The sequence below is a fragment of the Neobacillus sp. DFD-2R genome (genome assembly GCF_057747865.1).
Map to the genome: position 1 here is coordinate 4,760,001 of NZ_CM173228.1, position 57,671 is coordinate 4,817,671.

Below are 57,671 nucleotides of genomic sequence, written 5' to 3' on the forward strand. Positions count from 1 at the left end.
TGCGCGCGCTTTACGCCCAATAATTCCGGACAACGCTTGCCACCTACGTATTACCGCGGCTGCTGGCACGTAGTTAGCCGTGGCTTTCTGGTTAGGTACCGTCAAGGTACCGGCAGTTACTCCGGTACTTGTTCTTCCCTAACAACAGAGCTTTACGACCCGAAGGCCTTCATCGCTCACGCGGCGTTGCTCCGTCAGACTTTCGTCCATTGCGGAAGATTCCCTACTGCTGCCTCCCGTAGGAGTCTGGGCCGTGTCTCAGTCCCAGTGTGGCCGATCACCCTCTCAGGTCGGCTACGCATCGTCGCCTTGGTGAGCCGTTACCTCACCAACTAGCTAATGCGCCGCGGGCCCATCTGTAAGTGACAGCCGAAACCGTCTTTCAGCTTTTCCTCATGTGAGGAAAAGGATTATCCGGTATTAGCTCCGGTTTCCCGAAGTTATCCCAGTCTTACAGGCAGGTTGCCCACGTGTTACTCACCCGTCCGCCGCTAACCTTCAGGAGCAAGCTCCTAAAGATTCGCTCGACTTGCATGTATTAGGCACGCCGCCAGCGTTCGTCCTGAGCCAGGATCAAACTCTCCAAGAAAGTTGATTAGCTCATTTGTTACGTTGGCTTAGCTTCACTTTCTTACGAAAGATCCACTAATAGTTATTGTTTGTTTGCACGATTTTGTTTGTTTAGTTTTCAAAGAACAAAGCTGCTAATTAAAATAGCGACAAAAACTATTATATCACATCACTTCTTATATATCAACTAAAAATCACTTTCTTTTAAAAAGATATTTTTAACTGATGTATTTTTTGAAGCAGCTTTTATATGATAACACCGTTGGTGTTTCAGTGCAATATTTTTTTATCTTTTTACCTATTTTCTCTTTCCAATTGTAATTAGGATATTTACACCGCTCTAGGTTTCGTGTGGTGGGTGATTTTCTATTGTATGGGATTCGTGTAGTTAGCGTATTCTGTGTAGTACCTGTTGTCCATGTTGCATCGCCTATGAGAAAAAATTTCAGAGGAGATATTTTTGTATAAACTCTGAAAAAATTGTCCATCCTTGAACTATAAAAAGAGTTTGGGAGAGTGGAGAAGTTGAAGTGGTTTGGAATCGGGAAAGATAGGTCGAGGCTGGGCCGCTATCTTGATCAGCATGGCATAAGCCAAAAGGTGTTAGAAAAATCAGGAGTTAGCAGGGCTACCATTAGCCGGCTATGTTCCAGTGATGAACATCAACCAACCATAAGTACAGCAAAGAAAATCATAAATTTCCTTAAAAAAATTGATAAGAGTGTAGATTATAACGATTTCTTTGATATGTAGGGGTGGTTATCAATGAGTAAAGAAGAATTAAATAAAATTATTGAAGTAAAAAAGATGGACATAGAGGAATGTGAACTAGAACTTAATAGTCGTTACTACCCTTCTATAGTGAGAATGGCAATGATGAGTTACATATCAGTCCTACAAAAACAACTAGAAAGGTATAATAACGATCTTATTAATTTATAATGCGGATTCTTCAGAAGTCTTTTTTGCATAAAATTGAAGCTAAGGAAGACCATCCTTAACCTCTATAAGTGGAAAATCTATCTATCTAACAATAAATGCTTTTTTGTAATCTGGATATTTATTCACGATTTCTTCGTATGTACCTTTATCTATGATGAATTCATCTATACATAAAACAGGCAGCGTGCCGGATCTGTGTAAACAAGGTGTCTGTATAAATTAAATCATCTTTTCGGAATGGTTTTTCGCAAACCACTCAATGAGGTTGTATCTTTTCTAACTTTCCATTTTATCCCTCCTTTCTTTCCTTCACCATATCAAAAAAAGAATAACAATAATTCAGGTTCATAAAATTGTTGATATTTGGAAATAACTTTTTATCTGACTCGATACATAACGCGGATTTTGTAACTAGGATATAGGCTGTCCTCATAAAATTCTAGTGAAAGAGCCCTTCCCTCCTTAATTTTTCAACATATTTTATAAGGAATAAGTCTAAAGGAGGGCTATAAAATGGATGGATATGGATTTGGTGGTTGCGGATACGGTTACGGTGGCTTTGGATACGGCGGTGTCGGTTATGGCGGCGGTTTTGCTTTAATTGTTGTATTGTTTATCTTGTTAATCATCGTCGGAGCAGTGGTCTGGTTTTAAGTAAAAAACAATCACGCTTAAAAAGCCCCGAGAGGGGCTTTTTGTGTTTGAGACTATTCCGATTAAGGTTTATGTGGAATGGAAGGCTATGGTGGTTCGACTAGGCTTTGGGTTTTCGGCTACTTTAGCTTATGCATCAGTTCAAGTGAATAACCATTGGGGTTAAGCCTTATTTTAAGAAAATTTTTATTTATTAATTCAGCACTTGTCCATTCAATAAATATCATGTGTACATATGTTATTACTACACCAAAGCCATTAACATCTGCATAAACATTACCTTCCGAAGAACGTTTGCCTTATATAGCAGACGTTCTTGCATTTTAGGCAAATCGCTGATTTTGTCCAAAACATATGATGATTGTCCAATCAATCCTTGTCAAAAAAAATATAAATACATAGTGACAGTATTTACTTTTGGAATCCAATAGGTGGTGAAAAATATGGGCTTTGGATATGGCTGTGGCGGTTACGGATACGGCGGTGGCTTTTATGGAGGAAGTACTTTTGTTTTAATCGTAGTATTGTTCATCCTATTAATTATTGTACTTTCCAGTATGGTTTTTTAATTTGGGTGAGTAAGATCCCTTTTAATTAAACGCTGGAGGTGCTATAACATGAGCGACGGACATAGAACGTCTTCATTTGCGTTAGTCGTAGTATTGTTCATTCTTCTTATCATCATCGGAGCTTCTTTCATGTTCTACTAAATATATAGGGTAAGATGAATTGGTTCAGGAAAAGGGCTCCTATTAATGGGCCTTTTTTCCATTCGCAATATTTACCTGCTTTAGAAACCAATTGGTGTTATTTGTCTTATATATGTAAGTCAGTATTTTATTTAGTTGATCAAACAATTTCTATTACTTCTGTATGGATAATATTTTCGACAGTCAGTTCACATTCTTTGATACGTTTTAATTCTTAATGATCTTTCATATCAAAGTCTTTAGAAACCATTTTTTCTTCCTGTTCTCCGTTTTTGGCCACTACAATCGATACCCATTGAAATCCTTTTGCAAAATAAATAACTTGAAAAATTTTCATATTCTTTCACTCCTTTTATTCGAGCATTATGGATTAAGTTCGACATGTTCAATGTATCCTTTCACCGGCTGACCTGTCAGCCGGTGGAATTGGTGCTTTTGAATTTGAGTGTTCATGTATTTTCAATTTTCGATTGTAGGCTGATTCTTTGTTTCTCCTAAAATATAATCTGCTGCTGTCTGTGCTTGAGCAGCTGCTTGTAAAACTAAACGACTCTCTTTCTTTAAAGCTCGTAACCATGAATCAATATAACTCGCACTATTTTCGATAGTACTGTTATCAATTCCGGCCACTCCGCACAACATCGCCGCACCCATTTCCGCGACTAATTCCTCTTTTCTGTTGTCAAGTGTTTGTCTACGATTCGCACACTAAATGAGACAGTTAACGCCAGAATTATTTTGGTTATTTTTTCACTTTAAATAAAAGGTAACAAGTGGATGAACTTCATAAATCCAAGCTCTTTCCCTCTAAAGGATTTTGAGACATAAAAAAGGCACCTCTCTAACCATAGATCCTTTTCCAAAATGATTATTAACCAATTCACCTCTTGTATAAGCTATTTATTCCGGCCTTTTTCAATGGCTGACGTTTGTCCCAGTCAAAATTATTTTTTGTAGGTTTTTGTATGATTCGGTAGGTTTTTGTATGTAACCGCTTACACTTATATTAGTAATAGACTTGAAGGGGTGTATGGGATGAAAAACCTAAAACTTGGCTTAGCTTGGCAGATTGTGATTGGTCTCATTTTAGGAATCGCGGTTGGAGCTTCCTTTTATGGAAATCCAAATATTGAAGGATTCCTCAAGCCGTGTGGAGATATTTTTATTCGCTTAATTAAAATGATTGTTGTTCCAATCGTTATTTCAAGTTTAATTGTTGGAGTTGCGGGTGTAGGTGATATCAAGTCATTAGGAAAACTTGGGGGAAAAACCCTGCTTTATTTTGAAATCATTACGACGATTGCCATCGTGGTTGGGCTATTAGCAGCGAACGTGTTTCAGCCAGGAGCAGGCGTCGATCGATCCCATCTAACAAAAACGGACATTAGTACCTATGAAACCACAGCTAAAACAACACAGTCCCATTCGATGATTGACACAGTTGTGAATATTGTTCCTACGAATATCATTCAATCACTGGCAAATGGGGATATGCTAGCCATCATTTTCTTTTCTGTTATGTTTGGGCTTGGAGTAGCGGCGATTGGAGAGAAAGGAATACCAATCCTTAACTTCTTCAGAGGAACAGCAGATGCGATGTTCTATGTAACAAACCAGATAATGAAGGTTGCCCCACTTGGTGTGTTTGCTTTAATCGGTATCACAGTATCCAAATTCGGAATAACTTCTTTAATTCCGCTCGGGAAACTGGTTCTTGTGGTATATGGAGCCATGATATTCTTTATTCTCGTTGTCCTTGGATTGGTGGCGAAAATTGCTGGGTTTAACATTTTCAAATTATTAAAGTATTTAAAAGACGAATTATTATTAGGTTATTCAACTGCAAGCTCAGAAACGGTACTTCCAAAGATCATGGAAAAGATGGAGAATATCGGCTGTCCGAAGGCGATTACTTCATTTGTTATTCCAACTGGATATTCCTTTAACCTTGATGGGTCTACCCTTTATCAAGCAATTGCAGCACTGTTTATTGCTCAAATGTATGGAATTCATTTGAGTATCATGCAGCAAATTACATTGGTTCTTGTCTTGATGCTTACTTCCAAAGGAATTGCCGGCGTTCCCGGTGTATCGTTTGTCGTTCTTCTTGCAACATTAGGAAGTGTTGGAATACCGGTTGAAGGACTTGCTTTTATTGCCGGGATTGACCGCATATTAGATATGGCTCGTACAGCAGTCAACATCGTCGGAAACTCCCTGGCAGCCATCGTCATTACAAAATGGGAAGGTCACAAACTCAAAGAACAAGAAGCAGAAAAAGCAGCTTAAAAAAAGAAGTCTGCCCCCAAGTGTGATTGGGGCAGGCTTCTTTTTTACGGTAACAGGCACCTCCGTATCAATTCTGTGTTAATTTTTATTACATGGTTCTGAACTGTATGAAAATAAGATTACCATTTTGTTTAGACAAACATTACTAAGAAATTAGAGGGTTGCTTCGTGGAAAAGAAGTAATTAGTGAAAGTGGATAATTGCATGGCAGGAGTTCGATGCAATGAGAAGATTATAAAGTTGGAACCAGGCAGCTTGGAGACCACCATCTTTGGAAGCGAGCCCCATCCTAATATCTAATTCTACTATCGAAGGTTTTACAGGGGATACTTCAATAAAGGATATTTCGATCGGATGTTTAAAAATAAAAGTGAATCTAATAAAAAGGAAGAAGTTCCAGTTATAAATGTCTATCATAATTTACCTAGCATGTTGTCAATTATGGAACGTACCATCGTGGGAATGTAATTTAGAGGTTGTATTGTGGAATAAAAAAAGAAGCTTTAGAGCTTCCAAGTAGGAAAGTCAATATCCTTTTGCTTCTCATAATTTTTCATCCTAGAGTATGAGTTAGCTAATTTAGATACTATGAATCCTTGTGGGTTCGAGGTTTCTACATGCCCGTTTAATTCTTGAATTCTAATTTTTGCAAACATATTTGCTACCTGAGCTAAATTTTCAATAGTATCCATTAATTCGGGGGAACCATTGTAATGACATTTAGCTATGGAGTAAATATAATCAAGTTTATTTCCAATTAATTTAAGTGTTTCGATATCAAACTGTTCATTTTTCATTAGTCTCCACTCCCCCATTAATAAAGCATATGGAATTAAGGGTAATGAAGAACTAAACAGATAAAATAAAAAACTTATCCTATTAGTGAACACTACGAAGATAATATGCAGTAGCTTATTCAAGAATCGGGCGCTTTAATTTAATAAAAGGAGAAAACATATTATACATGTTTAATATGTTTTCTCCTTTATTTTTTTGGCTTTTAATAATTTATGTCTTGATAAAAAAATAGAAGAGATGGAACGGCTAATATCTGAAAGTATGGTTACCAAAAAGCTTTTAGAGATTACCACATGGAAAAACGTTTTTTTTACATCACGCGTTGGATTTGTAATGAAAATCGATTCTTTAAATAAAAGAATTCAAATCCACAATGAATTTGAATCCAACATCAATCTTGATTTCTTTTCCATAACCAATGTAATGGTCAAATAAATACTCACCTTTAAAAGGTCAATCCTTAACAATATTGCTGTTTATTAGGAGGTATTTTTTACAATATATAGAAGTAATTAACAAGACAGGTCATTATTAAAGGGGGATTAGAATATGGAGTTTTCAGTTCTCATTGATTGGGTGCATCATTTTTTGTTGATTATGGGTGGATGTTTAATTTTAACTCTCCTCATGCTAGTTAGTTCTATGAAGTACACAAAGAATAAAGTAAAGCAAATAGATGAAGACGATAGAAATGAGTTAAATACAACGAATGATCGTTGAAACCTATTCAATTTTATAGTTAAGATATTTGTCCCTTCCATCATGAGGAAAACATACGCTCTAGATGAGAAGGGCTGTTTTCGATAACTCTATACTTGACTGTAATATCACTGTATGCAACCTATCTGACTCCTTACCCAACATATTTAATCATTGCGATTTCATCACAGCAATTAAACTTAGGACAATTCATACAATCCACCCACACTTTTTCAGGCAATGTCTCCTTTGCTACGATTTTAAAACCACATTTTTTGAAAAACGCTGTTTCGTATGTAAAAGACATTATACGGCTAATTCCAAGTTTCGGTGCATCACTTATAATACGATTAACTAATCTGCGACCAATACCTTTTCCAGCATAATCGGGAGAAACAACCAAAGATCGTATCTCTGCCAGGTCCTGTCCTAAAACATGTAATCCTGCAACCCCTAGTATTTTATTATCCTCTTTCATAACATACAAACATTGTAAATGTTGATAGAGTGATAAATACGTACGAGGTAATACGATTCCTTTTTCAGCATAAATTTGGATTAAATCATAAATATCTTTAACATCACTTGTCACTGCATGATAAATATCCATTCTGTTCTCCTTTTGCAATAATTATTAATAAATATACAACAATACGTATTTTTATTCAATGATTTTCAAGTACAAAAAAATTTTTTACCCATTAAGAAAAAAATAGCTTGGATCAACCACCTAAGCTTCATTGCCATTAACAACTCCTACCTTAATTTATTTTCAATCGTTCCTTCTCCTGTTCACAAAATTCCTCAACTGTTGATTTTCTCCAATAGGGAGCGCCTGCAAGTTCAATATCTGCTTTCGTACAAATGATCCTGTGCGATTCCAAACTCTTCGCCTTTTAGATGAATTACATTCTCATCAAGATCACACAACGCAGATATTTCCACATTGCTAAATCCGATAGTAATTTCAAATGATGATTAGCCATTCCACCAAGACCAATTAAGCCAAACTTTATGCTCTTTTGTCCGTCCATGTAATCACTCCTTTTTCTTGTATTTTACGAATAACCCTTTCCAATTATTTCAAAAAAAAAAAAAAACAAAAGGTGTCCTTTATTATTCAATATAGATAAATGACACTATTCTGTCTATTTTAAAAATATCTCCATATGAAACGTTGTCAATCCATTCGAAATTTAAAAAGGCAGGATTTCCTGCCTTAGTTTAATGAAACGATTTCCAGAAGTCACCATTTCTATTTATAATACCCGTCAGTTCATCAATCGGGATTGTAAACGTCGGAAAACCTGCAGCGTATGGGGCGATTTCATAAGGGGCAAAGTAAATATTTACTGCATTATCACTGATAAAAAACGGCTGCTCTTCCTGAATTCCTTTGTAGGTATCAGGGAAGACGTAGGAATACTTTTCATTACCTTTAATCTGATCACCAATGATATCGCTGATAACTTTCACAAAAGCGCTGCGGGGTTTAAATAAATCTTTTAATTGATAGACCACACCTGTATTCAGATCAATATGAGCATATTTTCTAACAGGCATTCCATGAGCTGCTCCAAAAGGATAATTGTATCCGGTTATTTCAATCACCAGAAGATCTTTTTTAAAATAGGTTACATCAAAATCGCCCATATAGTTCGATTCAAGCTGGGCTTGTGCCGGAATTTCTTTGACACCGGACAAATCCATTAATGTTCGATTTACACTTCCTGAATGTTCCATTCCTTTAACTTGTGGATAATAGACCAAATAATCTTTATTCGGTTTGAATTTGTGTTCAATGACCGAATATCGGTTATTGAGGGGAATGATTGCGTTTTGTTGCCAAATTAGCTTACTATTTTTATCAAAATAGAGAAGTCTAAAATCAATTTCTCCTTTGATTACTGTTTGATCAAAATCCAATGTACCCCTTCCGCTAACATTGGGGAGATGTTCCATGCGTTTGCCGCTTATATCGATAAAGAAAGTCGCTTGGTCATTATATACTGAGGCAAGGCCTTCCTTGTATTTCGTTATTTCATTATAAATAAATCCCGTGAGAAGATGGCCTTCAGAATCGGCAACAGCGTATTTTGAGCCAAGATAGGGTTTTTCCGGGTCAAGGGCCTTCCCGATAGCATAACGCCCTTCACCAAGATGTAAAAGACTATTATAGTTGGGCTTGATAATAAAATGCCCGTTCCGATCAATTAACCCATAATGGTTCCTAAAATCATCGGACACGTTCACAATAGCCAGACCCCCGATAAACGGTTGAGCTTCGGAAAACTGCGGTTCAATTACACTATTCCCCTGTTCATCCATATATCCGAATTTTCCATCCTTTGACATTTGGAAAGCCAGCATGCCTTCACCATAATTCATGACCGTAGGGTAAGAATAGGATTTCACTACTTTTCCGGTAAGATCAATTAGTGCGTAGCTTTCATTTTTCATTTTTACGATTGCTTTTCCTTTGTTAAAATCACTTGCTGATACATAGGAAAGTGGGAGCACTTCCTTTCCCCTTCTATTTAGATAGCCATACAAATATTGACCGTTTGCATCTGTATCTGCGATTAAGGCTCTGCCCTCTTTATAATCTCCGATATAGGAGTATGCCTTAGAGGTTATTTCTTTGCCGCTCTCATCAATCACTTTAAAGCCTTGGTGATCAATAACACTGGCCCGTCCTTCCGAAAATGGATTAATGGTATCGTATTTTGGTCTCACAATAAAATATCCTTTTGAATCAATTATCCCTGTACGGTCCATGATCCGTACTATCGCTAACCCATTATCCTGAAAATCCCCGGCATGGTCGAAGGATGGAGGGAGAATGAATTTGCCCCTAGCGTTAATATATCCCCATTTGTTTCCGCCGATTTCTTTAACAGAGGCCGGATATAGATATACAGCTCTTTCGTCAAGTACCCGGGAGGCTTTCTTTTCGGCCTCTTTTAAATATGGATAGTAAAATAAATATTCCGGGTGTTCTTTGATTTTTTGTTTATAGTATTCAACTACTTTTTTGAAATAGTAGGGCTCTACATCATGTGCCGGTACAAGAATATCTTTTTCCCACCGGTAGATTTCAACCCTGTATGCTTCTCCTGTATCATGAAACCATAATGCTATTTCTGCTTTGCCGTCTTTTCCATGAATTCCGGGCATGTCAGCTATTTCAATTTTGCTAAATATATACTCACCGTTTAATGGTTTCTCTTTCAATCCTGAATTTACCCACTCGAAAATCGATAATTTTGACCAAATACCTCCAATTTTCCAACCTACAACAATATTCAATTTTTTTTGGCCTGTGATGTGAGCAGTTCCCAAATAACTGACTTGATAACCGGTACCTTTTACAACAGAAATTAATCTAAAATGTCCGAAATGTTCTTTTAAGGTGAATAGATACAGTTCTTGGTTGGAACGGTATATCCCAAATAATTCTTGCTTACCATCACCATCTATATCTGCATATTGAAGATAAGGCCTTTTGGGATGGGAGTCAGTATACAGCAATTCATCACCAAATGGGAGGAATGGCAAATTCCAATTTCTTCCGTTTCCATGCATCATAGCTCCCCCATTTTACTTTTTAATATATATATGGGGAAGAATGCCTAACGTGCCTAAGAACAATGACAAACAGCTATTTCCCGCTAAGAAAATGGGGCCTGGCCGAGTTTATAAAATGGAAAAAACCTGGAAGTCCAGGTCATTTTGCTTAGGAATAGGGTTATGCAATAAAAGGAACTCACCTTTTTCGACTCGCATCATAAGGATATAATTCAATACTATCTTACACTTAATGACCAATATTATTTGCATCCGGGATCAATTGCTTCCAATCTTCATAAGTAAGTACCGTGTTCCAATGACCGGTAATTTTTGCAATACCGACAACTAAAATAAACAGAACAAAAAAAGCAGCCGGAACAACCCATTTATTGACCTTTTTATTTACGACAGTCATATTTAATGTATCTTTAATTGCGCAGGCTTCAATACATTGCATGCAGGCTGTACAATCCGGCGTTGCTACGACTTGTTTCTTGTGAACTTTTATTCTTTGCGGGCAAACCATTGTACACATTTCACAATTTGTACAGGTAGCTTCATTTCGGCGCACTTTTGTAACTCTAAAGATTGAACCAAGTCCGATCATCGCTCCATATGGGCAAAGGAGACGACACCAAACGTTTTTAAAGAACAGGGATAGAACGAACATGACAATAACAAATTTCAAGGCAAAACCACCAATATTTAAGAAAAAGAGCAGCATTTTCACATCGGAAATTTCATTATAAGGATCAGTCAGGAAACCTTTAGCAATAAATGTCGGCATATCAAAAACAATCATTTTTAAAAAGAATAATAGCAATAAATATTTTAAGGGAGTTAGTACCCAAACCAGCCACTGAGGAATCTCAAAATTCTTTTTAAAAAGCTTTTTCCCAAGCATCCCTGTCCATTCACTTACCGTTCCGACAGGGCAAAACCAACTGCAAAATGATTTACGAAATATAATCGCCGAACCAACAAAAAAGGTGAATAAAACAAGTCCTGCCGGATGAATTTTATCGAATTCCCCGGTCGTCAACCATACTTTTAAGGCCACTAAGGCACTAATCGGCAGAAATCCTTCTACGGCAGATGGTCTTTCCACAAATGGCTGACGACCTAACGTTTCAAAGTGCATGTAAAATTGATAAAAGCGTAAACCAACATATAATAAAAACAAAAGAAACACTGTCTGAACCACATGTCTGGTTACTTGAACAGGCTTTCGTTTCAACTGTTTAACATACCGGTTCCTCGATTTCATCACGTTTCCTCCATTCTCTCGGTACCTTAACTATAGTGAATGGATAAAATAGGGTGTGTGATATAAATCATCTTATCGATTGTTTTCATAAAGATGTCACATAAGAATTCTTAAAATTGTCAAATAAATTTTTATTATTGTTCTATCAATGTTACAAACAATTTCCTGGCTTTTTTCCTATCTTTCTACTGCAAATACAATGTTATTTTGCTTCCTTGCTTCTTCGGTAACTCTCAATACGGTCTTGCTCCAATTTTTTAATTCTTCATATTCATAATCATTCTTCGTTTCAATAATTCTAGCGATATTTATACATTCATAGACCATATTTTGCTCTTCCTGTTTGATGCTCAAAATTTGACCTTCTTTTGAATGGCTGTCAAAAAATTTAATTTCAGAAATCGGCGCTGCATCCTCGAGGACAAAGGTTCCTTTTTCCCCATGAATTTCACACGGAATCACCGAATGAGACATTTTTGAACAAAGGATCGTGCAAACAAAGTCTTCATACTGTAATACAAGTGTTCCGCTTCCATCTATTCCGCTGCGGAGTATTACAGGATGATACGTTATCTTTTTTGGTTCACCGAACAATCCTATTGCTAAATAAAGCGGATAGACACCTAAATCAACTAATGCTCCCCCTGAATAGTTAGCCGAGAATATATTGGGCTCTTGCCCCTGCAGAAATAAATCATAACGCGAGGAATACTGAATATAAGGCAAAATAGTACTTCTAAGGCTGCCTGCTTTGTGAAGGTTTTCTTTTAATATCCGGAAATTAGGCGTATGTATATTACGAATCGCTTCAAATAAATAAACACCATTCTCTTCCGCCATACGGTAAGCCTCTTCTAATTCACTCGTATTTGAAAAAATCGGCTTTTCACAAATGACATGCTTTTTATTTTTTAAAAAGGTAATTGTCTGCTGAAAATGTAAGGAATTTGGCGAAGCAATATAAATAGCCTGCAGTTCTTCGCTTTTTGCCATTTCTTCCAGGTCGGTAAAATACTTAGGAGCGTTATATGTATTTGCTAACTTCTTGGCTTTACCCTCTGTGCGTGAATAAACTCCAATTAACTGCAACTGTTTGCTAAGCTTTGCGGCTTCAATAAAGGATTCGGTAATCCATCCTGTTCCGACTGTTCCAAATGTAATCATCTAGCTTCCCCTTTCTATTTTGTTACTTTTCAACATTGTAGCCTTTTTTTGCTTTTCTTTCCAATTTAAATATGCCACTGTTGGATAATCTGTGATTTTCCACCCTTATATTGAAAAAAAATTAATTTCTAACCTGTTTTGTTCATGAATAGTTGGGAAGAATGGAAAAATATCAATATTTATGTTATTTATAAATAATAGATATGATGAAAGAGGTTGAAAAGGGTGGATAATCAAACATCGAATTTTATTAAAGATATTATGATAAAAGACTTAGAATCCGGAAAGCATGATACAATCGTTACCCGTTTCCCGCCGGAGCCAAACGGATATTTACATATTGGGCACGCAAAATCAATTATTATTAATTTTGGCTTGGCAGATGACTTTGGCGGCAAGACCAATTTACGTTTCGATGACACCAACCCATTAAAGGAAGATATAGAGTACGTTAACTCAATTAAAGAAGACGTAAAATGGCTGGGCTTTGAATGGGATGACCTATTTTTTGCTTCGAATTACTTCGAAGAAATGTTTAAGAGAGCCGTTCTTTTAATTAAGAAAGGACTTGCTTACGTCGATGACCTTTCCGCGGACGAAATTCGCAAATACCGTGGAACGCTGACAGAGCCGGGAAAAGATAGTCCTTATCGTGACCGCTCGGTTGAAGAGAATCTTGAATTATTTGAGAAAATGCGTGATGGTGTATATGATAACGGACAAAAGGTGCTTCGGGCCAAAATCGATATGAAATCACCTAATATTAATTTGCGTGACCCCGTCATTTATCGTATCGCCCATGCAACACATCATAATACCGGCGATAAATGGTGCATTTATCCGATGTATGCTTTTGCCCATCCCCTAGAGGATGCGATTGAAGGTGTTACCCATTCCATTTGTACAGTGGAATTCGAGGACCAGCGTCCATTATATAATTGGGTAGTTGAACAGTGCGAAATGGAAAGCACGCCGCAGCAAATTGAATTCGGCCGTTTAAATGTAACAAATACGGTTATGAGCAAACGGAAGCTAAAGCAGTTAGTTGATGAAGGGTTTGTCGATGGCTGGGATGACCCAAGAATGCCGACGATTTCCGGAATGAGAAGAAAAGGATTTACTCCGGAATCCATTCGTGATTTTGTTCGTGAAACCGGTGTATCTAAGGGTTCAGGTGCGGTTGATTCCCAAATGCTTGAGCACTTTGTTAGAGAAGATTTGAAATTAAAGGTACCTAGGACAATGGGCATCATTAAGCCGTTAAAGGTTATCATTACGAATTACCCGGAAGGCCAAATTGAATTACTTGATGCGGAAGTTAATCCTGAAAATCCTGACATGGGGATCCGGAAAATTCCATTTTCTCGGGAGATTTATATTGAACAAGACGATTTCATGGAGAATCCGCCAAATAAATATTTCCGCCTGTTCCCTGGAAATGAAGTTCGTCTAAAGAATGCTTATTTCATTAAATGTGAAGAAGTACTCAAGGACGCGAATGGAGAAGTAGTGGAGCTTCATTGCACCTATGATCCGGAAACGAAGAGTGGTACAGGCTTTACAGGACGCAAAGTGAAAGGAACCATCCACTGGGTGGAAGCAGCACACGCAGTCCCTGCCGAATTTCGTTTATACGAACCGCTGATTTTGGACCAAAACGAAGACGATAATGATGAAGGAAAAACCTTCTTAGATCATGTAAACCCGAAATCACTAGAAGTATTACAAGGATTTGTTGAACCGAACATGAAAGAAAGCAGGCCGCAGGACAAATTCCAATTCTTTAGACATGGCTACTTCAACGTTGACCCAAAACATACAACAGTCGATAAGCTTGTCTTTAACCGAATTGTTTCATTAAAAAGTTCTTTTAAAATATAAGAAAAGCGCAAGCGCCCGTTTAGCGCACGACAGGACTGGAGCGCTTCGACTGAGATAAAGTCAACACGAATCGCGTTTTTTGCTTTTTCGTGTTGACTTATCGTAGGGAGAAGAGCGAAGTACACTAGTCGCTGGGCGCTGGAGCTGGACAATTCTCAAAGAGTAAAATTTTATACTTTCTTTACTTATAAGGAGAGGCTGGCCCAATGGGGTCAGCCTCTTTTATGCTTTTTTAGATTAATGATAAGGAAATAGGCACTTCTAAAATAATTTTCGTGCCCTTACCGGGTGAAGAAAATATCGAAAGTTCCCCGCCGACTGCCCGAGCTCGTTCATCCATGCTGAAAAGACCGACACCGCGTGATTGTTTCATCTTATCAAAGCCAATCCCCTTATCTTCGATCATCACTCTGACGATTTCATCCATTTCTCTTAACGTCACAGTTGCTTCCGTTACCTCGGCATATTTTCGAATATTGGTCAGGGCCTCCTGGATAATTCGATATATCGTCAGTTCAATATTAATCGTTAGTCGCCGATTCAGAACGCATTCAAAATAAACATCGATATTATAATGATCTGAATAGCGAGTGAGAAACGAACGAATAGCAGGCACGAGGCCCAGATCATCTAATACAGATGGACGAAGCTCCCAAGAAATTTCTCGTATTTCTTCAATTAATTCTGTTGCTTCCGTTTGCATTTGCTGTAACAGGGGATGCTCGATTTCTGAAATCAGGCGATTAATGGTAATCAAATGACTATAAAGGTTTTGGCCAATCCCATCATGTAAATTTCGCGAGAGCCGCTTGCGTTCGTCCTCTTGAACATCAATAATCGAAGACATCATTTTTTGCAATTCCCGTTCTACACGCTTTCTCTCCGTAATTTCATAGCGAATCGCCATATATTGATAGGGTTTACCCCTTTCATTTAAAAAAGGAACAATGGTTGTGTCCACCCAATAGAATGTCCCGTCTTTGGCTTTATTACAGATTTCCCCCTTCCAAACCTTCCCAAGTCCAATGGTTCTCCACATATCAGTAAAAAACTCCTTGGTGTGATAACTGGAGTTTACTACCCTATGGTCTTCGCCCAAAAGTTCTTTTCGAGGAAACTTGGAGATGTGGCAAAATTTATCATTTACGTATGTAATAATCCCTCGGGAGTCAGTGATGGCAACAATGGATGATTCATCTAGTGCGAACTTAATATCCATCAATTCCTGAAGGGATCTATTTAATTCATTTTCAAGGTTGGAGAGCTTGTTCAAAGGCTTATTCATTTCCCTATCCACCGTACGGCCTCCATTAAAGTGTGATATATCCTTTTAATACTTCCTCTAAGGAATGGGCAGATTCCTTTACCATTTCCTGTTCATCCTCGGAAAAAGCATACTTTTCTCTATTGCCAATTAGTAATACTCCTTTAGGAACAAAATTAAAAAACAAAGGGACTGCGTAAGAGGAAACAAGTTTTTCAGCGAGCATGATCGGATAATCTGTCACTTTCCCAATAATATGATTGGGAAAATCGGTTATCAACATCGCGCTTCCGCTTGAAATAACTTTTCCGGCGATTCCTTTTCCAAAACGGACGGTTATTATTTTATACTTATCATTTAAATTGCCGGAAGCATAATGCCAACGAACATCAGGACCTACTTCATTTTGAAGGGCAAACCCGACAAATTGACATCTAACATTATCCAATAATTGGTTACACAACTCAATTACTGCTTGCAATTCCTTTATCTCCGTCATCCTTCGTGATTCTCCTTAAATACCATAACCTAATAACCCCTTTTTCACGGCATATTCCACCAACTCCGGCCGGGTTTTCATTTGCAGTTTTTCCATAAGCTTTCCTTTATGTGTTTCTACTGTTTTTACGCTAATCACAAGCTGCTCGGCAATTTCTTTGTTTGAGTACCCTTTAGCAATAAGTGTCAAAACCTCTTTTTCACGATCGGATAACAGATTGTACGTATTGGAGCTATCTTGTTTCATACTGCCCAGATATTCCTCCATTAATCGTTTTGTTGCCGATGGATGTAGATAAGCATCACCGATTGAAACTGCTTCAATTGCCGACATTAATTCATCGTGCGGAGCACTTTTTAAAATACAGCCTGAGGCACCGGCCTGAATTGCGCGAAAAAGGTATTCTTCATCATCGTGCATCGTCAAAATTAGGATATTAATATTTGGCATGAGCTTTTTTAATTCAGATGTAGCAGATAATCCGTCTTTCCCGTGAGGCATGCTTAAATCCATTACAACAACATCAGGTTTCAGCTTTAAGGCTTTTTTGATTCCTTCGTTCCCTTCAGAAGCTTCACCAATTACTTCTATTTCAGGATTTTTATTCAATAGCATGGTTAAGCCCATTCTTACCACAGCATGATCATCAACTAGCAGAATTTTTATCACTATAATCTCTCCTTAGATCCGTCTTTAACGGAAGAGATATTTCAATTAATGTTCCTTCTCCTATTTTAGAGGAAATCACACATTGCCCGCCAGTGAGAAGCATTCTTTCCTTCATCGCCGCAAGTCCTGATGAAGGATGGCTTTTTTCTAGGTTCTCCGGTTGAAACCCTTTACCAAAGTCATGAATAGTTATTTTTAAATCGTCTTGTTTCCATATAAAGTTCATTTTCACATTGGAGGTATCCGCATATTTTGCAATATTAGCAAGGGCTTCCTGACAAACCCGAAATAATGCGATACTATTTTGATCAGGTAATGGGTTTTCTTCCCCAGTCGATTCTAAATCAACAAGAATTCCAAATGTAGATGTGTATAACTTAATATAGCTTTTCATAGCCGGGAGCAAACCCAAGGTTGTTAAGGTGGGAGGATGCAGTTCGACTGAAAGCAATCTGATTTCTTGAATTGTCTTTTCAATTAACTGAGACATTTCACGTACATAATTTTTCATATTCGGTTGATCGACGCCTGATTCAATAAACTGTAAGCCTGTTAAAATACTATAAAGATTTTGCCCAACTTCTTCATGAAGTTCTATGGCTATACGCTTAATTTCCTCTTCCTGCGAATGGATAATATAGGAACTGATTTGATCCTTAGACGGTAAAAGCACCATTTACACACCTCCCAATCTTATAAAAAAAAACTCGCCGACTGGCGAGCCTGCAGGGGCTTTCGACAGAGGCGCAGTTCGTCGAAAAGTACAGCTTTTCGACTGCGATGCTTAAGCTTCCGAAGCTTTCCGATTAGCGAAAAAAGCCAGGTGCTTAATTAAAAGACCTGAACCTTTTTGATCGTATAATGTAGACCGCTTTCTATATCAAAAGCAGTCCATTCCGTTTCCGATTGGTGTACTCTGCTTGCTAATGGTACTGCTAAAAAATAAAAATCATCAAAATAGAATCGGATATGTGTGCCATCAGGGCAATACTGAACCTTTTTTACTGTTTTCTTTACAGACGGGGCTTGCTCTCCACCTTGTACATCTTGGATGGTAAGTTCGACCTTCACACCAACAAATTGCTTAAGATCATCTATATTAATGGGTTCCACAGCTGTTACACCCTCTCAGAACAGGGTAGATGAACATCTTATATCCCTGAAGATACTCCCAAAACTTCTCTCCTGCATGTTCCTCAAGGAACTGAATCGTTTCCTCTTCTGAAGCCCAATCGCTCATTCCCTTCAACTCAGCAACAACCATTTCGGATCCATCGAATGACTTTTCTTCAAGAAACCAATCCAACCGCTTTTTAGCAAAGGTGTTTTTCAATATTTCATCAATTTCCGCCGCAAACCCCCCTGCTTCTGTTCTCATAAAACAAAAATCAATATAGGTTTCACTTGTCATTAGCTTTTCACACCTTTTGATTGCTTTTTGTCATTTTTATAAATAAAGAAAGCGACAGGAAATAGCAGGATATTAATAATTGCAGCAATTAATGCGTTTAGAAAATGCTCAAAAAAGTATTGATGTACCATGTACTGCGTAAAGATGATGTTCAATATTAAAACAGCACAAAGGAGAAAAACACTCACATAATTACGCTTCATAACGTTTCACCCTCACGGCATATACAGCACCGTTTTCGACTTTCACTTGGATTTCCGGCAGCGGTCGTCTTGGAGGTCCGGCAATTGGTTCTCCGGAATTGACATCGAATTTTCCATGATGGCAAGGGCAGATCATTTCGCCCTCATCCTTTTTCCAAAATACAGGACACCGTAGATGTGTACAGGCATTTTGATAGGCAACATACTTATTTTCTGAAAGCCTAATCAAGATGGCACTGTCATGTTCTCCCGGAAAAGCGAAATCAACAGCATCACCGATAGCGATTGACTTAACAGCGGTAATTTTCTTTTTCGGATATTCTTTATTCCCTAGTCCGGCAAGTTCTTTAGCCGCCAATGCTCCCCATGGAAGCGAAGAGATAGCAAACACTCCGGCTGCACCGACCAATGTTTTCATAAAACCTCGGCGGTCTAGTTTTCTTTCGTTGTTTCGGTTTATATTATGTGTATAGTTATCTTCATCAAACGGGATTTTATTATTTTTATCTGTCATGCTAATCCCTCCTAAAACAATTTCGTAACGCCCTGTAAAATACCAGGCAGATTTACTTTAACATTTGTTTCGCCCTCTAAATAAGGTATGCTTGTAACCCATTTACCATTATCAAGATTAAATTGCTTTTGTTTTGCTTCTATTTCTTCATCAGTTAGCCATTGCAGGGTATTGGATGGACATACACTCGCACACATTGGCGGAATTCCGTCTTTTGTACGGTCGATACACAGGTCACACTTATACATTAAATTCTGCTCAGTATCAAACTTCGGTATTCCGTATGGACAGGCAATGGTACAGTTTTGACAGCCAATGCACTTTTCAACAAGAGCTGATAGCACAGCCCCTGTCTCATGGATTTGAATTGCCTGGGCCGGACAGCTTCTCGCACATGCCGGATTCACACAGTGAAGACACATAAGAGGCATTGTTTGCCGGTTAACGAAAGGATTTATATCGTAAACATAGTTCCGATTCCGCTGGTCATGTCCACCGCACTGCGTGCAAGCCGCTAAACAAGAGCGGCACCCAATACAGTTTTCAAGTTCTAAATATAGTCTCTTTTTCATTTACTGCACCGCCCTTTTTTTTAGTTTTTCAATCTGTGCTGCACACGCCTTGAATTCGGGCATCCGTGACATGGGATCAAGTGCAGGATTTGTTAAGAGATTAATAGATTTTTCATGCCCAAAATGGTAGGGAACAAAAACCGTATCTTTACGGATTGCTTCCGTGATTTTCACTTTATATTCAGCTTCCCCTCTACGAGTATAGAGACGGACAATTTCTTCATGTTCTATCTTGTATTTTGCTGCAGTTTCAGGATGTACTTCGACATATGGCTCCGGGCACATATCACGTAAGAATTGAATCCTTCTTGTTTGGTTACCGGACAAATAGTGGAAGACGACACGGCCTGTAGTTAAGCGCAATGGGTATGTTTTATCCGGCTCTTCAGCTGGCGGACGGTATGGCAGTGCACAAATTTTTGCTTTTCCATCAGGATGATAGAACTTTTTATCTAAAAACATATGTGGTGTTCCCAGATCATTTTCATCCTTACAAGGCCAGAAGACACCATCTTGTTTGTCGATTTTATCCCAAGTTGCTCCGTAGTAATCGGCATATCCGCCTTTAGAAGCTAACCGGAACTCATCCGCTACATCCCTAGCTGTCTTTAGATGAGAGAAATATTTACCTCTTCCAAGGTATTCAGCCAGCTCTGCTTGAATTTGCCAGTCCGGTTTTGATTCACCTAATGGTTCTTGTGCTTTATTAATTTTAATAATCCGTCCTTCAAGATTTGTTACGGTTCCTTCATCCTCAGACCAGGTTACGGTTGGAAGAATAACATCGGCGAATTCTGCTGATTCAGAGAGGTAGAAGTCTGCACAAACCATAAAGTCTAATCCTTTTAATGCTTTACGGACAAAGTTTTGATTTGGAGCAGAAACTGCCGGGTTTGAACAAAGCAGATACAATGATCGAATCGTTTTCTCTTCCATTAGTTCAAACATTTCATAAGCAGAAACACCAGGCTGCGGCATTTCTTCCGGAGTAATTCCCCACACCTTACATACTTCCTCAACGTGTTTTGGGTTGGTGAGTTTTCGATAACCCGGAAGCAAATCAGATTTTTGTCCATGTTCGCGTCCGCCTTGGCCATTCCCTTGACCTGTGAAGGTAGCAACACCTGATTTTGGACGGCCAATTTTTCCTGTAACAAGGGCCATATTGGTGTACGCTGAAACATTATCAACACCTTTATGCTGCTGCTCGATACCGCGGGCAAACATCACAATGGCATTCGGCGCTTTACCGTAAATTTCAGCAGCACGGATAATTTTTTCAGGGTCAATACCTGTTATTTGGCTTGTATATTCCGGTGTGAATTCTTTTACCAATTCTTTTGTTTCTTCAAATCCATTTGTATGATTGTTAACGAATTCTTCATCGGCATAGCCATTTTGAATTAATAGATTCAAAATTCCATTCGCAAGTGCAAGGTCTGTTCCGGGTCTTAAATCTAAGTGAATATCAGCTCTTCTAGCTATTGGAGTTTCACGAGGGTCCGCTACAATTAAGTAACCACCTCTTTCCTGAACTGCCCAAACACGGAACATCGAAGTTGGATGGCATTCTGCTGTGTTACTTCCCGCGATAAACATACAATCTGTTTCGTGAATATCTGTCCAAGGCAATGTAGACCCGCGGTCTACACCGAATGAGCGAAGGAAGCCACCTGCAGCACTCGACATACAGAATCGACCGTTATAGTCGATATAGCGTGTCTGCATCGCAACCCTAGCAAACTTTCCTGTTAAATAACATTTTTCGTTTGTCATCGATACACCGCTGAAAACAGACAATGTATCTTTTCCATATTTGCTTTGAAGTTCATTAAACTTAGTCGCAATCAACTTATAGGCTTCATCCCATGTTGCTTCACGAAAGCCTTTTGTTGTTCCTTTTAAGGAAGCATCATCACGGATCAATGGCTTTAATATGCGGTCAGGATGATTCGTTTGCTGGTATGCGGTAACCCCTTTAGGACACATCTTACCAACGTTTACCGGCCATTCATAACGAGGTTCGACTCCAATAATTTTATTTGTTTGAGTGTTTACTCGTAAATTCATACCACATTGCATTCCGCAATAGGCACAGTGGGTTTTCACCAGTGTTTCATTTGGATGACGTACATTATCTATTTCCTTGAAAAATTTATCCCTTTGCATTCTGGTTTGCCTCCTTGACCTTTACTTGGTGGGTTGCGAATCCTGAGAATCTTGAAATTCTGTATTTTCTGCGGCATGGCAGGCACAATTCAGCGAGATTAAAGCCATCTTGCATATTGAATTCGATATCATTGACTCCCAATACTTGAATAACATCATTTGACTGTTCAACTGAAACAAATTTCTCTCCGCACACCTTACATTCTTTCATTTCTTTTTCTCCATAATGTTCCCGGTAGTTTCTTGCAAGCACACTCATTGGACGGAATGGAATATGAGCAAGCTTCCCGAATGGTAAATAGATTAATGTTACGATTACGGAAAATTGGTGGATCAGCGACATAATTGGCTGACCATGGCCGTGCATAACAATGTTCATAAATGTTAATAACAATCCGGTGATTGAAATAAAAAGCAATAGATAAAGCGGTAAGAAATCATAGACAAATTTTTGTTCCGCTCTTGCCTGCATATTTTTCAAGCGGCGATAAAGTGCCATACATACACCCGTAGTAACCATCACTGCTGCAATATTTAATGCATTATAGGAGAAAAAGGCGATGATTCCTTCAGCAGGCACCTTCATTACGTTCAATCCCAAAAGCACGATGGTGTAGTAGCCATTGTCATCCATCGTAAAATACATCCAGCCAAAAACTAGTGGGAATGTAACTAAGCATGCGAGGACACAGCCCCAGCCGATTAAAATATGCTGAATCCATCGGTAAAGTCCCCGATTTCGAATGAAATCGTAAATAGCTAAATGACTAACTGCCGTTTTAGCAGTACTTTTTCTAAATAACAGTTTTAAGCCTTTCTTGATGATGTTTTTGGTTGGCGGCCTTTCGCCCCAGGCAATAAACCGATAAAAGAATCCTCCAATAAAAACAATCGTTCCAACCATATATCCGTAAAGATTCAAATCGATATGTGTAAACATTCTTGTGCCAATAAAAGTTAAAATTGCAAGTCCGGCAATTGTTAAAAACATGGACTTGGCAAAATGGGAAGCAAAGGCATCATTGATTGAGCGTTCCCGTTTTTTAGTTAATGAAATATTCGCCTGCATTTGAGCTCCTCCTTAAATGAAAACTCGCCGACTGGCGAGTCCGTTAGGACGCCGACAGAGGCGTAGTTGAATTTATTCGTTCAGAATTTATGGATATAAATTCTGATTAGCCAAAAAAAATAACACTATCGTTTTCTTAACTTAATTGTAAGAAAAACGGTAGTGTTATAAATATCAGGGAACTCCCCCATCCTCGGGGGAAAAAACCCTTAGAATTTTCGATTTTGACAAAATTTCGTCACATTCCAGAAAAGCGGAAGCACCTGTTCAGCGCACGACAGGACTGGAGCACTCCAAACGAGATAAAGTCAACACGAATCGCGTTTTTTGCTTTTTCGTGTTGACTTATCGTAAGGAGGAGTGTGAAGTACACTAGTTGCTAGGCGCTCCTCGGAAAAGCTAACGCTTTTCCTTCGTGCGAGGTATTCCTTCCGAAGCTTATTCTTGTGGAGCTAGACAATTCTCAAATTAGAAAGACTTAAGGTATTTTTTTCGCCATGAATATAAGAGCAAAAATAAACCAAGGGCGATCTGCAACATAAATAGGGCAGCATCCCAGAACGCAAGGCTGGCTGGTGCTTTTCCGAAATTTGGAAGTACCTTTTTTATGGAATAGAATAATTGCGGAATATAAAAGACCACATATAAAGTAACGGTCAAAACCATACCTAAAAGGTAAAAAATGGAATATAAGAAAACGCTATTTCTTTCACCGGCAAATTCCACTGCAGTTTTTGAAGGTGAACGCTGAAAAGGAAGCCGCTTTCGTATCGACTGCTGAGCATTCTCCATCAAATTATAGCAGCCGGAAACATTTTCAAAAACAAAATATAGATCTGTTTTCATATAAATACCAAATTGGTAAACCATTCGAATAAATGTATCCAAAACCACCAAATGCATAATACTCAGGAAAATCCCCGGGCCATTGGAGAAGATTAATTGACTGATTAAAGCCAGAAAAAGAATCATTGTATCAAAACATAAGCCCGCTAAATATAAAACGTTCCTATCCTTTGAGGGTAGTTTCCATACAGATGACATATCAGTTTCAAGCACCACAAGGAACATACGGTGGCCAACCTCTAATTTTGTTAGAAGATTTTGAGCTCTGATTGCAAGCACATGCCCAAATTCATGAACTAACACCAAAATACCCGTTAACAGCATCCAAGCCGGCACATTCAAAACCATTAAATGGAAAATAAACAAATCCTTATAGCGCGGAAATAAGGCAGGATAATATATGAAAAGGCCGATATTTACCATAAACAATAAGGCATATAGTAAATAAGCTGTTTTATTAAAAAAGAATTTTCCAAGCTTTGGCGAAATCCACAAAAAGCCTAGGCTTTCTATTTTTTTTTCCTTCATTTCTACCTTAATGCTATCAATTTCAGTAATCAGGTTTAATTCAAAAAGCTGTTCGGCAAAATCCAGGAGGTCGACCTCTTCCTCATGGTATTTTTCTCTAAGCTGTCTTTCAACCTCGCCAAGTAACTCACCCTGTTGAATCAAAAGGATAGCCTCTATACAAACATCAGGCATCTCGTAAAATTCACCGGAGGTTATATCTTCGACGATATAATGCTTTTTATCTTTTCGAACCTCAATTGGAACCAACAAAAGATGTGAACTCAGTGTTATATTCATTTAAACACCGTTCCTAACTAGTAATCTATAAATAAAAAAGGATGCAAAGCTTTGTGCCAGCATCCCACAAGTTTTCTGCATTTACATAAACCAGCACCACCAACAAGTAACTTTAATTTTTTTTAATTGACGGATTTTCATTAGTTTTCACCTCCCTTAGTTTTAGGCTCATTTTATATTAGTTTAAATTAGTCCTTTTTCTTCAATTGAACTATTATGAATATTTCTCCATCTATGAATTACCTTTTGAAATTCTTCTACCAGGTCAGGGTCAAACTGTGAACCTTTGCCCTCTAAAATACGTTTATATGCCTCTTCAACCGATAATGCAGATCTATAAGATCTTGTTGAGGTCATGGCATCAAATGCATCTGCAATGGCTACAATTCTAGCAAGATAAGGTATCTCCTCACCTTTTAATTGGTTTGGATAACCTTTACCATCCCATCGTTCATGATGCGATCGAATTACTTCAATGCTATTTTTGAATCCTACTACTTTTGAAATTGCCTCTGCACCGACTACCGGGTGCGATTTGATTATTTCATATTCATTTTCATTAAGTCTATCCGGTTTCATTAGAATTTGGTCCGGGATATGAATCTTGCCAATATCATGAAGTAAGCAAGCATAATTAAAATCCTTTAATTCTTCTGCTGAAAATCTTCCAATTTTCCGGGCTAATTCTAAAGCATACCTAGCAACTCGTTCACTATGTCCTCTAGTATAAGGATCCTTCAGTTCAAGTGTTGCAATTACTCCTTTAACAATACCTTCTAATTGTTGATCATATGAGGCTTTTATAGAATTCACATAGGATTGAAATCTAAATAGAATGATGAATGAGAAAATGGAAAGAATTACGATAAGTAAAATACCTAAAAGGACAATGGGAGTTTTAATAATTAAACCGGAAATAATATATTTTAATAATAATCCAATAGTAACTACTTTAACGAAAGAAGTGTTTACAAAAATTGGGGATAATAAAAGCCAAAATATTTCTACTGCATTTCCGCTTTTATAAAGTTCCGGTTTACCAAAAAATGAAATAATGTCATTTAATAAGGTAAGGCTAGTATAAGAGATAAAATAAACATATTTTATTTGGTGTTGTTTTTGCTTTTTATTTAAGTAGAGAGCAATTGGAATTAAAGCAAACATGAATAGATAAATCCATAATCCCAATACGTCAGAAGTTTTATATTTTAAGTTAGGATTATAAATAGAGATGATTTTATAAAATAAATCATAAGATATTGAAATAATATAAAATAAAACTATAAACCATTTTAATGTACGACCTTCTTCATATCTCAAATTAGTCTCTTGGAGTTGCTTTTTCATTTGTTTACCTCACGTAAGGATTGAAAATCTACTATCTGATTTACCTTAAAAGAATTTGATTATTTTATAATCGACACCTTCCTACATTATAATTCATTTATATTGACAGAAAAACATAAAACAAGGCTGATTTATGTATAATTATAGAACTATTTCAGAAATTAAGGAATAATTTTTTGTATTTTTTGAAAATTATAAAATATTTTGTTGAATCTACCATTTTGTCTATATTTGATTTATAGGCAATACAACTTCCACTCTAGTCCCTTTCTCTAGTCTGCTTTGAATATTAAGCTCCCCTTTATGGTCCTTAATAATTTGGTTCGTTACCATTAATCCGAGGCCTGTTCCATCTTTTTTCGTGGTATAGAATGGTTCACCTATGTTAAGGATGTTTTCTTCTTCAATTCCACAGCCCTCATCCTCAATAGATATAAGCATTTTGCGTTCGTTTGAAACTTTAATGTGAATTTTTATTTTTCCGCCTTCAGGCATAGCCTCTATGGCATTTTTTATTAAATTAATAAACACTTGCTTAAGCTGCTTGCCGTCACAATCAATTGGAGATAGAGGCCCTTCCATAATGGTTTCAACAGTTACACCTTGTCTTTCTGCTTGTTGCTGAGTAATTGATAACGTATAGGCAATTATTTCTTCAATACTTGCTTTCCCAAATTCAATTACCTTGGGCTTTCCAAGGTACATCAAATCATTCACAATAGAATTGATTCGGTCAATTTCTTGGATCATGATCGGATAAAAGTCGTTTGTATTCGGATAGCGTTCTTGTTGCAACTGAGTGAATCCTTTTAAAGAGGATAATGGATTACGTATTTCATGACCAATAGCAGCTGCCATTTGTCCAATTACAGCCAACTTCTCCTTTTGACGAAGCTCTTTGTATATTGTAGATAATGAATTTATATATGAGTAAAACCGAATCAAAAGTATAAAGGCTATTGAGGATAATACTAAGTAGATAATAATAGCTAATAAAGTTCGAGAATCTTGTAAGACAATTCCTAAAAATACATACTTACCTATCATTAAGCTTGTAACAGTCCAGAAGTATTTTTTGTTTACGAATATAGGCGAGAAAAGAACGAAAAAAACCTCGACAACATTCGATTCTGCAAAAGGAAGTTTGGTTCCAAAATATACCATCAAATCATTAATGATAATGATTATTATGTAGCTAATAATATAAATATATTTAACTATGTATGGGTTTTCCCTTTTAATAAAATAAATTGCCACAGGCAATAATCCAAGGAGAATTAAATAAAGCCAGAGACCAAATCCCCCGTTATTAATACCAAGAACCTTTCCGGCATAAATTGGGTAAATATAGTCATAAAACAGTTCAAAAGAAAAATATATAATATAAAACAACCATAAAAATAATTTAACTGCTTTTTTTTCTTCAAATATCAACTTAGGATTTTTGATGCCTTCTTTCATATGATAGCTCCTTCGATTAGACCTTCGTTGGAAAAATTATGATATTTTCCAAATTCACCTCCTATTTTACCACCTTTCCTGCATCAAACTGACAACGAATTTGAAAATAACGATGTTTTTCGACATGTTTTTCATATTTCCTCAAACAAAAAAAGACTCGCTTACACGAGTCTCTTTAAGGTTATATTCATTAACTAACTTTTTTTATTCCATTCGCATTTTTATTTAAAGTTGAATGCTTTCGACCATAACCGAAGTAAACAATCAATCCGATTACAAGCCAAACGAAGAAAGCAATCCATGTTGCGGATGGTAATTGAAGGGTTAAATATCCACAAAATACGAATGCAAGAATTGGAACCCATGGTACAAATGGTACACGGAAACCGGTTGTTGGAGCTTGCTTGTTTTTACGAAGATACAAAATTCCAACAGCAACAGTCATGAATGCGAATAATGTCCCAATGTTTGTTAGCTCAGCAAGCTTGTTTAAAGGTACTAATCCCGCAAAGATAGAAACGAGCAAACAAGTAATCCAGGAATTAAATACCGGAGTTTGCTTTTTCTTATCTACCTTTGAGAATACTTTTGGCAATAAACCATCGCGGCTGATTGCATAAAACAAACGAGTTTGTCCATAGATCATAACAAGTAATACAGTTGTAATTCCGGCAATGGCCCCTAGTGAAATGAAACCGGCAGCCCAATCCTGATGAATATAATTAAGTGCAAACGCAACAGGATTTTTTACGTCAAGATGTTGATAAGGAACAATACCTGTTAAAATTGCAGAAACAATGATATATAAGACTGTACAAACAAGTAATGATGCAATAATACCAATCGGCATATTCTTTTGCGGATTTTTTACTTCTTCAGCTGCAGTGGATACTGCATCAAAACCAATGTAAGCAAAGAATACTGTCGCGGCTCCGGTTGCAACACCTGAAAAACCAAAAGGCATAAACGGAGTCCAGTTTGCAGGCTTTACATACCATGCACCAACTGCGATAAACAATAGAACAACTGCTAGCTTAACAATAACGATAATCGAATTAAAACGTGCTGATTTTTTTACACCTTGTGTTAATAGGAAAGTAATCAATAGAACAATTGCAATTGCAGGTACATCAATATATGTTCCATTAGCGGGGTCAAAGGCACTTGTTATTGCTTTCGGAAAATGAATGCCAAACCCTGCAAGCAATCCTTGAAAGTAACCTGACCAGCCACTGGCAACAGCTGATGAGGCTAGCCCGTATTCCAGAATTAAATCCCAGCCTAATATCCAGGCGATGATTTCTCCGAAGGTAGCATAACTATACGTATATGCACTACCTGATACCGGAACAGTTGAAGCAAATTCTGCATAGCAAAGGGCTGCAAATACACAGGCTAAACCGGATAAAATAAATGATAAAATAAGTGCAGGTCCTGCATGTTCAGCTGCAGCTACTCCAGTAAGAACGAAAATCCCCGTTCCAATAATCGCTCCTATTCCGAGCATCGATAAATCAAAAGCACCTAACTCTTTCTTTAATGTTACATCTTTTTGCCCGACTTCTTTTATAAGATCCTGTATGGATTTTTTTCTAAATAAACTCATCGGATAGACCTCCTTGCGATAATGTCAAAATGTTCTGAAAAAATGCTTCATGAATTTGTATATTGGTATAATATAATTTATTTTTATAAAAAGCAATATATTTTGAAAAATAAAATTATTTCAAAATAATTCCAAAGCAAAAAATCCCAGAAAATTCGTTAATCCATCTTACGTTATACCTTTTTTACTATTGTATTCAAATTAGTTTTCGCTATTCTAATAAAACAAATTAAATATTCTAAATATTAAAAACTTCTTTTCAAAAAGGTTTTATAAATCTTTCTGAAAAGAAGTTTTTTCTGCCGGCATCGTATTCCCCTATTAAAATTCATATACAAGGTAAACAATACGTCAAAAAATGCTACTTAGTTTATTTGTTTTTTACATACAAAAAGGGGACGATAAAAAAGAGATTGATGTTGAAAGGTGTGTATTAGATGAATAATGACCATACAATTGAGCAAGCAGTCCTTCATAAAAAGGCTGATAATCGTGAAAAAGGAGAAACCTCAGGGCTTGCTTGGTGGCAGCTGTCATTGATTGGAATTGGTTCTATTATTGGAGCCGGTTTTTTCCTTGGAACGAGTCTTTCGATAAAAACTGCCGGACCTGTTATATTGCTGGATTACTTAATAGGAGGAATCACTGCCTTCTTTGTATTTAGTGCCCTTGCTGAAATGACTGTAAGAGACCCTCAGCCGGGATCGTTTCGAACCTATGCGAAAAAGGCCTTTGGAAATTCAATGGGCTTTGTATCAGGATGGATGTATTGGTTATCAGGCGTTTTTATTATGTCCAGCGAGGCAGTCGCCTTAGCAACCTTTACCCGGTTTTGGTTTCCCCACGTACCTTTGTGGATTTTCACCGGTGCCTACGCAGTTATAGCTTTTGGAATAAATCTTCTTGGAGTAAAAAACTTTGGTAAAATTGAATCCACGTTTGCGATGATAAAATTAGCTACACTTGTTGTATTTATTTTTTTGGGTATCTTGCTATTAGTTCATTTCATTGCGCCACAAACAATTTCCTTAAATCGCTTTAACGATTTTCAACCATTTTTACCAACAGGTATCAAAGGAATGTGGTCGGCATTAATCTTTGTCTTTTTCTCCTTTGGCGGAATTGAAGTGATTGGAATTGCCTCCTCTGAATTGAAGAATAGGAGCGAAGTTCCAAAAGCAGGAATTGGTATGCTCATTGCCCTAGTTGCCGTTTACATTCTGTCCATTTTCTTTGTAATGTATATGGTTTCGTGGACTCGGATTGACGCATCAAAAAGCCCATTCGTTACGGCGTTAACCATATTTCATATACCCTACCTAGGTTCTATTTTCAATATTATTATCATTAGCGCTGCTTTTTCAACGATGGTTGGAGCACTTTTTTCAGTGACCAATATCATGATCTCCTTGGCTCAGGATGGAGATGCACCCAAAACTCTAGCCACTAAGAATAAACAGGGAACCGCTTATAAATCGTTGTTTTTAACAGGTTTTGCTTTAACAGCTTCTCTTGTGTTTTCATTTATTCTCCCTGGAAAATTATATGAATACATAACGACTGCTGCAGGGGTTATGCTCATTTTAAATTGGACTACTATCCTTTCATCACAAATTAAATTACGGAGACGGGATAAACAAAACACCCAAATCTTTAAAATGGCGGGTTCTCCTTATACCTCTTTTTTAGGGATTTTGTTGATTCTTGCAGGTGTTTCAGGGGGATTGTTACAGGCAACACAAAGAATGGGTGTCTTTATCAGCCTGGGTCTTATTGCCGTTATTTTCTTTTGCTACTTTGTAATAGCAAAAAAAAGGAAATACTATGATCTAAAATGAAAACCATTGACAAATTTACAAATAATGTGTAATATGAATAAATGTGCTTTAGATTTATGTAACTTGTAATAGATAGAAATAACGCAATGTAAGAATTTTTCTGGCATTTTCGCTTATGTTTTAACAGAAAAACTTATTCACACTGGATCGGCTTCGGAGCCGTAAGGATGTAAGAGAGGTAGGGCTTACATCGTTTAGGTATAAAACCATCAGGTGGAAAAATAACCGCGGCAAATTTGTTTTCAAAAACAATTACAATATATAAGTTTTTACCTTGCGATGGGTGATACGATACAACCATTCACAAGTTACGATAATGATCCCTTATGGATTAATAGCAAAAAAGGCAGAGGACCAATGATCCTCTGCCTTTGCCCATTTTACGGCCTTTTTGGAAATAGCGAATCCTTTATTTTTCGATCACAATCGCTTGTTTACCCATTTGTTCCCAGGCTTTAATAAAATTAATCCGATTTACTTTCCTATTTTTAAAGCCATAAGGATCGTTTATATAAATAAAATTTTGATCGTAGCCTGTAATGACAACACTATGTTCACTAAACGTAATTTCCATCATCCCTTGCGGAGTGTCCCACTTTTGAAACACAGATACCGGAGCAAACTTGATTGTTGTGATTACCCATACCGGAAGCCCCTGACCAACTTTTTTTAATACTTCGGCAAACGGTCTGTTCGTTAAATTAACGGCTTTATCTCCAACATAGGTTTTTGCCAGGTCAAAAATGGGGCCGTTGTAAACACCTAAACCCGGACCATCCTCCATATCCCCAACGAACCCGACATTAGGATTTCCCTTCTTTTGATTACTATAGGTTAATGGAACTCTTTTTATTTTTTGCGCTAATGTATTTTTCGTCACGTTTACACCGTGGTAATTCAAAATCATCGCTAAGCTGGTTACCTCACACCCATTATATAATTGGGGTTTATCCAACTGTCTTAAGAGTGGAACATTCAGCACGATACTACTTGGCTGCACAGATTCTTGTTTTGCCACGGGAACTTTTTTAGGAATTTCCTTTGGCACTGATTCTTCTTGGGTATCTTTTTTTGTCGTTGTTACAACTTTAGAGGCTTCTTTTGTTGGCTGGAGTACTTCTTTCTTTTTTAAGGTTGCAGCTGCTTCCAATTTTTTTCCAGACTGCAAATGGTTCGTAACGGCTGCATAAAAATCTTTCACAAACACACTTTTGAAACTAATAATTGCTATCATTAGAATAAGCACGATGATGGTTATTTTTTTCATAGAAGATTAAATCCATTCCTTGTCTGACTTAGTCGATCCTATTACTCTACCACTATACCAAAAACAGGAAAACCCACAAATTTAAATTATTTTCCAAGCCTATACTAAATGAATTTCCTTAACTTTTTCTTAAGAAAAGGCTATTTTCGCATAGATTGTTGTTTTTCGTATAAGTTTATCAACCCGTATAATTAGAAGCTTCGTGGCATCTTTTCGTAAGAACATTTGCGAAAATCGCCTAGAAACTTAGTAAATGAACTTTATTAAGCTTCAAAAACAACAAAGTTTACGAAAAGAGCCTAAGAAAAAAACCTTCTGGTAATTTCTCACTAAAAGGTTCAATTTCTTATTTTTTTTCTTGTTTGATTTTTCGAATTACTTGGTTGATTACTTCAGAAAAGACAAGTCCAAAAGCAATTGACCCCGATAACATCAGTACTTTTGCAGCTGAACCTAATGCTGAATTATAATCATTCTCGACAAAGTTTCGCATCGCATTATAGGCCAAGCCCCCGGGAACTAGTGGAATAACCCCGGCAACGCTAAAAATAATCACAGGTGTTTTATAAAATTTCGCTAACACCAGGCTAATGACTGCGACAAAAACTGAGGCGGCTAATGTTGCGATGACAGCATCACCGGCATAATCTTCTGTAATGTAATAAATCAGCCAGCCTCCCATCCCAATGAGGCCGCATTTCACTAACGTATTTTTCGGTGCATTAAAGATTATGCCAAAGGCACCGGTTGCAATAAAACTTGTTATTAATTGTCCTAAAATCGCCATTCTTGCTGCCTCCCCTGCTTATAAAAACGCTAAAACGACGGCAATGCCCGAGCCGATGGCAAAGGCGGTCAGAAATGCTTCGGCACCCTTTGATAAACCTGACACCAAATGTCCCGCCATTAAATCTCTTACTGCATTGGTAATTAACAGGCCGGGAACTAATGTCATCACCGAGCCGATAATAATTTTATCTAATTGATGGCCTACCCCAATTTTCACAAATATTAAAGATAACATACCTATAAGGAACGAGGCCAGGAACTCGGAAAAAAATTTAATCGGGACAAAACGATGGAAGTAAACTAGGCTTAAATATCCTAAGCCTCCGGAAATAACCGCAGGGATAAAATCATTCCATCCTCCATTAAACATAATCATGAAACAGCCGCTGGCACTTGAAGCTGCTGCAACCTGTATCTTAAATGGAAAGGTCAAATCTAAGGAATCGATTTCGGTTAATTGGTCTAATGCTTCCGGAAGAGAAACTTCACCACTGCTTATTCTTCTTGAGATACTATTGACCATGGCCACTTTTTTCAAATCCGTCGAACGCTCGGATATTCTAATAAGCTTCGTTTTTGTCGGCTCAGACCCTTCAGCTGAAAAGATAATTCCTGTTGGGGTTACATAGCTATGGGTTTTTTCAATCCCAAATGAAGCAGCAATCCTCATCATTGTATCTTCGACCCGATACGTCTCCCCGCCGCTTTGGAGCATGATTTTCCCTGCAAGTAAGCATACTTCCATGATTTCATATGTTTGTGATGCTTGATTTTCCATCTATATCTCTCCAGATTATTTTCTACGTTGGTTTCTTAAACAGTTTAATCAAAACAAAGTCATGAATCAATCCAAAGCAGATAATCATCTATTAGAATAGTTAAAACTGGGATTAATAGGAATATTTTATTATTTAAATATTCCTAATTTTAAAATATAATATTGTTAAATTATAGAAAAAGGCGGGGATTGATGTTGAAAGCGTTGAAATCAATTCTAATCTGGGGAATCATTGCAGCACTAGGAGCAGCAGGATTTGCAGTTATGGCCCTTAACAGCGGAGAAAGTATTAATGCCATTTGGCTGCTGACTGCTGCAGTTTGTGTTTACGCAATTTCCTACCGGTTTTACAGCAAGTTTATTGCACAAAAAGTTTTTCAACTTGACGAAAAACGCAAGACACCGGGTGAAATTCACAACGATGGTAAGGATTTTGTACCAACAAACAAATGGGTGCTTTTTGGTCACCATTTTGCGGCAATTGCCGGTGCAGGACCATTAGTAGGTCCGATTCTTGCTGCACAAATGGGCTATTTGCCGGGAACCCTTTGGATTGTCATCGGTGTTGTACTAGCCGGTGCAGTTCAGGACTTTATTATTCTTTTCGGCTCGATGCGTCGAAATGGAAAATCACTTGGTGAAATGATTAAGGATGAAATGGGGAAAGTAACAGGCATTATTTCAATGATTGGTATTTTAGGAATTATGATTATTTTGCTAGCTGTTTTAGCCTTGGTTGTTGTGAAAGCGCTAACAGGAAGCCCTTGGGGAATGTTTACCATTGCTGCCACGATTCCTATTGCGATTTTTATGGGAATTTATATGCGCTACATCCGGCCGGGCCGGGTTGGAGAAGCTTCGCTAATCGGTATCGTTTTATTGCTTCTATCCCTGTTCCTTGGACAAAATGTTGCGGAAAATCCGACATGGGCCGCCATGTTTACCTTTAAAGGTGAAACCATTGCCATTATGATGATTATTTATGGTTTTATTGCATCCGTTTTACCTGTCTGGCTTCTGCTTGCACCAAGGGATTATTTAAGTACGTTCTTAAAGGTAGGCACTATTGTTGGACTTGCATTAGGAATTATCATTGTTGCACCTAATCTTGAAATGCCCGGGATAACAAAATTTATTGATGGTACAGGTCCTGTGTTTGCAGGAAATCTCTTTCCTTTCTTATTTATTACCATTGCCTGTGGTTCTGTATCCGGTTTTCATGCCCTTGTTTCCTCAGGAACAACGCCTAAAATGATAGAACGGGAATCCCATGCCCGGCCAATTGGTTATGGAGCGATGCTGACAGAATCATTTGTTGCGGTGATGGCGATGATTGCTGCATGTGTGCTGACGCCTGGTATTTATTTTGCAATTAACAGCCCGCCGGCATTAATTGGCACAGATGTCGTTAAAGCTGCGACAACAGTCTCGAGCTGGGGCTTTACAGTTTCTCCGGATGATTTAAAAACGATCGCCAATCATGTTGGGGAACAAACCATCCTGTCGAGAACAGGTGGAGCGCCGACCCTTGCAATTGGTATGGCGGTTATTTTTTCAAAGGTGATTGGCGGCAAGACATTAATGGCATTTTGGTACCACTTTGCGATTCTATTTGAAGCGTTGTTTATTCTAACCACGATTGATGCGGGAACACGTGTAGGACGGTTTATGATACAAGACCTTCTTGGTACGGTCTATAAGCCATTTGCAAGAACAGAAGCCTTGATTCCAAACCTCGTTGCTACTGCTCTATGTGTCATTTCCTGGGGTTACTTTTTATATCAGGGTGTAATTGACCCGTTGGGCGGAATTAATACATTATGGCCGCTTTTCGGTATTGCCAATCAAATGCTCGCAGGAATTGCCTTGCTTCTAGGCACAACCGTCCTTTATAAAATGGGGAAAAAAGCTTATGTATGGGTGACCCTACTTCCAACTACTTGGCTTTTAATCGTTACAATGTCAGCCGGATGGCAAAAATTATTTAATGAAAATCCAAAGATTGGCTTCCTGGCACATGCTAAAATATTTAAAGAAGCACATGCTGCCGGCAAGATACTTGCACCGGCAACAACCGGTGTACAAATGAAACAAGTTCTAATTAATGACTATGTTGATTCCGCACTTTGTGCCATTTTCATGCTAGTTGTCATTATTGTCTTGATCTCAGCCATCCGGATCTGGTGTAAAGTGTTGTCAAATCAAAAATTACCTTTACACGAAGCGCCGTATGTGCCTCGTAACGAAGGAGATTATAAAAAATATGCTTAACAAAATAAAGACTCTTATTACTTTTAGAAGGCAATTCCTCAGTTTGCTTGTTGGTGTTCCAAGCTATGAAAAATACGTAGAGCACATGGAAACGTACCACCCTGGCGAATCGGTTAAATCACAAAAGGAATTTTTTTGCGAGGCTCAGGAAGCCCGTTACAATGCAAAGGGAGGAAAAGTTTCAAGGTGCTGTTAATAAACAAACAAGGCCTGCAACTTTAGAGTTGCGGGCCTTGTTCTCCATCGTTTCAAATAATTATAATCATGTAAAAAACAGGCTAATGTAAACCATCTATTTGTGAAAACATTTTGATTTTATTTCATGTAATTTTTAGCTTATTTGTTATATAATATTATATAATGACTTATTATTTTGAAAGGAGCCTTGCATGAAACTAAACAGTTCCATTTCTAAACCATTATATGATCAATTAAAACAAAATATAAAAGAAGCCATTGACCAAGGAGTTTATAAGCAAGGGGAAAAGGTACCAAATGAAACAGAATTATGTGAGATCTATGGTGTCAGCCGTATAACAGTCAGACGTGCCATTCAAGAATTAGCTGATGAGGGGTTTTTGGAGCGAAAGCAAGGGAAAGGTACTTTTGTCACGAGAACAAAATTTGCCAGGGAATTGGTTTCAGTAGATGGATTTACAGACTTTAGTAAACAATTAGGAAAAAATCCTTCAAAACGAATTCTTGTATGCGAAGAAATCAATGCAACTCCACAAATTGCTGAGGCACTGCAAATTACTGTCGATTCACCTGTCTTAAGACTCGTCCGTTTAATGTTTATAGATAACCTGCCATTTACTATTGATGAGACTCACTATTCTTTAGAGCGTTTCCCTAATCTGACTGCCCGTATCCTTGAGCATACCTCAACCTATGATGTTCTGCAAAATATTTATAAAGTCAACATTAAGTCGGGCACAAGCAAAAAAATTATTACTGTCACCCCGGCCTCAAGTATAGAGGCTAACTATTTAGATTGTGAAATCGGGGATACTTTATTCAATATCGATAAAACCGTTTTCGACGAAAATGGAGTTCCTATTCACACTTCCAATTTTAAGACTCAAACAGACTTAATAGCACTTACTATCACCACATAAATCGAAAAGGAATGAATCGGAAATACAGATATCCGCATCATTCCTTTTCTATTTTTTTGTTATCAATATAGTAAAAACCGGAATTGAAGAAAACAATACCGGTTTCATAGTGACCATATTTTAGCTTAATATTCTAATTTCCACATATATCTTCTCTTCGTAAGTGGGTGATTTCTTACAATTGCTAATTGTTCTGCATATACCCGTAAGACACCTGAGATTAACATCGGGTTAAAGTAATCTACAACTTCTTTAGCAACTTCAGAACCCAAGCCAAAATCTTTTGCATCTACTACATTAGTTTTTGCATTAAATCTATTTAAGAACTCCAGTGCTCTGGAATCCATTTCCCTTGTTCTGCCATCGTTCATTAATAATAAGAATGGCACATCTTTGTCAACCACTTCAAATGGTCCATGGAAGAATTCTCCGTCATGGAAAGTTCCTGAGTTAATCCATTGCATTTCCATTAATAAGCAGATAGAGAATGAGTAAGCCACTTCGTGGGTTGCTCCACTACTCATAACATAGATTACTTCATCGTCTTTGTATGCATCCGCAAATGCCTTTGCTTGTGGAACGACAGAAGACACTGCTTTTTCAATTAAATCGTAAATTTCATCAAATCCATCCAACATTTTGTTATAATCAACATATCCTTCAAATTCATTTAGGATTTCCACTGCAAGCCCTAATACCTTAGTCATTTTTTCCATTTTCGCTGCATAATTAGCTTCAAATCCATGATAAACTACATAATCTGCATCTTTTGTAATAGCAGAGTCTTCAACATGTGTAACAGCAATAACATGAGCACCTAACTCTTTAGCTTTTGCAGTTGCAATGACTGTTTCCGGAGTGGTTCCTCCTAAAGAACAAGTGATAACAATACTAGTTTTATCCACTGAAACCGGAGTAGCATAGTTGAATTCATTCGCTGTATATAAGCTTACACGAAGTTGTTTTGCATTTGCATCTAAGAAATACTTTGCAGGATATAATTCTGCTTTAGATGCTCCACAGCCTACAAAGAAAACACTTTTGATTTCTGGTTGTTGTTCTTTAATTTGTGTAACGATATGATTTAAACTCATTTTTTTCTCCTCCAATTAATCTCTTTTTTTATATAGTAAATATCATTAATTCTCATTTAATATCTTCATCTCATAACACTGCTATTTGTATTACATAAAGTTCTCAAAACACTTCATATTTCTAATGTCATGGCTTGCGGGATCCTTAAAATATCTAGAATCTGTAATTTCTTGAGCTAAATATCCGGTATAGCCATTCTTTTGAAGGGTGGTTAAAAATTCCTCTAGGTTATGCTTGCCATCTCCCCAAATTAAATGTCCATATGGGTCACCATCCACAAAATGCATATGAATAATATCCTTTCCAAATACATCAAACCAATCTTGTAAGGTTTCTCCGGCTACTCCCATAGCCGTGGTATCGACAAGGACTTTCATATTGGGGTGATTAATTTCATCCATCATTCTCTTGGCATCTTGTACCGTAATAACCAGGTTCGATTCTTCAGGTCGTAAACTTTCCAAAGCCAATGTAACCCCTTCTTTTTGTGCTACTTCAGCCAATTTAGTAAGCATCTCTCTGGAACGTTTCCATGCTTCTTCCCGTTCCTCATCGTAGTACCCCCAGCCTGAATTGCATTGCATGATTTTGCATCCCAATTCAGCCGTTGCTTTTATACCATTGGAAAAATACTGAAAACTATTTTCAAAGATTTCCGGTTTTGTAGCTGCAAACTGGTATTGATACATACAGTTTTCCGGGGTAAATACTTTTACTTTCAGATCCCTTGACTCAATTTTTTGTTTTAATTCTCTGCAATCAGAGTACTTCATAGGATCTAAATAGTAGTGCGGGACACCTGTCCAAAATTCAATCGTTTTTATTCCTGCTGCCACCTGTGCGTCGAGGAAATATTCCAGAGAATAGCGCATATAATGAATATTCATCCCTGCTACTTGTTCTCTTTTAATTAGTGCCAACGGGTCATCACTTCCCTTTTAAAAACTTAATACACTTTCCCAAATCCAAAAGAGCCCTCAACTAAACATTGCCTAGACGAAAAATTTGCTGCTTCCTTTAAACTTTCTTTAATCACTGTTTCTTTGTCTGGATTTCCTTCTCTTGTTCTACTAAGATAGTTCACCACAAAGCAAGTAATAAAAGAATCGCCGGCTCCCATCGTGTCAATTGCTTTAACAAGCTTTGGTTCTTGAGCGTAGAATCCGGAGCCATCGAATAATAGCGCCCCTTCCTCACCCATCGTACATAAAACCAATTCACATCCCAAATTTGCTACTTTCAACATAAGATTGAGCATTTCATCTGTTTTCATATGGCTGCCTGAGAAAAATGCAAAGTTAACGAGGGGAGCAATCCGGTTAACCTGTTTCTCTGTAAAATCGGATGAAAAATCATAGCTAATGGGTACGCCCAGTTCTCGAATCCTCGCTAATTCCTTTTCAGAATAGCCGTATAAACCTGAATGGACTAAATCAAATTCTTGAATATAGCTCAAGTCGTCGGCTGTTAAATTTAAGCCATACTCCCTTAAAACCCCTCCGCGATTGCTTCCTAAAAATACCCTGTCTCCATCTTTTAAGGTGACTCTGGCACAACCGTTTTCTCCTTCATACTGTCTACAGCGGCTAATGTCTAACCCGATTTTTTCAATACTATCCAGTACATGAACAGCCTCTTTGTCTGACCCAAAAGCACTTAAAAATGCAGCTTCAAAACCAAGTTTTTTAGCATAGACTGCAAAATTCAGAGCGTTTCCGCCGGGATACATCATTTGAATATGTTCGTATTTATCGACGACATTATCACCTAAACCGATTACTTTAAGCATAATCAAACCTCACTTATAATACTTTTGATAAGAAATCAATGGTCCTTGGGTGTTTTGGATGATCAAAGAAATCAGAAGGAGTATTTTCTTCCAGGATTTTACCCTGATCAATAAATAAAATGCGGTCACCAACCTCTTTTGCAAAGCCCATTTCATGGGTAACTACTACCATTGTCATTCCTTCTTTTGCAAGGTCCTTCATAACAGCTAACACTTCCCCGACCATTTCCGGATCTAGTGCGGATGTTGGTTCATCAAACAACATCACTTCAGGCTGCATTGCAAGTGCCCTGGCAATCGCAATTCGTTGCATCTGCCCGCCCGATAAGGAAGATGGATAGGCATCGATTTTTTCCACTAAACCGACCTTTTTTAAAAGCTCTACTGCTAACTCTTTAGCCTCTTTCGGCTTCATGCCCCGTACTTTAATCGGAGCATGGCAAATATTTTGGCAAACGGTCTTATGAGGAAATAAATTGAATTGCTGGAACACCATCCCCATTTTTTCCCGTACTTTATCAATATTGATTTTTTTCACTGTAATATCTTGCTTATCCACAATGATTTGCCCGCTTGTCGGCATTTCCAATAAATTAAGGCATCTTAAAAATGTACTTTTACCGGAACCGGACGGCCCAATAACAACGACTACTTCACCCTTGGAAATTTGGACATCGATTCCCCTTAATACTTCAGCTTTTCCATAGCTTTTATGCAAATCCTTAACGTCGATCACTTGCCTTCAGCCTCCTTTCTACAACTGCTAGTATTCTCGACAAAGTGAAGGTCAACACTAGATAAACAGCGGAGGCCACTAAAATCGGTTCTAATCCTAATGCCGTATTTCCTCTAACGATAGTAGTTTTATACATTAATTCAGCAATACCGATAACAGATACGATCGATGAATCTTTAATACTGCCGATGAATTGATTCCCAAGCGCCGGTAAAATATTTTTGAATGCCTGCGGTAAAATGATATCGAACATGGCTAATCTTTGATTCATCCCTAAACTTCTAGCCGCTTCCATTTGCCCTCTGTTAACTGCTTCAATTCCTGAACGAATTGTTTCAGAAATATAAGCGGCAGCATTAAGGGATAAAGCAATAATACCTACTACGATATCCGGAATATCACTCCCAAATAACTTTGGAACTCCAATATAAATAATATAGATTTGCGCCAGAAGCGGTGTACCCCTTACAAATTCCACATAGACATCGCCAATATATTTAATAATTTTAAATCGGGATCTCCTTAAAAGAGTTAATAATACTCCCAAAATACTGCCAAAAATAACGGCTGCAAAAGCGAGCAAAATAGTAATGTACGTTCCAGTTAGAAAAAATTGATAATATTGTCCTAAAAATGAAAAATTCAAATTTTCCACCCCTTAAAATTGAGGTATTGCCCTAGCTCCATTCACACCTTAACCGGTAGAATCCATCAAGCCGCTCTTGCACCGGATGGCTTAGGTGGGGAAACAGAAAACTTTTTATTGTTTAACGTTCTTCGTTGCATCCATTAACCATTTTTCATACTCCGGTTTAATTTTTGAAACCGTTTGATTAACCGCTTTCATAACTTCCGGATCTGTTCCCTTAGGCATTGCAATCGCTGCACCTGCTGAAGGATCTTCATAGTAAATTTTACTTAATCTAATACTTGGATTGCCTCTAGTTAGAAGGATTGCTGTTGGAATATCAACGAGAATAGCATCTACTTTTTTATTAGCTAAATCTAATGCTAATTCAGTTGATTTTCCTAATAATTTCAAATCGGCATTTGGAAGTTCTTTTTCGATAATTCCTTCTTGTACAGAAGTTTTAATGGTTGCGAGTTTTTTGTCGGCTAAATCTTTGGCTGTCGTAAACTTGTTAACATCTTCTTTACGAACTACCATTACATTTCTGCCTTTATAGTACACATTCGAAAAGTCCGCATTTTTTGCTCTTTCAGCTGTTGGACTCATCGCCGAAATAATCATGTCAACTTTACCGCTTTGAAGCGCTACCAATAAACCATCAAAATCCATATCTTTGATTTCGTATTTAACACCTAAATCTTTTGTCACTTCATCCAATAACTTAATATCAGAACCAACAATTTTGTCTTCTCCATTTTTCACCAAGTGGTACTCATATGGCGGTGTAGCTGCCATCATTCCTACTACAATTTTTCCCTTTTCTTTATATCCTGCAAGACCACTTTTAGCCTCTGTTGTTTTCGATGTTGTCCCGCATGCTGCCAATGAGAGAGCGATCATACCAGTCATTCCAACAGCTGCTAATTTTTTCAAAAGCCCTTTTTTCATATTTACTCTCCTCCAATGTAATTAACAAAGTTTTTAGGTAATTCAAAATATAATAATCTTTAAGATATACCCATTGTGTTCGTAATTGGCAGCGAGTTTAGCCTGCGCCTTGCATAAAGATGTAAAAGATTGATAATAAAATGGGGCAATATATGAGTGCAGTTTTTATCCTAGTTTGCCTTTTAATACATCCACCTACCCTTACTTAATCACTTTCACTATTGTTTTAATTGAGTCATATTTTTTATTACATTTTATAACATTTCATATAATGTTATATAACATTATATTAATCACCATCTAGGTAATTGTCAACCATATTTCTGAAAATTATCAATTATTAATATAAAAGCGCTTTAATGATTGTACATAACATAACATAATATAACATTATAATTATATAAAACTTAAAAAAAGAGGAATCAAAACGATGATATTAAATACTGATAGTTCCACACCATTATATATTCAGTTAAAACAAGCGATCATGGATGACATTCACAGAGAGATTTATTCTGCAGATGAAATCACAAAGCTAAAACTTAAGCCAAGCAAGCTACAAAGTAAAATAATTTCTCTAATGGATATATTTACAAATTACCTAAACTCAATAACAAAGCATGAAAGACAAAATATCTTTCATGCGCTAATAAAATTACTCCCCAATATTATTTTCATACCACTCCTGGAGCTCCTTTAAAGAGGTGAAACTAAAGATCTCTTCCCCATTTTGACCGTTATCAAAGCCCGTGTTTCCTCTTAACGTAATTTGCCCTTCATCACCTGATATTAAAATCGCATATGGATGGTTTACATTTATGTATCTTGCATCCATATCATTATCGGCCCAATTCTTGCTTTGTAAAAATGCTTCGTAGTATTCCATTTTTCCCCCTCCTTAATTTGATTCCTCCCTATTGTTCCAACAGCGGTTATTATTTAAACAGGATCGCTTGTTAAACATACAGTATAAAAAAAGACCCTCAAGAGGTCTTTATTTTGCTAACTGTTTTTCATAAACTTTTAAATTCCCGTAAACAGCTGCTAATATAGGAACTGAAATTTCCTTGCTTCTGGCAATCTCCAGTAAGTAGCCGTGCAAATGATCCGCTTCGACCGGCAGAAGTTTCTCCATATCTCTTTGCATTGAAGATTTCATCGAGTAGCCTAAGCCATCTATTTGAGTCATTTGAATCGTTTCAATATCTTCAGCAATCGGTGCATCAATTTGTTTCATTATTCCTACAAGCTCTTGGGTCAGCTGCAATAATGTTGCCCGTCCGTTAGTCTCTTCACGAATGGGTCCAATTGGGGCTCTCATTAATGTGGTGATTCCGGACAAAGTGGAAATGAATAAATATTTATGCCATTGATCCCGGTTTATGTTTTTACTTAAACGAAAATTTGCTTTTGTACCGCTAAAGGCATCCGCCATTTTTAGAATCCTTTCAGTACGTTCACCGGTTCGTTCTCCAAACACCAAATTATGTACAGGGCTTGATTGAATAACTCTTCCCTTGGCATCGAGAGTGGATTCTAAAAAACAGAGACCTCCAATGACTCTTTTTTTCCAAATTCTTCTATCAATTTTTCCAAATGAAGAATTCCGTTTAACAACGGCAGGATAATTGTTTCCTCGCCCACATATTGCCGGAAACTCCCGATTGCTCCCTCTAAATGATAGGCTTTTGTTGATAGTAAAATCACATCAAAGGATTCCGCTTCTTCACCTGCTACAATCATTTTAGGAGTAAGTGTTACATTTCCATTGATACTCTCGATCACGAGTCCCGTTTCTTCCAATTGCTTTCTTCTTCCCTCTCTTACTAAAAAGGTAACATCTTCACCTTTTTCTAGTAAACGGCCGCCAAAATATCCGCCAACAGCACCTGCACCAACAACTAATATCTTCATTTGATAAACCTCCTTTTAAAAAAACTCCCTAAAGTCAGTATAAGGAAAATTTTCTGAAAGTAAAAGGATCTCAGAACAAAAAAGCAGGAATAGGATTGTTCCTCTATTTTATTTTTCAGTATTAGTAGATAACTTAGTAAAGTAATCCTGATGGGTTAGTTTTAATTTATAATAATCGAATTTTGTCTGTTTTTGTAATGTTTTGATATTTTTTGTAGAAGCTATTTTTATTTTCCTTAAAATGATTCATAATATTTTTTGTAGAATTCAAAATCTTTTATAAGAAATGGAAAAATCAAAATATTAAAAAATACAATCTAAAGTGGTCCCACTGAAGGAACGACTAATCTTGCAAGAATAAAAAAGTAACAAGAAGAATTTTTTTTACACAAATCGGGACGTTTTATGTCTACGTAGGACAAATTATGTCCCGATCCAAAATGTTGCAACATATTTAAAATATATTAAAAAATTCAAGGAGGATTTATTATGCCAACAAACGTATTATCCTTAACAGCTTATCCTTTTTATATAAATGGGGAATGGAGAGAAAGTAAGTCTCGTGAAACAATTAAAATCACGTCACCTTATCTTTATGAGGAGATTGGAGAAGTACAGGCGATTACAACTGAAGAGGTAGATGAGGCAATTTATTATGCTCATATAGCCCAAAAAAATTGGGCAGAAACTTCGCTTCAGGAACGGGCAAAGTTTTTGTATCAATGGGCAGATGAATTAGTAAACATGCAAGAGGAAATCGCTGAAATCATTATGAAAGAAGTTGGGAAAAGTTTTAAAGATGCAAAGAGTGAAGTTGTACGTACTGCCGGTTTCATTCGATACACGGTAGAAGAAGCAATGCATATGAATGGAGAGAGTTTGAAGGGAGATAGCTTCCCGGGCGGTTCTAAGTCTAAGATTGCGATTGTTGATCGTGTTCCACTGGGAGTAGTCCTAGCCATCCCTCCATTTAACTATCCGGTCAATTTAGCTGCTGCTAAACTGGCACCTGCACTTATTTCCGGGAATGCAGTCATCTTTAAACCTGCTACACAAGGCGCGATCAGCGGGATTAAAATGATTGAGGCACTTCACAAAGCAAACTTTCCAAAAGGTCTTGTCAATATCGTGACAGGTCGAGGCTCGGTTATTGGTGATTACTTAGTGGAGCATAAAGGAATTAATATGATTTCCTTTACTGGTGGAACAAATACCGGAACTCGCTTAGCGAAAAAAGCGGGCATGATTCCACTTGTCCTTGAGCTTGGCGGGAAAGATCCTGGTATTGTGCGTGAAGATGCTGATTTAAACGAAGCGGCGAAACATATTATCAGCGGTGCATTTTCTTATTCCGGTCAGCGTTGCACAGCGATTAAACGCGTTTTAGTTCATGACAGTGTTGCAGACGAGCTTGCTTCGATTTTAAAAGAAGAAATTGAAAAACTGGCAGTAGGCTCTCCGGAAGATGGCAGCACGGTTGTCCCGTTAATTGATAAACAGTCTGCCGATTTTGTTCAAGGATTAATTGAGGATGCCATTGAAAAAGGTGCAACACTTGTAACAGGAAATAAGCGTGAACGCAATTTAATTTACCCTACTCTTCTTGACCATGTGACAGAAGACATGGCCGTAGCTTGGGAGGAACCGTTCGGACCTGTGCTGCCAATAATCCGTGTATCCTCTGATGAAGAAGCGATTAACATTGCGAATGAATCAGAATTTGGTTTACAGGCAAGTGTCTTTACCAAAGATATTAATAAAGCATTTGCGATTGCAAATAAAATTGAAACAGGCTCAGTTCAAATAAACGGACGTACCGAACGCGGCCCGGATCATTTCCCATTTATCGGTGTTAAAGGATCCGGAATGGGAGCTCAAGGTATCCGCAAGAGCATTGAATCGATGACACGTGAAAAAGTAACTGTATTAAATCTTGCTGAGTAACCTAAATTTGTATAATTGTAACTTTAATTCCTAATAGAGGGGTCCTTGCTGGCCCTTCTTTGTTAGTTTCCTTTTGAAGCTTTAAAAGCAATAGCGGGGGTTTTCCCCCTCCGTTAGCAAGACTTTTAAAAAATTAAAATGGCGGTCTATTTAAGTCCGCCATTTAGCAATCTCCTATAACTTAGTCATTTTCGCCTTTTTAATAGTAAAATCTTCATTTTGGTAATAACTATTCTTTACTAGTATATTTGGTCCCAAGCAGGCAACCCCTGGACAATGGCAGCTTATTTCTTTGGCATCCTTTGAGTTTTTCCAGTTATCAAATGCCTCGGGAAGACTAGTGGTTTGAATATTACCTAACTTCGGGATATCCCCAAAATCAGTCACAATAATATCGCCTGTAAAGATATTAACATTCAAGCGGGAGCGTCCGTCAGGATCATTCCGAACTGTTACATTTTTGCTTTTGTACAAACGCTCCAATAATTGTAAATCTTCAGTGTTACTGCTGCAGGCATAGAATGGCAGCGTCCCAAACAGCATCCACACATTTTCATTGCGAATATTGAGCAAATGATGAATCGATTCCCTTATTTCTTTAAGTGACAATGTTTCAAGATTACTAGCAAAGTCACTAGGGTACATGGGGTGAACTTCATGCCTTTGACAAAGCATTTCATCAACGATTTGGCGGTGGATTTTTTCCAAATGCGGAAGTGTGCGTTTGTTTAACATTGTTTCAGCAGATACCATCACCCCTGATTTAACAAGCTCGCGGCTGTTCTCTATTATTCTCGTAAAATATTTTTCCCGCTGATTGTATTCAGGCTGCTTCTCCATCCTGGCAAACCCGCCTTCGACAAAATCATCCACTGTTCCCCAATTATGAGAGATATGTAAGACATCTAAATAGGGAATGATTAATTCATAACGGGCTAAATCGAGAGTTAAATTGGAATTAATCTGAGTCCGGACACCGCGTTCATGTGCATATTTTAAAATTGGCAGAACGTAGTTTTTCACTGAGGAATGTGATAACATCGGCTCTCCCCCTGTAATACTAAGAGAATGAAGTGCCGGTATCTCCTCTAACCTATTTAATAATAGTTTTAGCGGCAGTGCTTCGGGATCCTTTGTTTGCAGCGTATATCCAACTGCACAATGCTCGCAGCGCATATTACAAAGCGTAGTCGTGGTGAACTCAATATTAGTGAGCTGCTGTTTCCCATATTGTTCGATATCTAAATATGCTTCCCAAGGATCGTACGTTGGGGTAATTTTTCTCATTATTGACATTTTAAGCTCCTTAAAATCAGTTTTAACAAACCTTTTTATTATAGCTGATTTATGGATATTTTAGCTAATTTAACTCACTATTGGTTAAAAAAGCATATGTCCATTAAAGCGCTAATATGATAATGGATATTGAAACTGAACAAGGAAAAGTGCTTATGGGCAAAAGGGAATTTTCTTTAACAATACATATCCTTTCACTTTTCGTTTTAAAATAAAAGGACATTAAAGGAAATTACGAATGGTGGTTCAAACAGATGGAAATGCAGCCTTTAAGTGAAGTTGAAAAATTAGCCTTGAAAAAGGTAAAAATCTTTAAACAAAGTATATTACGTTATATTTTAAGGTCAATGCTTGCAAGTATGTTTATCGGCTTTGGAGTTATCGTCGCTTTTAAAACCGGAAACTTTTTTTATTCAGTGCACTCCCCGTTGACGTATCCAATGGCTGCAATAACCTTTGGTGCAGCCATCATTTTAATTGCTTATGGCGGTGGCGATTTGTTTACAGGAAATACTTTTTACTACACTTATGCGGCGCTTCGTAAAAAACTGTCATGGTCATTAGTTATAAAATTATGGATTACCAGCTATATTGGCAATATTTTAGGAGCCGCAGTGTTTGCGCTGCTTATTTTTACAACGGGACTCTTTGCAGAATCCTCCGTAAATGGCTTTTTGCTAAGTGTAGTAGATAAAAAAATGCATGTGCCGTTTATGGAGTTGTTTTTTCGAGCCATCCTTTGTAACTGGCTTGTTTGCTTAGCTTTCTTTCTTCCGATGGGTTTAAAGGGAGATGGCCCGAAAATGTTTGCGATGATGCTTTTCGTATTCTGCTTCTTTCTATCGGGGTATGAACATAGCATTGCGAATATGTGCACTTTCGCCATTGCACTCGTACTAAATCATCCCGGTACAATTTCCTGGCAGGGTGTCATACATAATCTAGTACCTGTGACCATTGGTAATCTCATTGGCGGGGGAGTGCTAATGGGAGTAATGTACTTTTATGTTAACAAGCCCTTTTTAGATGAATATAAAGAGTAGTTATCAAGTTATCCTCTATTAATTAAAAAACAAGACCGCACTTCGAAGCAAACGGCCTTGCTCATTTAAACAGGTCTCGACAAAATTCCCGGGAAATATCAACAAATTTCGAGAAATACCCTCCTGGTGATTAATAATTCCAGATCGTCTTATAGGCTCTTCTCCACGCAAAAATTGTAACTAAAATCATTAAAATTAAGTAAATTAATACGCCATACATAAAAAATGTAGTGATGAAGTGTAAACCAACGAAGATTCCAATTAATAAGATAGATAAAATCACTTTTAATCCGGAATTCTGTTGCGCATCCTCAAATGACTCTGAAAATGGTAATGCTTCTTTAAGCGCATTAGAACAAATAACAGTATATAAAATCGAGGATACCAGCACCACCAAAAGATCCGGAACTATTTTAATACCGAATATCCCTAAGAATATAGCACTTAAAATAATATAAATAGGAAGAAATAAATTTACGATAAAAACCTTTAATGTTGCACTGTATAAAGGTGCTAAATTGTTTAGGGGGACGGTTTTATATATCCAGCCCCCCTTATATTTCCCTGAATATTTAAGCATGGTAACGGCATTGGGAATCACCAAATTACACATATAAACGGATAAAAACCATTTACTGGAAACTAAATGAGCATAAGAGTTCATTTGAAGTTCATTAAACATAAAAATAAATGGAAAGACAAGGGATAACCCTAGTGATGGATATACTTTCAATCTAAATTCACGTTCGTTTCTCATCATATTATTTGAAAATCGGAAAAAGGCTTTTTCTTCCTTACATTTGCATAAAATCCGTCCTAACCAATTTTTCCACTCACTATCCTTCCTTTTACTATTTCCACTATTGTTAGCTAGCTTTTGAAGGTTCCTTTCAAAAGCCGGCATCATTCGATGATAAATAATAAATGAAATGATGGGAACAGCCAAGGCAAAAATTGATAGTACAATAAGATAAGGGTCTCGATGGTTTCGTAATAATAATTCAAATGGAGCGCTAAACCAGATTGGGGGAAGTAACAACTCCCACCAGCTTGGTGAAAATGTCGGATTCATATCAACCAGACTAAAGGTCCGAACCAAAATCTGATAACCGACTGCAATGGAAATCGATAATCCAATTTGAACAAAATTGATAACATCCTTAAGTTTTTCACCATCAAAAAAACGCAATATAAAATAATAGATGATGGCAGTTAGAACAACGATAAATAAATCTACTAAAATTAGTCCAACGAGTGATAAAAGTAAAAATAAAGGCCCATTCGTAAATGTTCCAATGATCAATGGTAATGCAGTAAAGGCCAAAGTTAAATAGAATAAGTAAATACAAATATGAATTGCTTTTGCTAAGTTAATTGTCCGTTTATCAACGGGCTTTGTTTGGAAAATCGTTTTGTCCCTTACATCAAGGAGAACATTTGAAAAGTCAGAAATCATCGAGGTCATAACAAGAAACATTACGACACCAAAAAAGATACTCATTTGAAATAGATAGTTCTTTCCACTAATGACGAAAGGAATGAGCATCACACCGAATAAGGCATATATCCATAAAGATTTCATAAAGCCATTTTCTTCATCTCGTTTGATCTTTTTCTTAGCTTGTTGATTAAAAATGGTTGGCACTCTCCGTCCATCCATCGTCAGTTTAATCGCCAATATTTTTCTCATTAAAGGATAATTAATGCCAAATCTCTCAAACATGGTTTTAAACAAATCTAAGAATTTTAACGTCCCGAAGTCCTTCATATGCTTACACCTCTTGGATAATGGATACGAATTCCTCAGCAATCACCTTGTATTCATTAAAGCCTGTCAGTTGATTAAAAATTTGCTCCAGAGTCCCTTCCTTATTTTTCTCCCTTAATTCATTGAAACTTCCATCTGCGACAATTTTCCCATCGTTTATTAGAATAATTCTGTTACTAATTTTTTCGACCACATCCATGATGTGTGATGAATAAAAAATTGTTTTCCCCTTTGCAGCGAGCATCGCCAAGATTTCTTTAAATACCATAACACTATTGGCATCAAGGCCATTCAATGGCTCATCTAAAAATAGCAGATCAGGATTATGTATTAAACTTGAAATAATCAGTACCTTTTGCCTCATCCCTTTTGAAAAAGAAGAAATTCTGGAATGATACACGTTTTCCAGTCCGAATGCTGTCATTAGTCCTTGGGCTTTTTCATCAGCAATAGCGAAGTCCATTCCATATAATTCGCCAACAAACGTTAAATACTCCATAGCGGTTAAATTATCATAGATTTCGGCAATCTCAGGTACATAGCCTATTTTTCTTTTATAGTCGATATTTTTTTCGTTTATTTCCTCACCAAAAATCTCAATTTTCCCGGAATAATCCGCTTCAAGTCCCAGCAATATTTTTATTGTCGTACTTTTACCTGCACCGTTTGGACCAATGTAGCCAATAATTTGTCCCTGATACACGGTTAAATCAATTCCTTTTAAAACTTCTTTTGTACCGTAGTGTTTTCTTAGATCTTTAATAGACAGTACAACATCCGGTTTCTTTTCCATCCTAATCACCCTCAATAAAATTATCAATCTAATATTAGCATAATTTACCAATTTTTTATATAATTCAAAAAAAACAAAGACTATCCTGAAGGAAATTTACCTTAAGATAGCCTTTGTTGAAGAATAAGAAAAAAATTTTTAAACTTTGAGAATTGTCCAGCTCCAGCGCCCAGCGGCTAGTGTACTTCGCTCACCTCCTTACGATAAGTCAACATCGAATCGCAAAAAACGCGATTCGTGTTTCCTTTATCTCATACGGTGCGCTCCAGTCCATACGCCGCTAAACGGATCGCTTGCGCTTTTCTATTTATCTTTACTTATAAAATAAAGATACGCTTTTATCATGAAATAACTAATTTTCTCAGGCAGTAGTTCCTTGATTGGTTTTAAGCGCTCTCGCCCGGCCTCTTCGACTGCTTTTTGTATTAATAGAATGTAATTAGAAGGAATAAGTGTTGAAAAATCAACCGCTAATCCTTGCCCTGCACATTGAATCAAGTGATTTTCAACCGTACTAATTGCCAGATCACGCTTTTCTGCAATTTCACTAATCGAGTGGCGGCTTTGATATAGTTTAAATGTCTCTAAATGTGAATCTCCCACCGCTTTTTTAGCTGATTTTTTTGACACAGCTTCTTCGGAAGCAATTTTAATAGGATATTCAGGATTAGCTTCGCAAAATAAGCGAATGGCTTGAATAAACTCCAGCCCGTATTTCTGAAGCTTATGCTCACCGACACCACTGACCTGTAATAACTGTTCGCTTGTTTGAGGCACCTTAGTACACATATCCTTTAAGCTGGCATCGGAAAAAATCATAAACGGCGGCACTTTTTCCGCTTCTGCAATCTTTTTTCTTACCTCCCTTAATTCTTCAAATAATGGGTCTGCATTAGAAACTTGCTTGACCTTAGCTGATTCCCGCCTGAGAACCTGATGTTTTCCAAGGAGGATGTCTTTTCCTTTTAGAGAAACGTACAGCGTAGGAAACGTACCTTGCTCAATTGCAATTAACTCCTGCGATATTAAGAATTCAATAAAATCGCTAACCTCTTTTGCCCCTTGGTCCTTCATTATTCCATAGGTGGTAAGTTTATCAAAGCCCATCTCGGTTACTTTTTTATTTTTCGATCCCGTTAACACTTGGGCCGTAAGTGTCTTACCAAATCTCTGTCCCATCCGAATCACACAGGACATCACCATTTGAGCTTCTTTTGTTACATCAATGCTTGTCCTGTCGTCTGTGCAATTTGAGCATCTACCACACGGCTCCGTTTCCGTTTCACCAAAGTACTTTAAAATAAATTCCTGCAGGCAATTTTCCGTATGACAATAATCCACCATCTGCTGCAGCTTTTCTAACTCCGCATGAATCCGATTTCTTTCACTTGATTGATCGATTAAAAAGCGTTGAATTTGCACATCCTGTGAGGAATGAAGAAGCACACATTCACTTTTAAGTCCGTCTCGTCCCGCACGTCCTGCTTCCTGATAATAACTCTCCATGTTCTTTGGAAGCTGAAAGTGTAGCACATAGCGGATATTCGACTTATCAATCCCCATCCCAAATGCAGAGGTGGCTACCATCACAGATGCTTTATCTTGTAAAAAGCGGTCCTGCTCCCCGGCCCGTTCATTGTCTCCCATTCCTGCATGATAGCGGGCAGCATTAATGTTTTCTTTCCGAAGCCTCTCAAAGAGCTGGTCTACATTCTTCCTTGTTGCCGCATAAATAATACCCGCTTCTTTTTCATTCTTTTTAATATAATCTACTAAATACTTGATTCTGTCCTGTCCTTTTATCACAGAAAATGATAGATTCACACGTTCGAATCCAGTAATTACAGTATTTTCTTCATCAATTTTTAGCAGATTACAAATATCTTCCCGAACCTTTGGTGTTGCTGTTGCGGTCAGTGCCAACACAACTGGTTTTTGCAGAAGGTTGTGCACCATTTGTTGAATATGACGGTAGCTTGGGCGGAAATCATGGCCCCACTGTGAAATACAATGGGCTTCGTCTACTGCAACTAAAGGGATATCCATATTTTTAAGCTCTTCAATGAAATCTCGTGATTCTAATCTTTCCGGCGCAATGTATAAAAGCTTGTATTTTCCTTGTAATGCTTCTTGCATCCGCTGACTCGCTTCTCTAAAACTTAGCGAGCTGTTGATAAATGTTGCTGAAATTCCTACCTGAAGGAGTGCATCGACCTGGTCCTTCATCAAGGAGATAAGGGGAGAAATGACGATAGTTGTGCCCGGCAGGACCAAAGCGGGGATTTGATAGCAGATTGATTTTCCTCCACCCGTCGGCATCACACAAATGGTATTTTCTCCGTTTAAAACTGAACGGATTGCCTGCTCTTGACCGGTGCGGAAGGACCTGTACCCGAAATAGGATTCTAATAATGGCAGTGCTTTTTCAAACAAGCTAGTCTCTCCTTTCCAATACTTATTAAACTGTTAATCATTAATATTCATACCCATCTATTATACCTCTAAGCTTTAATAGAAAAAAGACTGCCGATACAGCCCCGACAGCCTGTTACCATCTTAAATACGGATTTCATTCCTTATTTAATTCTAATTCCTTTTAGCATGTTTTAAATTCTTTCCTACGAATTAGTTGACCTTTTAGTGAAAAGTTCTTCCAGCTGTTTTCTAAGTACAAATTTTTGGATTTTTCCGCTGGCGTTACGAGGCAGAGCATCACAAAATACATATTTTCTCGGCCGTTTATAATTAGCGAGATTATCGCTGTTTTTACAAAACACATCAAGTTCTTGTTCGGTCACATTCGGATCTTTTTTCACCACAAAGGCAGTAACGGTCTCGCCCCAGCGGTCATCAGGCTGACCGACAACAGCAACGTCAAGAACCCCCTTATGTGCGTGTAAAACATCCTCCACTTCCCTTGGATAAATGTTTTCACCGCCGCTGATAATCATGTCATCCACACGATCATTCACCCAAAGATAGCCATCTTCATCCAAATAGCCAATGTCTCCTGAGTGGTACCAGCCTTTATACATCGCCTTTTCTGTTGCTTCCTCCCGGCAAAAATAACCGGACATCATACACGGCCCCTGAACAATGATTTCACCTGTTTCTCCTACAGGTACGACATCATCAGGGTCTGATGGACCATCCTCCCTTGTGCGGACAATCCGAATATCATGATTTAAACAGGCCTGACCTGCCGAACCTGCTTTGGAGAGCTGGTCTGCCTCGGGCAGGAATGTGATTGCCGGTCCCATTTCGGTCATGCCGTAAGCTTGCACTAAAGAAATACCCAGGCGTTCATGACAGGCATGAACGAGGGATGGAGCCATCGGAGCAGCACCATACAAACCAAGCTTCAAACTTGATAGGTCATACTGGCTCAAATCCTCTTGCAGGAGCATATTCCACATTGTTGGTGCCGCGAAGAATTTCGTAATCTTTTCTTGATCTATCAATTGGAGGACATTCTTTGGATTAAATTGGTGAAGGATAACATTTTTACATCCGGCATGAACCCGCGGCAGGATGTTACAATGAAGCTCTGCACAATGAAACATGGGAGCGGCTACTAAGCCAACGTCAACAGCTTCTAGTTTTGTCGCGCCGATGACGATTAAGCTTTGTTCGACCATACTCCGATATTTGTGGAGAACCCCTTTCGGTATTCCGGTTGTTCCGCTCGTATACATTATCGCATATAGGTCATTTTCATCGACTTTTTCATGAATATCTTCTGTGGGTTCGGAGGCAAGTTTTTGATGGTAACCGGCTGCATATGCAGGCGTCTCTTCGTCAATAAACCAGAAGGAAATGTTTTCAAATCGGTTTTCAATAGCCGTGACTACCGGTTCTAATGTTTTTTCAAAAAGGACAACCTTTGGAGTGGCATCAGATAAAATATAGGCAACTTCTTCCGGCATTAAGCGGAAATTAATCGGATTAAAGACAGCACCAATTTTGGTACAAGCAAAAAAAGCTGTTGCTAATTCCTCCGTATTGAAAAGGAAAGTTGAAACACGGTCGCCTTTTCTTACACCTGCATTTAAAAGTGCACGGGCAAGTTGATTTACCTGTTCACTCCATTCCTTATAGGTTAAGCGAATATTTTTTCTCACATCATAAATAGCTTCCTTATTCGGAAATCTTTTCACCGATAAATCGAAAATTTTCCCAATCGTTATACCCATCCAAATTCCCCCTAAAGTTAGTATACAGGCAATCGGTAATTTAACCGATTGCCCCTATTATTAATTCAGCCGCTCGATAATCGTAGCGTTTGCCATTCCATGTCCTTCACACATTGTCTGCAGTCCAAAACGGCCGCCGGAGCGCTCGAGTTCGTGCATCATGGTTACCATTAGACGGGCACCGCTTCCTCCTAATGGATGGCCTAAGGCTATAGCACCGCCATTTGGGTTTAGCTTTGCCGGATCAGCCCCTGTTTCTTTCAACCAGGCGAGCGGGACAGGAGCAAAGGCTTCGTTGACCTCAAATACATCGATGTCGTCAATGGTAAGCCCCGCTTTTTCTAAGGCTTTTTGTGTCGCAGGAATCGGCCCTGTAAGCATCAAGGTTGGATCTGAACCGGCCACTACACGGGTGTGGACACGGAAACGCGGTTTAAGTCCGAGCTCCTCTGCCTTCTCGCGGGACATCAGCAATACCGCTGCAGCGCCATCGCTAATCTGACTTGAATTCCCTGCATGAATCACCCCATCCTCTGAGAATGAAGTCCGGAGCCCTGCCAAAGCCTCCAATGATGTACCATTTCTTGGACCGGAATCATCCTTTATTACAGCTGTTGTGCCTTCCGGAAGCGTTACTTCAAGCGGGAAAATTTCTCTTACAAAATAACCTTCTGCTTGCGCCTTTAAGGCTTTTTGATGGCTATCGAGTGAAAATTGATCAAGCTCCGTGCGGGTAAAGCCATATTTTGCAGCAATTCGTTCGGCAGACAAGCCTTGATGGATCATTTCATATTTCTCTTTTAGCTTTGGACTAAACGGTTCTGCTGCCCCTTGATAGTTTGTTCCCATTGGCACACGGGACATGCTCTCGACCCCGCCGGCAATCACTACATCCATATCACCGGCTAAAATCGCTTGTGCGGCAAAGTGTACCGCCTGCTGACTTGAACCGCATTGGCGATCAATGGTTGTCCCCGGAACTTCAATTGGGAATCCGGCAATTAAAGCGGCAACCCTTGCGATATCCCCTGCTTGTTCCCCCGCTTGAGTGACGCAACCCAAAATGACATCTTCAACTATGGCGGGGTCGATACCGGCTCGATTGACGAGTTCCTTTAATGTTAAAGCTGCCAAATCATCCGGCCGGATATCCTTTAATACTCCATTTCTTTTGCCCACAGGTGTACGAACTCCCTCAACAATTACTACTTCACGCATCTTCATCTTCCTCTCCTTAAATCTATAATCCTAGTTTTTTTGCAATAATCGTTTTCATGATTTCATTGGTTCCTTCATAAATGCTTGCTACCGGAATTTCCTGATAGCGTCTTGCAATCTCGGATTCCTCCACTTTGTTAAGCTTTCTTCCCCTTGAAAAGCCCGGAGAGTCTCTTTTAATAACCAGTAAACTGACACCTTTATGCTTCGGTACTGCTTTTATGTCGGTTTTAACGGCGATAACAATAAGGTCGGATTGGATTCCATTTTCATCTTACAACCTCCTCCTTTATTTTGAATGCGCTTCCATTTTTAAGCTCATTACTAAATTTTAAGTCATTACAAATTAGTGAGTTTATTTTCAAATTCCATCTTTACGGCAAGTTCCTATTGCTCACTTTATTCATTTTATTGCTAAGCTGATATTTTAGTATTTTTCCGGAGGCATTTTGACTTAATAAATCTCTGATATTCATAAATAGGTTCTTCCGATTTCATATATGTCTATTATACCAAATAATATTTATATTCCGAAAATTCTAACTACTATTTTACAAACATTTAAATCTTTTATCTTACTTATAAATTGGCTCTGTTACACTTGTCTGTTGATTTCCGCTCCAATCAACAATGTGAGCTAAATCACCAATGTGCTTTAACTTAGCCTATAAATTTAAAAAGGAAGATGCGTAAACATCTTCCTTTTTAAATCATTAATAAATAGTCTGCATCCCTTTGCCTGCAACAGTCATCCATTCAAACTGACGCAGTCTTACCTCAAATAGAGTCAATGGATCACGGAATATTTCAGGATTGGTATTCATTTTATCGAGCATTTCATTATTCGTACGAATTTCTGAGCGTGCTCCCTCAGCTGTTTGATTTAATACAGCTAATGGGAGTTTAAAAAACAAGGTAATATCCCGTTCCAGTGATTTTTCAAAAAGTTCAAATTGCCTGAAGAAACGTTCAGTAACAAGTACGGTTACTTCAGAATAATCTTCATTTTTTACAAATGATTTGTACTTATTGTAAAGGATCGCTTTGTTTTGTGTCATCGCCCCAAATAGTTTTCCTGCACTTTTTAATAAAAACTGTGACGGCGTGTTGCGGAGCAAAATATTTACTCTTTCAAGCTGGAATCCGTTTGTCATTCGATCGGTATCGCGGCGCCAGTCTTCAAGCACTTTAAAATCACATTCAAGCTTAATCCGTTCTTCTCCATACAAAGAGTTGAAGCCTTCAGCCATCTCATCCAAAA

General features: G+C 37.8%; 56 protein-coding genes, 1 rRNA gene and 3 pseudogenes (2 of these 60 cut by a window edge). 17 read left to right on the forward strand and 43 right to left on the reverse strand.

Going from position 1 to position 57,671, the window contains the following annotated elements; all coding sequences use genetic code 11:
• Nucleotides 1–589, reverse strand: a 16S ribosomal RNA gene (locus AC3ANV_RS23870); it reaches 961 nt to the left of the window's first position.
• A gap of 497 nt (nucleotides 590–1,086) precedes the next feature.
• Here AC3ANV_RS23870 and AC3ANV_RS23875 point away from each other — a divergent pair.
• The 6 genes from AC3ANV_RS23875 to AC3ANV_RS23900 all read left to right on the forward strand — a co-directional run bounded on the left by AC3ANV_RS23875 (nucleotide 1,087) and on the right by AC3ANV_RS23900 (nucleotide 2,876).
• Nucleotides 1,087–1,323, forward strand: coding sequence for a helix-turn-helix transcriptional regulator (locus AC3ANV_RS23875; RefSeq protein ID WP_488311092.1), 237 nt, complete (start codon nucleotides 1,087–1,089; stop codon nucleotides 1,321–1,323).
• 12 nt (nucleotides 1,324–1,335) lie between these two features.
• Complete coding sequence (locus tag AC3ANV_RS23880; protein ID WP_488311093.1) at nucleotides 1,336–1,512, forward strand: hypothetical protein; 177 nt, start codon at nucleotides 1,336–1,338, stop codon at nucleotides 1,510–1,512.
• Between the two features lie 513 nt (nucleotides 1,513–2,025).
• Nucleotides 2,026–2,166 (forward strand): YjcZ family sporulation protein, encoded by a 141-nt coding sequence (locus AC3ANV_RS23885; RefSeq protein WP_488311094.1) that lies wholly within the window; start codon nucleotides 2,026–2,028, stop codon nucleotides 2,164–2,166.
• A gap of 43 nt (nucleotides 2,167–2,209) precedes the next feature.
• Complete coding sequence (locus AC3ANV_RS23890; RefSeq protein ID WP_488311095.1) at nucleotides 2,210–2,332, forward strand: hypothetical protein; 123 nt, start codon at nucleotides 2,210–2,212, stop codon at nucleotides 2,330–2,332.
• A gap of 277 nt (nucleotides 2,333–2,609) precedes the next feature.
• Nucleotides 2,610–2,735, forward strand: coding sequence for a sporulation protein YjcZ (gene yjcZ, locus AC3ANV_RS23895; RefSeq protein ID WP_488311096.1), 126 nt, complete (start codon nucleotides 2,610–2,612; stop codon nucleotides 2,733–2,735).
• A 48-nt stretch (nucleotides 2,736–2,783) separates the two neighbouring features.
• Nucleotides 2,784–2,876 (forward strand): YjcZ family sporulation protein, encoded by a 93-nt coding sequence (locus AC3ANV_RS23900; RefSeq protein ID WP_488311097.1) that lies wholly within the window; start codon nucleotides 2,784–2,786, stop codon nucleotides 2,874–2,876.
• Nucleotides 2,877–3,090: 214 nt separating this feature from the next.
• Here the strand turns inward: AC3ANV_RS23900 and AC3ANV_RS23905 are convergent, their stop codons facing one another.
• Entirely contained in the window at nucleotides 3,091–3,213 is a 123-nt protein-coding gene (locus AC3ANV_RS23905) for a hypothetical protein (RefSeq protein ID WP_488311098.1), read from the reverse strand.
• A 122-nt stretch (nucleotides 3,214–3,335) separates the two neighbouring features.
• The gene (locus AC3ANV_RS23910; RefSeq protein WP_488311099.1) at nucleotides 3,336–3,530 is read right to left on the reverse strand and encodes a zincin-like metallopeptidase domain-containing protein; all 195 of its coding nucleotides are present in this window, start codon (nucleotides 3,528–3,530) and stop codon (nucleotides 3,336–3,338) included.
• Between the two features lie 381 nt (nucleotides 3,531–3,911).
• Here AC3ANV_RS23910 and AC3ANV_RS23915 point away from each other — a divergent pair, with 381 nt between their 5' ends.
• The gene (locus tag AC3ANV_RS23915) at nucleotides 3,912–5,165 is read left to right on the forward strand and encodes a cation:dicarboxylate symporter family transporter (protein WP_488311100.1); all 1,254 of its coding nucleotides are present in this window, start codon (nucleotides 3,912–3,914) and stop codon (nucleotides 5,163–5,165) included.
• Between the two features lie 503 nt (nucleotides 5,166–5,668).
• Here the strand turns inward: AC3ANV_RS23915 and AC3ANV_RS23920 are convergent.
• Nucleotides 5,669–5,962 (reverse strand): hypothetical protein, encoded by a 294-nt coding sequence (locus AC3ANV_RS23920; protein ID WP_488311101.1) that lies wholly within the window; start codon nucleotides 5,960–5,962, stop codon nucleotides 5,669–5,671.
• 262 nt (nucleotides 5,963–6,224) lie between these two features.
• On the opposite strand from AC3ANV_RS23920, the gene AC3ANV_RS23925 reads away from it, so the two are divergent.
• Nucleotides 6,225–6,398 (forward strand): YolD-like family protein, encoded by a 174-nt coding sequence (locus tag AC3ANV_RS23925; protein WP_488314320.1) that lies wholly within the window; start codon nucleotides 6,225–6,227, stop codon nucleotides 6,396–6,398.
• 114 nt (nucleotides 6,399–6,512) lie between these two features.
• A complete protein-coding gene (locus tag AC3ANV_RS23930) occupies nucleotides 6,513–6,683 on the forward strand; it encodes a hypothetical protein (protein WP_488311102.1) in 171 nt (56 codons plus the stop codon).
• A 133-nt stretch (nucleotides 6,684–6,816) separates the two neighbouring features.
• On the opposite strand, the gene AC3ANV_RS23935 is transcribed toward AC3ANV_RS23930, so the two are convergent.
• The 5 genes from AC3ANV_RS23935 to AC3ANV_RS23955 form a co-directional block, all read right to left on the reverse strand.
• On the reverse strand, nucleotides 6,817–7,272 hold the full coding sequence (locus AC3ANV_RS23935; protein ID WP_488311103.1) for an N-acetyltransferase: 456 nt from the start codon (nucleotides 7,270–7,272) through the stop codon (nucleotides 6,817–6,819).
• Between the two features lie 295 nt (nucleotides 7,273–7,567).
• The gene (locus AC3ANV_RS23940; RefSeq protein WP_488311104.1) at nucleotides 7,568–7,696 is read right to left on the reverse strand and encodes a hypothetical protein; all 129 of its coding nucleotides are present in this window, start codon (nucleotides 7,694–7,696) and stop codon (nucleotides 7,568–7,570) included.
• 190 nt (nucleotides 7,697–7,886) lie between these two features.
• Complete coding sequence (locus tag AC3ANV_RS23945; protein ID WP_488311105.1) at nucleotides 7,887–10,250, reverse strand: WG repeat-containing protein; 2,364 nt, start codon at nucleotides 10,248–10,250, stop codon at nucleotides 7,887–7,889.
• 229 nt (nucleotides 10,251–10,479) lie between these two features.
• Nucleotides 10,480–11,499, reverse strand: a complete 1,020-nt coding sequence (locus AC3ANV_RS23950) for a 4Fe-4S binding protein (RefSeq protein ID WP_488311106.1) — start codon at nucleotides 11,497–11,499, stop codon at nucleotides 10,480–10,482.
• 177 nt (nucleotides 11,500–11,676) lie between these two features.
• The gene (locus tag AC3ANV_RS23955; RefSeq protein WP_488314321.1) at nucleotides 11,677–12,660 is read right to left on the reverse strand and encodes a Gfo/Idh/MocA family protein; all 984 of its coding nucleotides are present in this window, start codon (nucleotides 12,658–12,660) and stop codon (nucleotides 11,677–11,679) included.
• 264 nt (nucleotides 12,661–12,924) lie between these two features.
• On the opposite strand from AC3ANV_RS23955, the gene AC3ANV_RS23960 reads away from it, so the two are divergent.
• On the forward strand, nucleotides 12,925–14,544 hold the full coding sequence (locus AC3ANV_RS23960) for a glutamine--tRNA ligase/YqeY domain fusion protein (RefSeq protein WP_488314322.1): 1,620 nt from the start codon (nucleotides 12,925–12,927) through the stop codon (nucleotides 14,542–14,544).
• A gap of 232 nt (nucleotides 14,545–14,776) precedes the next feature.
• On the opposite strand, the gene AC3ANV_RS23965 is transcribed toward AC3ANV_RS23960, so the two are convergent.
• The 15 genes from AC3ANV_RS23965 to bcaP form a co-directional block, all read right to left on the reverse strand.
• Nucleotides 14,777–15,829 (reverse strand): PAS domain-containing sensor histidine kinase, encoded by a 1,053-nt coding sequence (locus AC3ANV_RS23965; RefSeq protein WP_488311107.1) that lies wholly within the window; start codon nucleotides 15,827–15,829, stop codon nucleotides 14,777–14,779.
• A gap of 25 nt (nucleotides 15,830–15,854) precedes the next feature.
• Entirely contained in the window at nucleotides 15,855–16,307 is a 453-nt protein-coding gene (locus AC3ANV_RS23970; RefSeq protein ID WP_488311108.1) for a GAF domain-containing protein, read from the reverse strand.
• 15 nt (nucleotides 16,308–16,322) lie between these two features.
• Complete coding sequence (locus AC3ANV_RS23975; protein WP_488311109.1) at nucleotides 16,323–16,976, reverse strand: response regulator; 654 nt, start codon at nucleotides 16,974–16,976, stop codon at nucleotides 16,323–16,325.
• Nucleotides 16,954–17,652, reverse strand: a complete 699-nt coding sequence (locus tag AC3ANV_RS23980; protein ID WP_488311110.1) for a sensor histidine kinase — start codon at nucleotides 17,650–17,652, stop codon at nucleotides 16,954–16,956. The genes AC3ANV_RS23975 and AC3ANV_RS23980 overlap by 23 nt, the downstream gene beginning before the upstream one ends.
• Nucleotides 17,653–17,807: 155 nt before the next feature.
• Nucleotides 17,808–18,089, reverse strand: coding sequence for a hypothetical protein (locus AC3ANV_RS23985; protein WP_488311111.1), 282 nt, complete (start codon nucleotides 18,087–18,089; stop codon nucleotides 17,808–17,810).
• Nucleotides 18,076–18,387: a hypothetical protein gene (locus AC3ANV_RS23990; RefSeq protein WP_488311112.1), complete on the reverse strand. Its 312-nt coding sequence runs from the start codon at nucleotides 18,385–18,387 to the stop codon at nucleotides 18,076–18,078. The genes AC3ANV_RS23985 and AC3ANV_RS23990 overlap by 14 nt, the downstream gene beginning before the upstream one ends.
• Nucleotides 18,387–18,590, reverse strand: coding sequence for a hypothetical protein (locus AC3ANV_RS23995; RefSeq protein ID WP_488311113.1), 204 nt, complete (start codon nucleotides 18,588–18,590; stop codon nucleotides 18,387–18,389). The genes AC3ANV_RS23990 and AC3ANV_RS23995 overlap by 1 nt, the downstream gene beginning before the upstream one ends.
• Nucleotides 18,580–19,104: a QcrA and Rieske domain-containing protein gene (locus AC3ANV_RS24000; protein ID WP_488311114.1), complete on the reverse strand. Its 525-nt coding sequence runs from the start codon at nucleotides 19,102–19,104 to the stop codon at nucleotides 18,580–18,582. The genes AC3ANV_RS23995 and AC3ANV_RS24000 overlap by 11 nt, the downstream gene beginning before the upstream one ends.
• An 11-nt stretch (nucleotides 19,105–19,115) precedes the next feature.
• Nucleotides 19,116–19,676, reverse strand: coding sequence for a 4Fe-4S dicluster domain-containing protein (locus AC3ANV_RS24005; protein WP_488311115.1), 561 nt, complete (start codon nucleotides 19,674–19,676; stop codon nucleotides 19,116–19,118).
• Nucleotides 19,677–21,845, reverse strand: coding sequence for a molybdopterin oxidoreductase family protein (locus AC3ANV_RS24010; protein ID WP_488311116.1), 2,169 nt, complete (start codon nucleotides 21,843–21,845; stop codon nucleotides 19,677–19,679).
• Nucleotides 21,832–22,914: a hypothetical protein gene (locus tag AC3ANV_RS24015; protein ID WP_488311117.1), complete on the reverse strand. Its 1,083-nt coding sequence runs from the start codon at nucleotides 22,912–22,914 to the stop codon at nucleotides 21,832–21,834. The genes AC3ANV_RS24010 and AC3ANV_RS24015 overlap by 14 nt, the downstream gene beginning before the upstream one ends.
• Before the next feature lie 468 nt (nucleotides 22,915–23,382).
• A complete protein-coding gene (locus AC3ANV_RS24020; RefSeq protein ID WP_488311118.1) occupies nucleotides 23,383–24,567 on the reverse strand; it encodes a hypothetical protein in 1,185 nt (394 codons plus the stop codon).
• A 183-nt stretch (nucleotides 24,568–24,750) separates the two neighbouring features.
• Nucleotides 24,751–25,914, reverse strand: a complete 1,164-nt coding sequence (locus tag AC3ANV_RS24025) for an HD-GYP domain-containing protein (protein ID WP_488311119.1) — start codon at nucleotides 25,912–25,914, stop codon at nucleotides 24,751–24,753.
• A 225-nt stretch (nucleotides 25,915–26,139) separates the two neighbouring features.
• The gene (locus AC3ANV_RS24030) at nucleotides 26,140–27,375 is read right to left on the reverse strand and encodes an ATP-binding protein (RefSeq protein WP_488311120.1); all 1,236 of its coding nucleotides are present in this window, start codon (nucleotides 27,373–27,375) and stop codon (nucleotides 26,140–26,142) included.
• A 190-nt stretch (nucleotides 27,376–27,565) separates the two neighbouring features.
• Nucleotides 27,566–28,981: a branched-chain amino acid transporter BcaP gene (bcaP, locus tag AC3ANV_RS24035; RefSeq protein ID WP_488311121.1), complete on the reverse strand. Its 1,416-nt coding sequence runs from the start codon at nucleotides 28,979–28,981 to the stop codon at nucleotides 27,566–27,568.
• A gap of 437 nt (nucleotides 28,982–29,418) precedes the next feature.
• Between bcaP and AC3ANV_RS24040 the strand changes: the two genes are divergently transcribed.
• Entirely contained in the window at nucleotides 29,419–30,819 is a 1,401-nt protein-coding gene (locus AC3ANV_RS24040; RefSeq protein WP_488311122.1) for an amino acid permease, read from the forward strand.
• Between the two features lie 409 nt (nucleotides 30,820–31,228).
• On the opposite strand, the gene AC3ANV_RS24045 is transcribed toward AC3ANV_RS24040, so the two are convergent.
• From AC3ANV_RS24045 to AC3ANV_RS24055, 3 genes are all read right to left on the reverse strand, one after another.
• Entirely contained in the window at nucleotides 31,229–32,086 is an 858-nt protein-coding gene (locus tag AC3ANV_RS24045; RefSeq protein WP_488311123.1) for a C39 family peptidase, read from the reverse strand.
• A gap of 346 nt (nucleotides 32,087–32,432) precedes the next feature.
• Nucleotides 32,433–32,873 (reverse strand): threonine/serine exporter family protein, encoded by a 441-nt coding sequence (locus tag AC3ANV_RS24050; RefSeq protein WP_488311124.1) that lies wholly within the window; start codon nucleotides 32,871–32,873, stop codon nucleotides 32,433–32,435.
• Nucleotides 32,874–32,891: 18 nt separating this feature from the next.
• Complete coding sequence (locus AC3ANV_RS24055) at nucleotides 32,892–33,653, reverse strand: threonine/serine exporter family protein (RefSeq protein ID WP_488311125.1); 762 nt, start codon at nucleotides 33,651–33,653, stop codon at nucleotides 32,892–32,894.
• 195 nt (nucleotides 33,654–33,848) lie between these two features.
• Here AC3ANV_RS24055 and AC3ANV_RS24060 point away from each other — a divergent pair, with 195 nt between their 5' ends.
• The 3 genes from AC3ANV_RS24060 (at nucleotide 33,849) to AC3ANV_RS24070 (ending at nucleotide 37,042) form a co-directional block, all read left to right on the forward strand.
• Nucleotides 33,849–35,924 carry a carbon starvation CstA family protein gene (locus tag AC3ANV_RS24060; RefSeq protein WP_488314323.1) on the forward strand — a complete coding sequence of 692 codons (2,076 nt, stop codon included), beginning with the start codon at nucleotides 33,849–33,851 and terminating at the stop codon, nucleotides 35,922–35,924.
• Nucleotides 35,917–36,120, forward strand: coding sequence for a YbdD/YjiX family protein (locus tag AC3ANV_RS24065; RefSeq protein ID WP_488311126.1), 204 nt, complete (start codon nucleotides 35,917–35,919; stop codon nucleotides 36,118–36,120). Before AC3ANV_RS24060 ends, AC3ANV_RS24065 begins: the two co-directional genes overlap by 8 nt.
• 193 nt (nucleotides 36,121–36,313) lie before the next feature.
• Nucleotides 36,314–37,042 (forward strand): UTRA domain-containing protein, encoded by a 729-nt coding sequence (locus AC3ANV_RS24070; protein WP_488311127.1) that lies wholly within the window; start codon nucleotides 36,314–36,316, stop codon nucleotides 37,040–37,042.
• 125 nt (nucleotides 37,043–37,167) lie between these two features.
• Here AC3ANV_RS24070 and AC3ANV_RS24075 read toward each other — a convergent pair whose 3' ends face one another.
• From AC3ANV_RS24075 to AC3ANV_RS24100, 6 genes are all read right to left on the reverse strand, one after another.
• Nucleotides 37,168–38,136 carry an SIS domain-containing protein gene (locus AC3ANV_RS24075; protein ID WP_488311128.1) on the reverse strand — a complete coding sequence of 323 codons (969 nt, stop codon included), beginning with the start codon at nucleotides 38,134–38,136 and terminating at the stop codon, nucleotides 37,168–37,170.
• Nucleotides 38,137–38,226: 90 nt separating this feature from the next.
• The gene (locus AC3ANV_RS24080; RefSeq protein ID WP_488311129.1) at nucleotides 38,227–39,057 is read right to left on the reverse strand and encodes a sugar phosphate isomerase/epimerase family protein; all 831 of its coding nucleotides are present in this window, start codon (nucleotides 39,055–39,057) and stop codon (nucleotides 38,227–38,229) included.
• Between the two features lie 26 nt (nucleotides 39,058–39,083).
• Entirely contained in the window at nucleotides 39,084–39,926 is an 843-nt protein-coding gene (locus AC3ANV_RS24085; protein ID WP_488311130.1) for a PfkB family carbohydrate kinase, read from the reverse strand.
• 13 nt (nucleotides 39,927–39,939) lie between these two features.
• Nucleotides 39,940–40,662, reverse strand: coding sequence for an amino acid ABC transporter ATP-binding protein (locus AC3ANV_RS24090; RefSeq protein WP_488311131.1), 723 nt, complete (start codon nucleotides 40,660–40,662; stop codon nucleotides 39,940–39,942).
• Entirely contained in the window at nucleotides 40,649–41,308 is a 660-nt protein-coding gene (locus tag AC3ANV_RS24095; protein ID WP_488311132.1) for an amino acid ABC transporter permease, read from the reverse strand. The genes AC3ANV_RS24090 and AC3ANV_RS24095 overlap by 14 nt, the downstream gene beginning before the upstream one ends.
• Nucleotides 41,309–41,422: 114 nt before the next feature.
• On the reverse strand, nucleotides 41,423–42,241 hold the full coding sequence (locus tag AC3ANV_RS24100) for a transporter substrate-binding domain-containing protein (RefSeq protein ID WP_488311133.1): 819 nt from the start codon (nucleotides 42,239–42,241) through the stop codon (nucleotides 41,423–41,425).
• Nucleotides 42,242–42,674: 433 nt separating this feature from the next.
• Here AC3ANV_RS24100 and AC3ANV_RS24105 point away from each other — a divergent pair.
• Nucleotides 42,675–42,758: pseudogene (locus tag AC3ANV_RS24105) on the forward strand (GntR family transcriptional regulator); the annotation flags it as partial.
• Nucleotides 42,759–42,896: 138 nt separating this feature from the next.
• Here the strand turns inward: AC3ANV_RS24105 and AC3ANV_RS24110 are convergent.
• Entirely contained in the window at nucleotides 42,897–43,127 is a 231-nt protein-coding gene (locus AC3ANV_RS24110; RefSeq protein WP_488311134.1) for a hypothetical protein, read from the reverse strand.
• Nucleotides 43,128–43,235: 108 nt separating this feature from the next.
• Nucleotides 43,236–44,155: pseudogene (locus tag AC3ANV_RS24115) on the reverse strand (ketopantoate reductase family protein).
• Between the two features lie 489 nt (nucleotides 44,156–44,644).
• Between AC3ANV_RS24115 and AC3ANV_RS24120 the strand changes: the two are divergent.
• Nucleotides 44,645–46,099: an NADP-dependent glyceraldehyde-3-phosphate dehydrogenase gene (locus AC3ANV_RS24120; protein WP_488311135.1), complete on the forward strand. Its 1,455-nt coding sequence runs from the start codon at nucleotides 44,645–44,647 to the stop codon at nucleotides 46,097–46,099.
• Nucleotides 46,100–46,273: 174 nt separating this feature from the next.
• On the opposite strand, the gene yfkAB is transcribed toward AC3ANV_RS24120, so the two are convergent.
• Nucleotides 46,274–47,395 carry a radical SAM/CxCxxxxC motif protein YfkAB gene (gene yfkAB / locus AC3ANV_RS24125; protein ID WP_488311136.1) on the reverse strand — a complete coding sequence of 374 codons (1,122 nt, stop codon included), beginning with the start codon at nucleotides 47,393–47,395 and terminating at the stop codon, nucleotides 46,274–46,276.
• A 254-nt stretch (nucleotides 47,396–47,649) separates the two neighbouring features.
• On the opposite strand from yfkAB, the gene AC3ANV_RS24130 reads away from it, so the two are divergent.
• Nucleotides 47,650–48,438, forward strand: a complete 789-nt coding sequence (locus tag AC3ANV_RS24130) for a formate/nitrite transporter family protein (protein WP_488311137.1) — start codon at nucleotides 47,650–47,652, stop codon at nucleotides 48,436–48,438.
• A 130-nt stretch (nucleotides 48,439–48,568) separates the two neighbouring features.
• Here AC3ANV_RS24130 and AC3ANV_RS24135 read toward each other — a convergent pair whose 3' ends face one another.
• The 7 genes and pseudogenes from AC3ANV_RS24135 to AC3ANV_RS24165 form a co-directional block, all read right to left on the reverse strand.
• Nucleotides 48,569–50,206: a hypothetical protein gene (locus AC3ANV_RS24135; RefSeq protein ID WP_488311138.1), complete on the reverse strand. Its 1,638-nt coding sequence runs from the start codon at nucleotides 50,204–50,206 to the stop codon at nucleotides 48,569–48,571.
• A 4-nt stretch (nucleotides 50,207–50,210) separates the two neighbouring features.
• Nucleotides 50,211–50,999, reverse strand: a complete 789-nt coding sequence (locus AC3ANV_RS24140) for an ABC transporter ATP-binding protein (RefSeq protein WP_488311139.1) — start codon at nucleotides 50,997–50,999, stop codon at nucleotides 50,211–50,213.
• Between the two features lie 303 nt (nucleotides 51,000–51,302).
• Nucleotides 51,303–53,432 carry a DNA helicase RecQ gene (gene recQ / locus AC3ANV_RS24145; protein WP_488311140.1) on the reverse strand — a complete coding sequence of 710 codons (2,130 nt, stop codon included), beginning with the start codon at nucleotides 53,430–53,432 and terminating at the stop codon, nucleotides 51,303–51,305.
• Nucleotides 53,433–53,617: 185 nt separating this feature from the next.
• A complete protein-coding gene (locus tag AC3ANV_RS24150; protein WP_488311141.1) occupies nucleotides 53,618–55,192 on the reverse strand; it encodes a fatty acid--CoA ligase in 1,575 nt (524 codons plus the stop codon).
• Between the two features lie 60 nt (nucleotides 55,193–55,252).
• On the reverse strand, nucleotides 55,253–56,410 hold the full coding sequence (locus AC3ANV_RS24155) for a thiolase family protein (RefSeq protein ID WP_488314324.1): 1,158 nt from the start codon (nucleotides 56,408–56,410) through the stop codon (nucleotides 55,253–55,255).
• 22 nt (nucleotides 56,411–56,432) lie between these two features.
• Nucleotides 56,433–56,678 (reverse strand): annotated as a pseudogene (locus AC3ANV_RS24160) (acyl-CoA dehydrogenase family protein); the annotation flags it as partial.
• A gap of 445 nt (nucleotides 56,679–57,123) precedes the next feature.
• Nucleotides 57,124–57,671: the final stretch of a dynamin family protein gene (locus AC3ANV_RS24165; protein ID WP_488311142.1), read on the reverse strand. The gene runs 2,260 nt beyond the window's last position; 548 of the gene's 2,808 nt are visible here — the last part of the coding sequence; its start codon lies beyond the right edge, outside the window; it ends in the stop codon at nucleotides 57,124–57,126.

Excerpts from the sequence above, each read along its gene's own strand:
- AC3ANV_RS24025 (WP_488311119.1), bottom strand. The coding sequence starts at position 25,914 with ATGAAAAAGCAACTCCAAGAGACTAATTTGAGATATGAAGAAGGTCGT.
- AC3ANV_RS24070 (WP_488311127.1), top strand. The coding sequence starts at position 36,314 with ATGAAACTAAACAGTTCCATTTCTAAACCATTATATGATCAATTAAAA.
- AC3ANV_RS24075 (WP_488311128.1), bottom strand. The coding sequence starts at position 38,136 with ATGAGTTTAAATCATATCGTTACACAAATTAAAGAACAACAACCAGAA.
- AC3ANV_RS23905 (WP_488311098.1), bottom strand. The coding sequence starts at position 3,213 with ATGAAAATTTTTCAAGTTATTTATTTTGCAAAAGGATTTCAATGGGTA.
- AC3ANV_RS24015 (WP_488311117.1), bottom strand. The coding sequence starts at position 22,914 with ATGCAGGCGAATATTTCATTAACTAAAAAACGGGAACGCTCAATCAAT.
- AC3ANV_RS24005 (WP_488311115.1), bottom strand. The coding sequence starts at position 19,676 with ATGAAAAAGAGACTATATTTAGAACTTGAAAACTGTATTGGGTGCCGC.
- AC3ANV_RS24045 (WP_488311123.1), bottom strand. The coding sequence starts at position 32,086 with ATGAAAAAAATAACCATCATCGTGCTTATTCTAATGATAGCAATTATT.
- AC3ANV_RS23910 (WP_488311099.1), bottom strand. The coding sequence starts at position 3,530 with ATGGGTGCGGCGATGTTGTGCGGAGTGGCCGGAATTGATAACAGTACT.
- AC3ANV_RS23930 (WP_488311102.1), top strand. The coding sequence starts at position 6,513 with ATGGAGTTTTCAGTTCTCATTGATTGGGTGCATCATTTTTTGTTGATT.
- AC3ANV_RS24140 (WP_488311139.1), bottom strand. The coding sequence starts at position 50,999 with ATGGAAAAGAAACCGGATGTTGTACTGTCTATTAAAGATCTAAGAAAA.
- AC3ANV_RS23885 (WP_488311094.1), top strand. The coding sequence starts at position 2,026 with ATGGATGGATATGGATTTGGTGGTTGCGGATACGGTTACGGTGGCTTT.
- AC3ANV_RS23990 (WP_488311112.1), bottom strand. The coding sequence starts at position 18,387 with ATGACAAGTGAAACCTATATTGATTTTTGTTTTATGAGAACAGAAGCA.
- AC3ANV_RS23920 (WP_488311101.1), bottom strand. The coding sequence starts at position 5,962 with ATGAAAAATGAACAGTTTGATATCGAAACACTTAAATTAATTGGAAAT.
- AC3ANV_RS24050 (WP_488311124.1), bottom strand. The coding sequence starts at position 32,873 with ATGGCGATTTTAGGACAATTAATAACAAGTTTTATTGCAACCGGTGCC.
- AC3ANV_RS23980 (WP_488311110.1), bottom strand. The coding sequence starts at position 17,652 with ATGGTGCTTTTACCGTCTAAGGATCAAATCAGTTCCTATATTATCCAT.
- AC3ANV_RS23995 (WP_488311113.1), bottom strand. The coding sequence starts at position 18,590 with ATGAAGCGTAATTATGTGAGTGTTTTTCTCCTTTGTGCTGTTTTAATA.
- yfkAB (WP_488311136.1), bottom strand. The coding sequence starts at position 47,395 with ATGTCAATAATGAGAAAAATTACCCCAACGTACGATCCTTGGGAAGCA.
- AC3ANV_RS24155 (WP_488314324.1), bottom strand. The coding sequence starts at position 56,410 with ATGCGTGAAGTAGTAATTGTTGAGGGAGTTCGTACACCTGTGGGCAAA.
- AC3ANV_RS24110 (WP_488311134.1), bottom strand. The coding sequence starts at position 43,127 with ATGGAATACTACGAAGCATTTTTACAAAGCAAGAATTGGGCCGATAAT.
- AC3ANV_RS24135 (WP_488311138.1), bottom strand. The coding sequence starts at position 50,206 with ATGAAGGACTTCGGGACGTTAAAATTCTTAGATTTGTTTAAAACCATG.
- AC3ANV_RS24130 (WP_488311137.1), top strand. The coding sequence starts at position 47,650 with ATGGAAATGCAGCCTTTAAGTGAAGTTGAAAAATTAGCCTTGAAAAAG.
- bcaP (WP_488311121.1), bottom strand. The coding sequence starts at position 28,981 with ATGAGTTTATTTAGAAAAAAATCCATACAGGATCTTATAAAAGAAGTC.
- AC3ANV_RS23915 (WP_488311100.1), top strand. The coding sequence starts at position 3,912 with ATGAAAAACCTAAAACTTGGCTTAGCTTGGCAGATTGTGATTGGTCTC.
- AC3ANV_RS23925 (WP_488314320.1), top strand. The coding sequence starts at position 6,225 with ATGGTTACCAAAAAGCTTTTAGAGATTACCACATGGAAAAACGTTTTT.
- AC3ANV_RS23945 (WP_488311105.1), bottom strand. The coding sequence starts at position 10,250 with ATGATGCATGGAAACGGAAGAAATTGGAATTTGCCATTCCTCCCATTT.
- yjcZ (WP_488311096.1), top strand. The coding sequence starts at position 2,610 with ATGGGCTTTGGATATGGCTGTGGCGGTTACGGATACGGCGGTGGCTTT.
- AC3ANV_RS24065 (WP_488311126.1), top strand. The coding sequence starts at position 35,917 with ATGCTTAACAAAATAAAGACTCTTATTACTTTTAGAAGGCAATTCCTC.
- AC3ANV_RS23965 (WP_488311107.1), bottom strand. The coding sequence starts at position 15,829 with ATGAATAAGCCTTTGAACAAGCTCTCCAACCTTGAAAATGAATTAAAT.
- AC3ANV_RS23950 (WP_488311106.1), bottom strand. The coding sequence starts at position 11,499 with ATGAAATCGAGGAACCGGTATGTTAAACAGTTGAAACGAAAGCCTGTT.
- AC3ANV_RS23900 (WP_488311097.1), top strand. The coding sequence starts at position 2,784 with ATGAGCGACGGACATAGAACGTCTTCATTTGCGTTAGTCGTAGTATTG.
- AC3ANV_RS24150 (WP_488311141.1), bottom strand. The coding sequence starts at position 55,192 with ATGGGTATAACGATTGGGAAAATTTTCGATTTATCGGTGAAAAGATTT.
- AC3ANV_RS24010 (WP_488311116.1), bottom strand. The coding sequence starts at position 21,845 with ATGCAAAGGGATAAATTTTTCAAGGAAATAGATAATGTACGTCATCCA.
- AC3ANV_RS23960 (WP_488314322.1), top strand. The coding sequence starts at position 12,925 with ATGATAAAAGACTTAGAATCCGGAAAGCATGATACAATCGTTACCCGT.
- AC3ANV_RS24030 (WP_488311120.1), bottom strand. The coding sequence starts at position 27,375 with ATGAAAGAAGGCATCAAAAATCCTAAGTTGATATTTGAAGAAAAAAAA.
- AC3ANV_RS24055 (WP_488311125.1), bottom strand. The coding sequence starts at position 33,653 with ATGGAAAATCAAGCATCACAAACATATGAAATCATGGAAGTATGCTTA.
- AC3ANV_RS23880 (WP_488311093.1), top strand. The coding sequence starts at position 1,336 with ATGAGTAAAGAAGAATTAAATAAAATTATTGAAGTAAAAAAGATGGAC.
- AC3ANV_RS23970 (WP_488311108.1), bottom strand. The coding sequence starts at position 16,307 with ATGACGGAGATAAAGGAATTGCAAGCAGTAATTGAGTTGTGTAACCAA.
- AC3ANV_RS24100 (WP_488311133.1), bottom strand. The coding sequence starts at position 42,241 with ATGAAAAAAGGGCTTTTGAAAAAATTAGCAGCTGTTGGAATGACTGGT.
- AC3ANV_RS24120 (WP_488311135.1), top strand. The coding sequence starts at position 44,645 with ATGCCAACAAACGTATTATCCTTAACAGCTTATCCTTTTTATATAAAT.
- AC3ANV_RS23935 (WP_488311103.1), bottom strand. The coding sequence starts at position 7,272 with ATGGATATTTATCATGCAGTGACAAGTGATGTTAAAGATATTTATGAT.
- AC3ANV_RS24000 (WP_488311114.1), bottom strand. The coding sequence starts at position 19,104 with ATGACAGATAAAAATAATAAAATCCCGTTTGATGAAGATAACTATACA.
- AC3ANV_RS24040 (WP_488311122.1), top strand. The coding sequence starts at position 29,419 with ATGAATAATGACCATACAATTGAGCAAGCAGTCCTTCATAAAAAGGCT.
- AC3ANV_RS24085 (WP_488311130.1), bottom strand. The coding sequence starts at position 39,926 with ATGCTTAAAGTAATCGGTTTAGGTGATAATGTCGTCGATAAATACGAA.
- AC3ANV_RS24020 (WP_488311118.1), bottom strand. The coding sequence starts at position 24,567 with ATGAATATAACACTGAGTTCACATCTTTTGTTGGTTCCAATTGAGGTT.
- AC3ANV_RS23940 (WP_488311104.1), bottom strand. The coding sequence starts at position 7,696 with ATGGACGGACAAAAGAGCATAAAGTTTGGCTTAATTGGTCTTGGTGGA.